Source organism: Pseudobutyrivibrio sp. (assembly GCF_017471675.1).
Classification (GTDB): domain Bacteria; phylum Bacillota; class Clostridia; order Lachnospirales; family Lachnospiraceae; genus Pseudobutyrivibrio.
The window spans coordinates 57,672-111,561 of the sequence record NZ_JAFUSK010000005.1 but is presented as its reverse complement, the minus strand read 5'-3'; the positions used below and the strand labels follow the sequence as shown (position 1 = coordinate 111,561).

The following is a 53,890-nucleotide window of genomic DNA, read 5'->3' as shown; positions in this document are numbered from 1 at the left end:
AGTGAATATTGCAGCATCTACAACATCTCTATCAGGCTCTATTCTATAAAATAATAATACGTTCTGTAGCAATACTACCTTACACTCCCCTACACAGATTAATTACTAATAGTTTAACATATTTTTGATTCTATTTATATACACATAACTTTTTGTGGGGCACTCAATGAAAAGGTCTACAAAAAATCTACTTACCAGAGCAACAATATACCGTTATTTTCTCACTTCGTGCCAATATCACTGTAAAATAATATTTTCAGAATTGGATTCATACAGTTTTTTCTCTGGAGCGTTGCCAAAATTGGACCTTTTGTTTTCTAATGCATCCCAAATCTACTAAATCAAGCTTTGGGATATCCACAAAAAATAGAAATGCATCCCAAGCAAAAAAACTATGCATAGGGATGCATTTTTCACTGTAGTGTATCATTATTACGCCACTCACATAAATTATTGGCGAATATCAGCAAAATCACGTCCGTTTCCTGCACACAAATGTGTTTATCAACATGTCTCACCTGCTATTTTATAAAAACTGTGCATCCCGATTCATATATTTTCGTAATAGGATGCATTGCTTCAAAAAATAATACACAGTCTTATATTTTATAGTATTCAAATTTTTGTAACTCATCTACCTTTTCTTTATCTTTATTTGGTCTACATGCCGATAAACTAATATTCCTCTAACACAATAAACAAATGCTAATCTACTATATCACCATTTGGACCCCAAAATTCCTCATGATCCTCTCCATCATAATGATTATAGAAATGATATCCATCCTCTATCCTTTTTCCACAACTCGTACATACATCCCAGTACCCCAAATCATCCTCAAACCCAGCTGTAACTGATGTAACTGAAATGCAATTACAATATTCATATTCCTTACTCATAATGATTCCTTTCTTTACCTTCTAATTAATCAATTGTTTTTCAATAAATTAAAACAAAAAAGCCCCTAATCACCATTTTAAATTTTGATTAGAAGCGTCTACTCTTGTCTGTTTCGTTTTAGTTTATTCTGTTTTCGTTTTGTTCTGTTTCGTCTTGCCCATCAAATATCTTACAACAAACATCTATTTATTTCAAACTAAAATTATTAGGCTCACTAAATAATGTAGTCACAGCAATTCTTCTTTATAAATCTTATTCTTTTTATCAAAAAATACCCAGTCCCCTTCATTGATATCCTTGGCTAGTAACTCTGCATCTGCCACCTCCATATCAATCTCCTGTCCTGTCTCGTCGCGTAAGCGAAGCAACACTTGTGGCAAATAACGTACTGTTCGCTCCTCGCATCCATAGTCTGCTTCTTGGATTTTCTTTACTATGTACTTCAATCTAGTAACCTTCTTTCTAACATTAGTCTTCTGTAATATTATGTATTCGCTTTTTATCTATAAATGCAGCTCCTTCTGACGCACACCCAAATAATGTATCATTTATATTCCTAACTTCATTTTCATATATCTTCTGCATTCTAAATACTGCTGTTTTCCCGTCACGTTTTATAATTGGCTTTCTAAAGAAATTCTTATCGAATCCTGATGCGTATAATGGTGCATTTTCAACACCATCAGCCATTAAAAACAACGCCCTTTTAGGAGATATAGGATATACAGAATACATAGGAATACTTGTCATGCCATCCTCACTGATTCCATCAAATATAGCAGGATAACAATCACTTATCATAAAGTCTTCTCCACCTCTAACCTCAACAGGAAGAAAGTATAAACCTGTTAGTATCAACCCGCATGTATCTCTTACCATAAACGCTTTAACTGGAGAATCAATATTAGGATTATCTAATACCTGCTTCAATGATCTGCAATTCACAAGAATCCCTAGATTTCGTTTCCAGAAATCGGTTAAATCACCATCTTCCTGAAACATCGAATAAAATTCTTTAAACTCATTATCAGCTGACTCACTAAACATTTCCTTAACTCTATCTGCACGAAATCCCATAATAGCAAGAAATAACTTTAGACTATCATCTTCTTCAGCAGAAAGAACTACTTCATCTTCTTTCAAAAACTTGTTAATAATCTGAGATGCTTCATTTTCGTATCTAGCCAAATCCTTTTCGATCTTAACAGGCTCATCTGGGTGATTAATTGTATCTCTATAAAGATTTCTTGTCATAAAGATTTCTTCAGTTCTTTTACTCTCAACAGAACCTTTACTACAATCATAGTATGATACATATCCGTCTTCTCTTTTAAAATTTCTAAGTATAAATTGAGGAATATAATGATGTCTAACTGGTTCTTTCATCTTTCCAAAACCTTTCTTACCAATTCTTTCTAGTATACTCACAGTCTGGATAATTCATACATCCAATAAATGAACCAAAACGACCAGATTTTTCTTTTAATCTACCGCCACACTCAGGGCAAACATCCTTTGGTCTTATCCTATCAAGCCTAACTAGCTCTTCTTTTTCTTTTCTTTCGTTCTCAATTAATTCTTTGACCTTAGGATCCTTATCGCAAATATAACAACGTCCTAGGTTAATCCCTAACGGTGGACCGTAGGAAGGAAACTCAGAATCTTTAGCCTTCCTGCCACAATAAAAACATTTAAGCCATCTATTACCTTTTGAATCACGAATTATATAATCATTCTGCGTAAAGTCTCCATCAAAATCTTTTGCGAATTGTTCTTCAAGTCTTTTCTCCTCAGCTGCCTTCTCTGCAAGCTTAGCCTCATATGCCGCTTGCCTTTCTTCCTGAAGTCTTTTTTGCTCAGCTTGGAATGCTGCAAAAGATATCTGGCTAGCTCTCTGATGAGCAGTTCTTCTTTCCGCTAATTCCTTTTCTTTTCGCTCCTTCTCTGCATGATACTCTTCATCTTTATTTCTAAGAGACACCATTAGAACTGCCTTTTCAACACTAACAGCTGTATTGCCATGCATAAGCTGCTCATCAGAAATATAATAGTTTTTAATACTATCAGTACTAACAGTAAAAGGATTGTAAAACCCATCTATATTTTTATAAATTGCTACTATTTTCAAAAATGCATTGGAATAATTTCCATTTGCAGCATCAATAAAGATTACGAATCCTTGAGTATCCTGCAATCGCATAAATGTCTCAGGATATTGTCCTCCAGTTGATGCATCTGCAATTGGAGTTATATAAAATGCATTTATACCTTGTTCAGCTTTAACTTTCTCGATGACACTAATTTTATCAGCATCAATAGCAGCTTTATTTGGAAAGAACACAATAGCGACTTTCTCCTCTGATGCAAATAACGATAATTCGTATTGAGAATCACTAAAGCCTAATTTATCCAACCTTTGTCTCGATTTTATATTATCGCTTTTAAATTTGTCATCTAGCCAGCATTTAAGAACAATTCTTGAATCTACTGATTCTTTACCCTCATTCTTCATGCAACAATTAGATTCATCACTGCCAACTTTAATTCTAAAATGCTGTACTCTTTTATTAGATTCACCTGCTACTAAAACCAAATTAGCACCGCATCCACATGGACAAAACAACTTATCCTGCTGACTTAAATTTCTCAACCATTTTATTTTTTCAGGAATATTTATTTGCTGCCCTTTTTGCAAAGTGTAAATTGATTCAATTCCAATAATCTCCCCATTACAAAGAGCTTCTGATCGTTTAACCAAATTATTCTCCTCCCAAAAAACTAATTCTATAATAGCATAGACTTATACTTTTAGTGATATCATAATAAACCATTTAATGTCCGATAAAGCGTCAATATATTATGTACTGGGCAGTCAAAGCTGCCCTAGCTTACAAAGCTATATCATCCTTATGCCTATTCCTATAAGCCACGGCATCAAAGATTTCAATCCTATAAGGAGTATCCATTAGCTCCGCAACCCTTTTCAGAACTTCATCATAATCCTCTACCCTGAGTTTCTCCTTTGACACTCGCTTCTTACCATCAAATAATTCAATATAATATGTTTCCACAGCGCTCTCCTATAGGCTCACATCATCAAGCTCCTTTTCACGATGATTCTTTCCAGTGAACTTCTCTTTCAGCTGATCTAACACAGATGGCTTCTTATCTGCCACAACATTTTCCATATCATAGGCTGCAGCATAGTGGGCATCCTCTTGAAGTGAATCAAAATTAATCTTCTTAACTCCTGCAGAAGTATCCATCAATTCACTTACCACGATATCAGCTACAACTATATTCTATATCGATGTCTAGCTTTTTTCTGACTTTTGACGCGATTGCATCATTCATAACTTCCTTAGCTATTCTACTACCATCATAAAATTTAACAATTCTAATATTTGTTCTTGCCATATACGCTCCTTTCTGTGCATATTATTGGTAATAAAAATTTCGTAAAATCCATTGTTTTACTTTAAATTCTGTACTAATATACTTATACAAAGGTGGTGCGTGACACTACTGGGCTGGTCGTAAGACCCGGGTCCAACGATACGGTGTGGGTGTCCCACTCCATTTTTTTTGCTATGGAAAAGACATGAACTTAACTAATAAGCCAACACATGAGGTCGCAAATTGCGACCTCATGTTTAATTTTGCAACATGATGCAGCAAAATTAGAAAAAGCACAATTACCTGTCAAGATAACTGTGCTTTCGTGTCTGCTGTCTTTTAAGTTGTCGTTCAAGTGCGCTACGGTCATTTGCCTGCTCTCATTCCTCATTGGTCTTGTTGAACTTCATTACTAATTCCTTTTTGCTCTCTATAAAATCAAGCAACTCATCATATGTTTTAAAATGTTTATCCATAATTTCCCCATAAATAACGAAAGGCCCCCTCAGGAGCCTTCCGGACCAGAGGCTTCACAAGTTTCTCCAGTACGTTCACTGACAAAAATATTAGCATCATTAAAACAAATCGTCAATATACTAGTGGCCAATTTTCACCACATCAAACACATCGCCTATCTCACTATCCATATATCGCAGATGGAGCCATTGATTATGATCAAAACACCATTTGGACAAAATAATAGACCAGTTAGTCTAGGTTCCACCAGAGTCGCTAGTCTATGTAATCTTATATTCTTTTTTTATCAATTCCTTTTATAAAAGTTTTCTTTAACTCATTTGGCTTATAAAAAAATTGAGTTTCGCTTCTGCTTAGTCTTCCCTCCGCTCGCTTTATTTTTAATAAATCAATTGAACAGAAGAAGTCGGCGGCTTGAAGCAATCTATATTTTTGCTGCTCAGCATTTCTAAACTCAACATTTGATATTTGAATCGAAAAAATTGCATTTAAAAGAGCTCCAAGTTCATTCTGCCCATTATCATAATACACAATTACTTTATCAAACTTACTGATATAGTCCATATGATCAGTTAACATCTGATTAATAGCCTTACCAAGTTTTCCAGATAATTGAACTTTGTTTGTTGCTTCTTTTCTTTTAATTGCAACAGTACAAAAATTAATAGGGCACTTAATAACAAAATTGAACATTTTATATATTAAGCTTCTTCTTTCATCAATAGAGTAATCTGTAAATCCATTCTCTCTTCTAATCACTGGTCCGGTATGGATATACTCAATATTCCATCCAGAATCTTTCATGCTCTGTTCTAATTTTTTTGTATCTTCAGTTATATCCTTTGATTGATCATGAAAAACAAATGTAACAAGATAATAATCTCTTACATCTCTTGTATCACCAAAATCTCCTGATTCATCAATAAAAACACTTAATTCTTTCATAAATCTTTCTCCAAAAAAAATGGCGGGAAATTCTTCCCGCCTACGGTGATCCAAAGAGCTTTCGCCCAGATCACTATTATATTACCATACAGTAAAATAATATTCAAGTAGCATGAAATATGTTAATGGCGAGGAGTCTCCCCGCCTAATAGGTTGGACCTGGGTCTTTCGACCAGCCCTCTGCGTTCTAAAAGATATTTGGCTACCGTCGCCTCTGTAGCATCTCTTTTGACCCATAGGGTGTGTGGTTGCAACGAAATTTACCACCTCAAATATCTCTTATTCATATAAGCATTGTATAAAAAATTTCTACTTGTATAAAGAATCCACTCATTTTTCGCTGATTTTGTTCCACTCATAAGGTGTGTTCTGGTACACGTAATAATTCAACCAGTTACTATACAAAATATTCCCATGACTCCTCCACTGTAGCAGAGGTCTTTCCTCCGGATTATCATCAGGATAATAATTTACAGGCATTGCGATTTCAAGACCTTTATCTCTATCCCTTTTGTATTCCGTATCAAGAGTGTAACGGTCATATTCTGGATGACCCATAACGAAGATGTTGCTGCCGTCTTTGGACATGCAAAGGAATACTCCGGCCTCTTCCCCCTTTGCGCATACTACCAAATCCTCACAGGCTTCAATATCCTCTGTCTTAACATAGGTGTGGCGGCTGTGAGGAGCGTAGAATATATCGTCAAATCCACGCACCAAAGGGATTTTGCGATTCTGTACACGGTGTGGGAACACACCAAATTTCTTCTCGTCCAAATCATATTTTTGAATACCATAACGATAGTAAAGGCCTGCCTGGCATCCCCAGCACAAATGTAGTGTTGATGTAACGTGAGTCTTTGTCCAGTCAAAAACCTTGCAAAGTTCTTCCCAATAATCCACTTCCTCAAATGGCATCTGCTCTACAGGAGCACCTGTTATGATTAAACCATCAAAATATCTGTCGTATACATCTTCGATATGCTCATAAAATGTGTCCAGATGTGTCTTGCTGGTATTCTTGCTTTCGTGGCTTCCCACAGTAAGAAATGTTACATCCACCTGTAATGGTGTGTTTGAAAGTGAACGAAGTAGCTGAAGCTCCGTTGCTTCTTTAAGCGGCATAAGATTAAGAATAGCAATACTAATAGGTCGAATATCCTGGTGTGTTGACCTATTCTCATCCATAACGAAAATATTCTCATGCTCCAAAATTGCCTTTGCTGGTAAATCGTTTTGTGTTCTAATTGGCATAGTTTTTCTCCATTTTGTGCTGTAAATTTACCTACTACAATATTACTTTTGAATTAATCATTTCAAGTAATTCCTCCTCGGAAATTACCCTTACTCCCAATGAATTAGCCTTGTCTAGCTTACTTCCGGCTGCTTCTCCTGCAAGTAGATAGCTGGTTTTTTTGGATACGGAACCTGCGCATTTGCCTCCGTTTAGTTCAATAAGCTCCTGGGCTTCCTTTCGACCCATGTTAGGAAGGGTTCCTGTTATTACAAAGGTAAGCCCTGCAAAGGTATCTGTTGCCCCTTCCTTTTCAGCCTCAACCATATTTACTCCTGCAGCCTTTAACCTGGCTATAATATCTATATTCACAGGATTATGCAAATAATCATAAATAGAATTGGCGCTGATTTCGCCAATATCATTAACCTGGGTAAGCTCCTCTATGCTTAGCTCCATGATTTTCTCAATATCCTTAAACTGAGATAATAAAGTCTTAGCTGCTGCCTTGCCTACATTAGGAATGCCAAAACCAGTGAACAGTTTACTTGCATCATTTGATTTTGCTGCATCAATAACGCCTAAGAGCTTATCGGTATTCTTCTCTTTTCCAATAATGCCTTTTTCCACAAGCTCATCACGATGATTCTTAAGATAAAAAATATCAGCAATATCTTTGATATAGCCTAGGTTTACCAAATCCTCAACATATACATCTCCAAATCCCTTGATATCCATGGCATCTCTTGAAACAAAATTAATGATATGGCGAACAAGCTGAGCCGGACAGCTAGGGTTTGTACATTTCATATCTGCAGTGTCGGCATCCCTCGAAACCTGGCCTCCACATACAGGACAGATGTTAGGAATCTTGTAGGTAGTAACTCCTTCAGGTCTCTTAGAATGAACCACTTCCTTCACCTTAGGTATGATTTCACCAGATTTGTAAACAACAATTGTATCACCAATACCAATATCTAAATCATCAATAAAATCCTGATTATGAAGTGTTGCACGGCTAACTGATGTACCGCATAAACGAATTGGCTCAAATATTGCTGTAGGATTAACTCTTCCAGTTCTTCCAACAGAAAGCTCTACATCCAAAAGCTTAGTTTCCTTCTCCTCAGGCGGATACTTATAAGCAATATGACCATTAGTATACTTAGCGCTGGTAGAAAAATCGTTTCTGTAAGCAACCTGGTCTATCTTTACAACAGCACCATCTATATCAAATGGAAACTCTCCACGTAAATCTCCGATTTCATCTATAACTGAAAGAATTTCCTCTGTAGTTTCGCATTTTTTATGAAATACTGTAGGAATACCGCAAGCAGATAGCTTATCCATTCCATCGCTGTGGCTTAAGGTAAGCTCTTCTGGCCCCTGCTGAACATTAAAGACAAACATCTTAAGGCCACGCTCTTTAGTGATATTTGCATCTAATTGTCTAAGTGTTCCTGCTGCCAGATTTCTAGGATTTGCTGCAAGCTTTGCGCCTTTAAGCTCCTGCTCACTGTTAAATCTGTCAAAATCCTCATGAGACATGTATACCTCGCCTCTAAGCTGTAGGGAATCATAAGGTAAGTCCAAATACTGTTTAACATCTGGAATCACTAAAGCGTTTGCTGTAACGTCTTCACCAACAAGCCCATCTCCTCTGGTCTCCGCAAGAATAAGCTTTAGCTTATCCATAGAATCTCTTTCGTATCTAAGGGTCATACTAAGTCCATCAATCTTAGCTTCAACAGAAAACTTAGCATCAGGATGCACTGCCTTTACCTTATTTACCCAGGCTGTAACATCAGCCTTATCAAATACATCTTCGATAGAAAGCATAGGCACATCATGTGTTACCTTAACTCCCGCTTCTCTCATGGCAACGCCGCCTATCTTCTGAGATGGTGAATCAGATGTAACCCACTCAGGATGTTCCTTTTCTGCCTCTTTAAGCTGAAGCATCAGCTGATCATATTCAAAGTCACTAATCTCAGGCTCGTTTTGATTGTAGTACCTGTCCATGTGATAATCTATTTCATCAATCAATTTTTTATAAGCATTAAACTCCATTTTACACCTCTACCAGTTAATTTTTAGACCCCTCAAGCAAGGATGTAAGAACCTTCAGTTCTTCCGCCGTAACATCCCTATATGTATCTTCTTTTAAATCTGCAAGGTTAATATTCATAATTCTTACTCTCTTAAGAGTCTTAACCCTATAACCTAGCATCTGACACATTCGCCTGATTTGCCTGTTAAGACCTTGGGTAAGAATAATGTTGAATTCGTACTTAGATAGTTTTCTCACCTTGCATTTTCTAGTGATAACCTCTAGTTCATCCAGATATACCCCATCAGACATCTTCTTGATAAAATCCCCAGTTATTTCCTTATCAACAGATACTACATATTCCTTTTCATGGGCGTTAACAGCCCTCATAATCTTATTAACCAAATCCCCCTGATTAGTCAGGAGAATAAGCCCTGTACTATCCTTATCAAGCCTTCCTATTGGATAAATGCGCTTATGATAATTAAGATGGTCTACAATATTGTTCTTCTCGCGTTTTTCGGCAGTACAAACAATTCCTGCCGGCTTGTTATATGCTAAAAGAATAGGCTTTTTATCAGCATTAGATACAAGCTTTCCAGCGTATTCTACCTTATCACCTTCTGAAATCCTCTGTCCCATAACGGCAGGCTTGCCATTAACTAATACCTCGCCTGCTTCTATAGCCTTGTCAGCAGCACGCCTACTACACACACCTGCATCGCTTAAAAACTTATTCAGTCTGATATTATCTTCCAAATAATCCTCCAAAAATATAACACAATGGAGACCAATTACATGGTCTCCATAACATGCAAATTAAAATTTATATTACTGTAAAAGGTCAGTTCTAATATAGCCTTCCTTCTTGCCATATTTAACCTTTGTCCAACCTTCTGCGTAGCTCATAACAACCTTAACCTTTTCACCTGCGTAAGCTACTGCAACCTTAGATGAAGATGTATCCATCTGTGAGCGAATGTTAATTGTTGAATCAAGTGTAATTTCAGTGCCCTCTGCAAGCGAACCAGTATTTGTACTCTCAGTTGTTTCTTCTGTAGTCTCTTCTGTGTTATCAGCAGAATCAAGTGTAACAGCATCCTTTGTTATGTATGCTCTAGTTCCATTGTAATCGAACTTGTAGAAGTCACCCTCTTCGCCATAAATCTTAATAACTGTTCCAGATGTAACTGAACCTAATTTATTACTGCTCTTATCAGCTGCCTCACGAACATTTGCCTTAGCATTGATTGTTCCAGAATATGAATTAGCCTCTTCCTCTGCCTCAGCAGCGGCTTTAGCTTCTTCTTCCGCAGCAGCTGCAGCTTCTTCTTCAGCCTTCTTAGCAGCCTCTTCTGCGGCAGCAACCTCTGCATCGTAATCAGTATGCCATTTAGCATGGGCATCTGGAAGAGTTTCGCTCATGAATGTATTAAGAGCCGAGTCAGATTCAAGGGCTTTAGTGTAAGCCTCCTGAATTTCTGCTTCCATATCAAGCAAATCCTGCTGGCGGATAAATACACTGATTAAATCAGAAACCTCTGCATCCATTTCATAAATGTTATTGTTCTGATTGAATGAACCATAAGTATTATTTATGAAAAGCTTGCCATCATCATTTGTTTCTACATAGAAGAAATCAAGACCTGGCGCTGCTGTATCAATATCAGCATACTTAAGCTCAACCTCTGTAGTAACTAAATAAGAATCTGATGTAAGTCCCTGCTTTGTATAAATCTTAATATTGTTAAAGCTGTCAATATAAGCACTGTAGAACTTAATGTAGCTAATCTCCTGATCACTAACTGGAGTAGCAATTGATGAGATTGTCTCAGTATCCCCATCTGCATAAGCCACATAGTAGTCATTAATTAATGCTTCTAATTCTGTGTTATTATTCTTTTTGAACTTCTTGGTGACACTGGTATTTGTCTTAGCTGATGATTTTTCTTCCTTAGGCTCAGAGCTTGTTCCAAGGAATAGCACAAGCATCATGGCTACAAAAATACACCCCGCTAAAAAATATCTTCTGTATATATAAATAAATTCAGCACATACAAGTGCTCCGTTTTTTTTATTTTTTTTTATTTTTGTTTTTAAATCTTGTAAATTCATGGGTCCTCCAATATTAACGCTTTGAATAACTGTAGACGGCCGGATTCGAACCGGCGGTCTTCGGAGTCGGAGTCCGATGCGTTATCCAGCTACGCTACGCCTACTAATTTGTCTGCCGAATTATTGTAACACAACTTACATTTCACATCAAATTTTCTATTTATTTTTTGGTCAAAACTTTAGTTGATAAAAGTATTAAAGTATTATAAAATAATTTCAATTTTTATACGAGGAGGTTCTAGATATGAACCCATCAGGTTCTACAAATCTAATTTGCCTTTTAGGCAGCCCTGTTTCACACAGCATTTCGCCACAGATGCATAATACGGCTTTCGATGCTCTTGGGCTTGATTTTTCATATATGGCTTTCGATGTAGATAAAACAAATCTTAAAACCGCAGTAAATGGCCTAAAGGTGCTAAATGCTAAAGGCTTTAATCTTACAATGCCACTGAAGACTGCTATTATTCCTCTTCTTGATGACATTGATGATGCTGCAAAGCTTGCTAATTCTGTCAACACCTGCGTGTATGAAAATGGCAGGTTAAAGGGATACTCAACAGATGGAATCGGTTTTTTAGAGTCTATGACTGATTCTAATATTGAATACGTTGGCAAAACCATTACAATGCTTGGTGCTGGCGGCGCTGCTACTGCTATTGTTGCCCAAGCCGCACTAGAAGGTGTTAAAAAGATTAATATTCTTAAAAGAAAGAATGCATCCTTTGCCGCCACTGAAGATTTTGCTGACCTGCTCACCAAATCTACTGAATGTGATGTGATGGTTTATGATATAAACGATTCAAGCATAATGAAGTTTTGTCTTGAAGAAAGTGATATTCTTATTAACGGTACAAATGTAGGCATGGGTGATGATGATACATCACTTGTACCAATTGATTTTCTTTATCCAGAGCTTACCGTTTGTGATGTTATATATCATCCACCTGAAACTAAGCTTCTTCGCGAGGCTAAATCAATAGGATGCAAAACTATGAACGGCAAATATATGCTTCTTTACCAGGGTGCTGCTGCCTTTAAACTATGGACTGGTAAAGATATGCCAATAGAACTAATCAAAGCTTCTTGTTTTGATATATAGAAAGGACTAAAATAATGAGCTTCAATTATCTAAAAAAAATGCCAACACCTGAGGAAATCAAGGAGCAGCTTCCTGTTCCTGAGTACATTAAAGAAATAAAGGCTAAACGAGACCAGGAAGTTGCAGATATTATAACAGGCAAGGATGACAGATTCTTATGTATCATCGGTCCATGCTCTGCCGACAACGAAGATGCAGTTTGTGAATATATTGATAAGCTTGCAAGAGTTGCAGATGATATAAAAGACAAAGTGCTTGTAGTGCCACGTATCTACACTAACAAGCCTAGAACAACAGGTAGCGGTTACAAGGGTATCGCTTCTCAGCCAGACCCTAATGAAGCACCTGACATGGTAGCAGGCCTTATAGCTATGAGAAAAATGCACATCCGTGCTATGACAGAGACTCATCTTACAGCTGCAGACGAAATGCTCTATCCTGAAAACTGGGGTTATGTAGATGATTTGTTATCTTATGTTGCAATAGGCGCACGTTCTGTAGAAGATCAGCATCACCGCCTTACAGTTTCAGGCTTTGATGTAGCTTCTGGAATGAAGAATCCTACATCCGGGGATTTTTCTGTTATGCTTAATTCTGTTTACGCTGCCCAGCATCCACACCACTTTACCTTCTCGGGCTACGAGGTAAAAACCACCGGTAATCCTCTGGCTCACACTATTTTACGTGGTGCCGTTTCAAAACATGGCAACAGCACTCAGAATTATCATTATGAAGATTTAATCCGTCTTCATAATATGTACGAGGAAATGGATCTAGTTAATCCAGCTTGCATCATAGATGCAAATCATTCTAATTCAAACAAACAATTCAAGGAGCAAATCAGAATTGTAAAAGAAGTGATGCACAACCGCAATCACTCTACCGAAATAAAGAACCTTGTAAAAGGTGTAATGATTGAAAGCTATCTTGTAGAAGGATGCCAGCCTATCTCCGACCACCAGACATACGGCCAGTCTATTACAGACCCATGTCTTGGATGGGAAGATACAAGACACCTGCTCTACACAATAGCTGAGCGAAACTAAAAGGCTTCCCCCTCTGGGTTGCTAGGCTCCAGTGGAGCCTGTTTAGCAACGACCGAGCCGGGAGGCGAGACAAGCTGTCACCGCAGGTGACTGATGAGGGAAATATCTAAAAAATCCCCTCATCCGTCTGCTACGCAGCCACCTTCCCCCCTCTGGGGGAAGGCTATTTTTTGGCCGCATAAGCCATAATAGCTGCCACAGTCTTGGCATCCTGGAGGGTGCCACTGTAGCACATGTCCATAAGTTCATTAAGGTCGTAGGCTTCAATATCAATATCTTCTGCCTCATCAAGGTGTTGCTCCCCAATTTTTTCAAGGTCAGTAGCAAGATAAACATCTATAAATTCATCACAGAATGCTACTGTGGATTTTAAGGCTAATAGCTTTTCAAGCTTTCCAGCACGATATCCTGTTTCTTCTTCCAGCTCTCTGGCAGCGCAGATACTTGTGTCTTCTTCTAAGGAATCACGTTTTCCTGCTGGAACCTCTAGTGTAAATCTATCAAGAGCATTTCTGTATTGGCGTACCATAAGTATTTTGCCATCAGGACGAACCGCTAATACACAGGCTGCTCCCATTCTGTGACTTACAAAATCCCATTTTTCTTCTTTACCATTTGGCAAGCGAACTGTATCTTCATAGATATCAAGGATGGTCCCCTTATGAATAAGCTCTCGTTTTACTCTTTCTATTTTTTCCATAACAAACCTCTTTTCAAAAAAAGCGGCTGGATAAACCAGCCGCAAAATTATTTACTTTGCATAATCAGTAACTCGTGATTCACGAATTACATTGACCTTAATCTGTCCAGGATATTCTAGCTGTGATTCAATCTGCTTTGAAATATCCCTAGCCATGATGACCATATCGGCATCTGAAACCTGTTCAGGAACCACCATGATACGAATCTCTCTACCTGCTTGAATAGCAAAAGACTTTTCAACACCTTTAAAGCTGTTAGAAATTTCTTCAAGTTCTTTTAATCTGTTTGTGTATGTTTCCATAGCCTCACGTCTTGCACCTGGTCTTGCTGCACTGATAGTATCAGCAGCCTGTACAATACAAGCTATGAGTGTTTCTGGCTCAACATCTCCATGATGTGCCTCAACAGCGTTAATAACTGTCTGAGACTCTTTGTACTTACGGCAAAGATCAGCGCCAAGCTGTACATGAGTACCCTCTTGCTCTCTATCTACTGCCTTTCCAATATCATGCAATAAACCAGCACGCTTTGCAACTCTAACATCAAGACCAAGCTCTGCAGCAAGTAATCCTGATAACTGAGCTACCTCGATAGAATGCTTTAACACATTCTGACCGTAGCTTGTTCTGAACTTCATCTTACCAAGTAATCTAAGAAGCTCTGGATGAATTCCCTGAACGCCAACCTCAAGTGCGGCTGCATCGCCTTCCTCACGGATTTGCTGTTCTACTTCCTTCTTAGCCTTCTCTACTGTCTCTTCAATTCTAGCTGGATGAATACGTCCATCTACAATAAGCTTTTCCAAAGCAATACGTGCAATTTCACGTCTGACTGGATCAAATGCAGATAAAATAACTGCCTCTGGAGTATCATCAATAATAAGCTCTACGCCAGTCATAGTCTCAAGAGTACGAATGTTACGTCCCTCTCTACCAATGATACGTCCCTTCATCTCATCATTAGGAAGCTGTACAACTGAAATAGTTGTCTCAGCAACATGGTCTGCTGAACACTTCTGGATAGCACTAACTACTATCTCTCTAGCCTTCTTATCAGCCTCATCCTTTGCCTGAGCTAAGCTTTCCTTAATAAGTTTTGCTGCGTCTAACTTGACGTCTTCTTCTACAGATTTTAAAAGTTGTTCTTTTGCTTGTTCGGAGGTAAGTCCTGAGATTCTCTCTAGTTCCTGCACACGCTGCTGATTAAGCTTTGAAACTTCTTCTCGCTGCTTGTTAAGCTGTTGTTCCTGACGAGCGAATTCAGCTTCTCTCTTCTCCACTGCATCGAGCTTCTTATCAAGATTATCTTCCTTCTGAGATAATCTGTGCTCGCTTCTCTGAATTTCTGCTCGGCGCTCACGGATTTCTTTATCAAGGTCATTCTTCTGCTTCATGGCATCTTCCTTTGCCTCAAGCATTGCTTCCCTCTTCTTAGCTTCCGCATTCTTCACTGCTTCATCAATGATTTCACGAGCCTTAGCCTCGGCAGAATTAACCTTATTCCTACCTTGCTTCTCATGAATCTGATTAGATACAAGTAGTGTGATAACAACTGCTAAAGCGGCAACGATAACTGCTACGATAATCGTTACGCCCACAGGAGCACCTCCTTATTTAATTTTCTAATTGGAATATAAAATAAAAGCTATTATGCTCTCATTTATAAACTTCAACATAAATAGTTTAACTTTATATAAAGCGTATGTCAAGACTAGGTATACCACATATAGTATGTGAATAAACTATTTTAATACCCTATTTATACTATCCGACGAGAACCCTCTTCCTGCAAGAAATCTATACATCTTAGCCCGCTCTTCGTAGGTGGCATTTTCTTTATCATAGTTCTTCTTTAAAAGGAGCTTTTCAATCAAATCAGATTCATCAGATGTATATTCTTCATCCATTACCCTGTCTATTACATCTGCCGATATTCCTTTTCCAATAAGATCCTGCTTAAGCCTAAGCTTGCTTCTGGAATCCTGATAAAATCTAATGTGACTTGCTGCCATTCTAGCATCATCTAAGTATCCATATTCGTTAATATAATCGATAGCTATATCAACAATCTCTTGTGAATAGCCCCCCTCTTTAAGCTTATCCCTAAGATTCTTTTCAGAGCGATCTTGCTTTTCAAGCAAATGTAAAGCTCTCTTTTTGCAGCGAGGAATAAGGATATCTGTGACTATCTGATTATAATCAACCTCAGATAAATCTGCCCCTTCCTCTATACCATAGCTTTCGTATTCCTTTTTATATAGAACAAAATCTGTCCCGCCAGCGAGACAGATTTTTGCTCTTCCCTTAGTTAATTTAACAAGAGATAAAACTTCCATGATTATTCAATAACCTCTGTTGGGATATCGTCCTTCTTATCCCCACCTACTAAACCAACTTCAGACTCATCTGCTTCTGAGTAATGGTCACGGATAGCATCTGCAATCTCCTCGCAAACGTCAGGATTCTGCTTAAGATATATCTTAGCATTCTCACGTCCCTGGCCAATCTTTTCTCCAAGATATGCATACCATGCACCAGACTTCTGAACAATATCAAGGTTAGCAGCCACATCAAGTATATCTCCTTCACGAGAGATACCTTCACCGAACATAATATCAAACTCAGCCTCTCTAAATGGAGGTGCCACCTTATTCTTAACAATCTTAGCTCTGGTTCTGTTACCGATAACCTCGCCGTTTTGCTTAAGAGCTTCGATACGACGAACATCAATACGTACTGATGCATAGAACTTAAGAGCACGACCACCTGTTGTTGTCTCAGGATTACCAAACATAACGCCAACCTTCTCACGAAGCTGATTGATAAAGATAACTACACAGTTTGTCTTAGCAACAATACCTGTAAGCTTTCTCATAGCCTGTGACATAAGACGGGCATGTAAACCTACGTGGGAATCACCCATATCACCATCGATTTCTGCCTTAGGAACAAGGGCTGCTACTGAATCCACAACAATGATATCCATAGCGCCAGAGCGAACCATTGTCTCTGTGATTTCAAGAGCCTGCTCGCCATTATCAGGCTGTGAAATATATAAATCATCAATATTAACGCCAATTGCCTTAGCATACTTAGGATCAAGGGCATGCTCTGCATCGATGAAACCGGCAATACCGCCAGCCTTCTGAACCTCTGCTACAGCATGAAGTGCAAGTGTTGTCTTACCAGATGATTCTGGACCGTAAATCTCGATAATACGGCCCTTAGGAAAGCCACCCTGACCTAATGCTATATCAAGGCTGATAGAGCCTGTAGGGACTGTTTCTACCTGTATATTAGCTCCCTCACCAAGCTTCATTACAGAACCCTTACCATATTGTTTTTCAATCTGCGAAATCGCAGCATCTAATGCTTTAAGCTTATCTTCGTTTGCCATTTTATAAAACCTCCGTTCGGAACAATTGTTCGTTCTTTATGTATAATAATAGTTAATATGAAATTAAATGTCAACAAAAAAATGGGATAAAAATTGAAAAAACAAAAAATCAAAAAACAAAAAAGACGGCAACATCAGTCACCGTCAATTACTATACACTCAAATCAAAATAGAGTCAAGCTATTTATTTTTAAGCTTAAGGCATGGCTGCTCTATAAAACGCCATGTTATAAATGAAAGAGGCAATACAATAATTATTGTTAAAAGCATATTAAAATAAGGATTAATAGATAAGGTATTATATCCGTAGGTTGGTTCTCCTAAGTACTCAACCAAAGTCTGTTGTATAGGAAAAGACATAATATAAATGCCATAGGATAAATCCCCTATTTTGTCATACCAGGTTGCTATAAATCGTTTTTGGAAAGCAATGTAAAAAATGATGTATGGTCCAAAAATACTAAAGGTAAATATAAAATTACAAAAAAGGATTCCAAGCACTAATCCAACAAAAGCAACCACAAAAGCCTTAAAAGAAAGCTTAATCTTATCTGAATATAAATAATATGCCATTCCCATAGTAAAAAACATACCAAGCTTTGACATATTAAGAACATATCCTGTGGAAAGCACTGGGACATTTGTGAACACTCCTGCATTTATGCATAAATATAATGCAGTAAGAACAGCATACATAGCAACTACAACTGCTCTTCTTTTTTTCCATAGGAAAGCTGTAATTGCCACAATAATATACCATATTACCTCATACATCAGTGTCCATAGGGAGCCATTAATACTATGAATATAGTGATAAGGAAAAACTCCTGGTAGATTTGTATCTGATGATATAAATACCAAATTAAGCAAAAAGCCCCTTAGGTCTCCATAATGAAAATACTGATAAAAGGTGTATTCAGATATAATAGGTCCTAAAATAAATGCTAAAACCATTACTACAACAAATAATAACGGCCATATTCTAAGAAAGCGAGCCTTAGCGTACTTAACAACACTTTTTGACCTATCAAAGCTTCTACAAATCAAAAAGCCACTAATGATAAAAAAGATATAAACCGCAATACCACCAGCCAAATCCTTATGATTTGTAAGAGTGTAAAAAACATCTTCTGTCTGTGATCCAACGCTGACAGCAAAAGAGTGCATATAAAGCACCATAAGACTGGCAATTAGTCGGATTATATTTAGGTTATTCTTTCTATCAATAGCAGCTTCATTAATTGTCATTAGTTCGTACCAAACTCCGATAATACTAGGCCTTCATTTCTATCTAAGACCATACCAACAGACCATGAGTTAACAAATAGCAACAGTGGTCTATCTTTTAAATCTTTAATCTTCTTCATATCAGATGTGCCTGAAATTTTATCCAGGTCGTAATCTCCCTCAATCCATCTAATATGCTCATAAGGAAGATTCTCAAGTGCAATTTCAACATTGTACTCGTTATTTAATCTGTATTTCAATACATCAAACTGAAGTACACCTACAACACCTACGATGATTTCCTCCATACCAGTGTTAAACTCCTGGAAAATCTGGATAGCACCTTCCTGGGCAATCTGAGTGATTCCCTTCATAAATTGCTTACGCTTCATGGTATCAATCTGACGAACACGGGCAAAATGCTCTGGTGCGAATGTAGGAATACCTTCAAACTTAAATGGCTTCTTAGCTGATGTAAATGTATCTCCAATGCTATATAAGCCTGGATCAAATACGCCGATAATATCACCTGCATAGGCCTTATCAACTATCTTACGCTCATCAGCCATCATCTGCTGTGGAGCCGATAGCTTTGCCTTACGTCCTCCCTGCACGTGTAGATAATCCTTTGAGGCATCAAATGTGCCTGAGCAAATACGAAGAAATGCTACTCTATCTCTGTGAGCCTTATTCATATTAGCCTGAATCTTAAATACAAATGCTGAAAAATCCTCAGAAAATGGACTAATCTCTCCTGCATCACTTTTACGAGGAAGTGGACTATATGTCATCTGAAGGAAATGTTCAAGGAATGTCTCAACACCAAAGTTAGTAAGGGCTGAACCAAAGAATACAGGACTAAGCTCACCGGCTGTAACCTGTTCCTGGTCAAATTCAGCACCTGCACCATCTAATAGCTCAAGCTCTTCCATAAGCTGGTCGTACTTATCCTTACCAATCTCTTCTATAAGGGCAGGATCATCAATCGAAACTATGCGTTCCTCACCCTGCTTTGTTCCCTTTTGAGTGTCAGAGAACATGCGAACACATCTAGTATTTCTATCATAAACACCCTTAAATTCCTTACCTGAACCAATTGGCCAGTTAACAGGAACTGTAGCAATACCAAGCTCATTTTCAATATCGTCAAGAAGCTCAAATGTATCATTAGCATCCCTATCCATCTTATTAATAAATGTAAATATAGGTATATGTCTCATAACACAAACCTTAAAAAGCTTTCTGGTCTGCGCCTCAACACCCTTTGATGCATCGATTACCATTACCGCTGAATCTGCGGCCATAAGTGTACGGTATGTATCCTCGGAGAAATCCTGATGTCCAGGTGTATCCAAGATATTGATACAATAACCATCATATTCAAACTGAAGTACAGATGAAGTTACAGAAATACCTCTTTCCTTCTCTATCTCCATCCAGTCAGATACTGCATGTCTGGCTGTAGCCTTACCCTTTACAGAACCTGCAAGATTAATCTGTCCACCGTATAATAAGAACTTCTCGGTAAGTGTAGTCTTACCGGCATCAGGGTGGGAAATAATCGCAAAAGTACGTCGTCTCTTAATTTCTTCTTCAACTGAACGAGCCATATAACCTCCAAAATATAACCCGCCTGTTACGTCTACAGGCATTAATATAATCCGCGGACCTCTTAGTATTACACGCTCCCGGAGGCCACCTTCCATACTCAAGTAAGGTATCCTCCCTAAAGGGTCCCTCCTTACTTGGCATGGAGCATCTCCGTTTCACTCCGGTCGGTGCTAAGCGAATGTCCACAGGACATTCAGCACCCTCCTCGCGCTTGCCTACTTTACTAGTCCGCTCACATAACTGTTTTATTATTTAGAGCTGAGAGAAATTACTCAACTCCACGTTAGATTGTACGTAAACCGAAAAATAGCCTGTACCAACATAAACTGGTACAGGCCATGATTTCATAAATTCTCAAACGTAAATTAGAACTTACGCTTTCTAGCAGCCTCAGACTTCTTCTTACGCTTTACTGAAGGCTTCTCATAGTGCTCACGCTTACGAATCTCCTGCTGGATACCAGCCTTAGCACAGTTTCTCTTAAATCTACGAAGAGCGCTGTCTAATGATTCGTTTTCTTTAACTGTAACATATGACATAGTCTAATCCTAACCTCCCTCCATCTGGGGACTTGTACTTAATATATTCTAAAGCACTAACAAGCATTATAGCATAAAATCAATATTCGTCAACTATTATTTGAATATTTTCCCTATTAACAGCTTGAATAATTCCATCTGCAATATATGACATAGCCTTGTCATTAGGATGAATTGCAACTGCACTATCATTTACTCTATGAATTCTTCCATCATTTCCTGACACTCTTTGGCCAATGCCTGATGTATAGCTTGAATTATTCCTTATGGCAGAAATATCAATATAATCGAGCCCTAATTCATCGGCAACACTCTTTTTTATGCTATCTCTACCTGACATACGCCAAAAATCTCCAACTAAGATTACCTTAGCTGTTGGCACACTCTTTTGTATATACTGAACTAATATCTCGTAGTCCTCTTTAAAATTTTTCATGCTTTTGATATTCTCTCCAACCTGAATTACCACAAGGTCGTAATCTTTAGCAAGAATTGTATCGAGATTAGGTAATATTTTAGAGCGAACAGAGCTTCTTTCCCAGGTAGAAAAGCCTACAACATCATAATCTACTAATGGGTACATCATCTGCAAACCGCTAACGGTCTGATGCACATAGTCCTTTTCAGGTGAGCTTGCAGCCATTCCCCAAGAACCCCACCAGTAACTGCATAAAGGATGTATTGTAATAGAATTACCAATAAACAAAGCTTTGTATATATCATCTGTTTGATTTGGCTGGATAAGTGTACCAGTAGGATCTGTAACCTGTGGCATCTCATTATTTGCTAAATTAGAAGGATTAAAAGCCACTGCATTTGCATAAGGCGTTCTTCCTTCCCATTTACCCTTTGTTACGTAATGCTTAAGCAAAACGTCAAAATCAGTACCATAAAAAGCTGCTATATCAGGATTTGTTCTGGCATAATATTCAGCATCAAACATGTAATCTGTCTGGGGTACGATAATAGCTGCATTGGCTACATTGTGTCCTGAATTAACACATTCCACAACAAAAACAACAGCTATAAATAACGCCAGTTGTCTAAGTATTCTTCTAGTAATACCCTTCATTGTTATGTCCTCCACTTTTAGTATCAACCCATATACTATCTAAAAGTATTGTCAAAAATGTGAAAAAGAAAAAATATAAAGCTACTAGGGTTAATAACAAAAATATTTCTCACCCCGGCACAAAGCCTGGAATGAGAAATATTTAATTCTGTTATTTACTAGTAGCTTATATCATACCCTCAAGTACTGTTTTGGCTTCTGCAAGTGCATCTGCAATGCCTGCTGGGTTCTTTCCACCAGCCTGAGCCATGTTTGGACGACCACCGCCGCCACCGCCAACCTTAGGTGCAATAGCCTTAACAAGGTTACCAGCATGAGCGCCTGCCTTCTGAGCTGCATCAGTAGCCATAACAACAAGGTTAACCTTACCATCACAGTCAGATGCAAGAACGATAACGCCTTCACCAAGCTTATTCTTAAGATCATCGCCAAGGTCACGAAGTCCATTCATATCAACACCAGCTACTGATGTTGCAAGAAGCTTAACTCCCTTAACCTCAACTACTGAATCCATAACATCGCCAACTGCTGCCTGAGCTGCCTTAGCCTTCATAGATTCAAGTTCAGAATTTGTCTCCTTAAGCTGCTTCTGAAGATGAGCAATCTTTTCTTCTACATCTGCTGGCTGACACTTAAGAGCTGTAGCTACAGCATTAAGCTTAGCCTCGATATCTGCATAGTATTCAAATACAGCAGCACCTGTGATAGCTTCGATACGACGTGTACCAGCAGCTACACCGCTTTCTGAAAGAATCTTGAATGCAGAGATTTCTGATGTGTTAGATACATGTGTACCACCACAAAGCTCTGTTGAGAAATCTCCCATCTTAACAACGCGAACTTCTTCGCCATATTTCTCACCAAAGAGAGCCATAGCACCGCTCTTCTTAGCTTCGTCGATAGACATGATAGCTGTAGTAACTGCAAGTCCTTCAGCAATCTTGTCGTTAACCATCTTTTCAACCTTTGCGATTTCCTCATCAGTCATAGCTGAGAAGTGAGAGAAATCGAAACGTGTTCTGTCAGCATCCTGGTATGAACCCTTCTGCTCTACGTGTGTACCAAGTACCTCGCGAAGTGCCTTCTGAAGAAGGTGAGTAGCTGAATGGTTCTTGCAGATACGAGCGCGGCGAGCAGCGTCAACCTTAAGTGTAACCTTATCACCAACCTTAATCATACCTGACTTCATTTCACCAACGTGGCCAATCTTACCACCCTTGAGCTTGATAGTATCCTTTACTTCAAACTCACCGTTTGGTGTAGAGATGATACCTGTATCACCAATCTGGCCACCCATTGTAGCATAGAAAGGAGTTTCAGGAACGATGATTGTACCAACTGTTCCTTCTGCAATTGTATCAACAATCTCAGTCTCTGTAGTAAGTACTGTAACAGTAGACTCAGATGTAGTCTTGTCGTAGCCAACAAACTCAGATGTAACATTTAAATCGATATCATCATAAACAGATGCATCAGCACCCATGTAATTTGTCTCTTTACGAGCAGCACGAGCCTTCTGTCTCTGCTCCTCCATGCAAGCCTCAAAGCCTGCAGCGTCATATCCAAAGCCCTTTTCCTCAAGGATTTCTGCTGTAAGGTCTACAGGGAATCCGTAAGTATCGTAAAGTTTAAATGTGTTCTCACCTGAAAGCTCCTTAGCTCCAGATGCCTTAAGCTCTTCTTCCATCTTAGCAAGGATTTCAAGACCCTTATCGATAGTCTTGTTGAACTGCTCTTCCTCTGCTGTGAGAGTCTTGAAGATGAATTCTCTCTTCTCCCAAAGCTCTGGATAGCCATCCTTACATTCATTAATAACTGTCTCAGAAAGCTTAGCCATGAAAAGACCATCAATTCCAAGAGCACGACCATGCTTTGCAGCACGTCTGATAAGACGACGAAGAACATAGCCTCTACCTTCGTTTGAAGGTGTAACACCATCAGAAATAAGGAATGTAGATGAACGAATATGGTCAGTAATAAGACGGATTGATACGTCATCAAGAGCATCTACCTGATACTGCTTACCTGACATTTCACAAATCTTATCACGAATAGCCTTCATTGTATCAATATCAAATACAGAATCTACATCCTGCATAACAACAGCAAGACGCTCAAGACCCATACCTGTATCGATGTTCTTCTGAGCAAGCTCTTCATAACCGCCTTGGCCATCACCGTTGAACTGTGTAAATACGTTGTTCCAAACCTCCATGTAACGGTCGCAATCGCAGCCAACCTTACAATCTGGCTTACCGCATCCGTATTTTTCTCCACGATCGTAATAAAACTCTGAACAAGGACCGCAAGGACCAGCACCATGCTCCCAGAAGTTATCACACTCTCCTGTTTCAGGGTCGCGATAGAAACGAGTGATGCGCTCTGGTGCAACGCCAACTTCCTTCGTCCAAATTTCAAAGGCTTCCTCGTCCTCTCCATAAATAGATGGATAAAGACGATTAGGATCAAGCTTAAGTACTTCTGTTAAGAATTCCCAAGACCAGGCAATAGCCTCGTGCTTGAAATAATCACCAAAAGAGAAGTTACCAAGCATCTCAAAAAAAGTAAGATGGCGAGCCGTCTTACCTACATTGTCAATATCTCCTGTTCTAACACATTTTTGACATGTTGTGACGCGTCTTCTTGGTGGAATCTCCTGACCTGTAAAGTATGGCTTAAGTGGTGCCATACCAGCGTTGATAAGAAGTAAACTGTTATCATTCTGTGGTACAAGAGAAAAACTGTTGAGACAAAGATGACCTTTGCTCTCAAAGAATTCCAAGTAGGCGCGTCGTAAATCATTAACACCGTTATTCAAAACAATAGTCCTCCAAAAATTATTCCTGTTCAGAAGGCTCACTATTCATTTCAGTAATGCCCTTCTTCCTGTCGCTAGACTGGCGAAGCTTGATTCCAATAAAACCTCCGCATAAGCCTAAAACAACCAGTATGATCATTTTAATTAGATAACTTGCAAAACTAGATAAAAATGCAGACATAGCAATTCCTCCTATATTACAAAATATTTAACCAATTAAATCTTACTACATACTTGAATAAATTATAATCCAAAGCACTTTTAAATTCCACCCGTATTTCAGAAAATTAATAATAAAATCACTAAAATTAACTGATATATCATACAGGTATTGCGTAATAAATTGGTTGCAGTTCTTAAATCCTTTGGTGATGCTATATTATCCTCATCCCCAATATGTCCGTTTTTCAATGTAATTCCCAAAGCCCCAGCATAAGCTGACACTGCTTTAAATCTATCTCTAAGGTGAATATACTGGGCATTTTTGCCATTAAAATCGCCGAAGGTATATTTGGCGGCAAATACTGTAAGTGCCCCATTTATCCTGTTTGGGATATAACCTATTAAATAAATAAGCTTTGCTGGATAATATCCAAACAGCATATATCTATTTTCTTTGCTACATCCATTGCTAAAGATTCCTACCCGGCTTTCTATAATATGAAGACAACGATACAAAAAAGCTCCTACCGGTCCAAAGAAAAAGGCTATTAAGAATGGATTTAACACTAAATCTGTAGCACCACTGGCAATAAATGTAATAGTCTCCTTTGTCAATGCCTCTGCTGTATCTGCCTTACTACCAGAAGAAGTGAATTTTTCTGCCATTCCTTTCATAGCAGCAAAGCCACTTCCATAATACTCTGACATAACTGCTCTTCCGCCATAAAAAAGATAATGCCCTTCTAAACATAGATAAGTAGCAAATGCTTCAAAAATCACACCTGTAAATATTGAGATTTCATAAAATAACATGTTAAAGAACAAAACAACAGCAAGCACAGGAGCAATAACTAAAAACACAAGCCATAGACCAAGCTGACGTTGTTTAGAATCTTCTATCAATATTATTTCATCACCAAGTAGTGCCCTATCCAAAAAGCGTACATATTCCTTTATTGTATCAAAGGGATTCCATATACTATATATTCTTCCAAATACAGCATCTAAAACTGTGCCAAGCAAAAGTGCCAATAAATGATACTTAAACATTATTCATCCCCACTAAGTTACTTATTCCTTTTATGATAAAACTGAAGCTGTTGAACGTATCCTTCAAATCCGCTGTAACTACTATTTATATATTCAAGATATTCACTCTTAGAATAATTACTGTAATCCTCGGCAATTATCTTTTTCATCCAGGTATCAATAGGATAGCTTTCCATAAAATGAAAACCATAAAGCATAATACAATTGGCAACCTTAGGACCTATGCCTTTGATTTGAAGCAACGCCGAATATGCATCCTCATAGCTCATTTGACTGATTTTTAAAATATCAAGCTTCCCTTCAACCACCTGCTTTGAAATACCAATTATGTAATCTGCCCTGTAGCCTAAAGCTGTACCATCCATAAGCTCATCCTGCGGTATATAGGCTAAAACATCAGCCTTTGGAAAATGAATTCCATCAGAATATCTATCGCAAAGACACTGAATTGATTTTTTTATCTTAGGAATGTTATTATTCTGTGATATTACATAAGAAATAAATACTTCCCACAAATCCTGTCTTAATATTCTCATACCAAAGGAATCCATAAGAGATTCTTTTAAAAATTTATCATTTGACTTACGTATAAGATTATTGTATTTAACATAATCTGTATTAAAGTCAAAATAATTCTGCCAGAATTCCCACTGGCTCTCTTCACAGACAAAATCCCAGGTATCTGTTTCCTTATTTAGATAAAAATATATATCATTGTCTCCAGAACATGCGCTATAGGTATCAGGCATTCCATCTGCCCCTTTTGTTTCACGCTTCATTCTAAAGACCTGCCCTGAGTTCATTATAACCTCAGGATTAAATTCTTCTGCTGTAAGCTTTTTGCTAAAAACCATTCTAGTCCTCTATTTCAAATATCATATTTTCTCTATCTATATCAACCACCCGCTCCTTCAGGTTAGCCACATCAGGTCTGGTCTTAAACCTATTTATCCATTCATACTGCCCCCACATATTCATTGGAAAAATGGTATCGCAATCGATATGCTTGATAAAATAATCCATACCAAGGAAGTACCCATCTTCCCCCATTCTTCCATCCATAGGAACAAATCCTATATCGAATTTACGATTTAAAATAGGCTTTAGGTATCGCCTGTATTCTCTGCCATATTGCTCCCCGTATAATTCTCCGCGGCCTTCAGCATTCCACCAGTTAAGAGTGCCTGCAAAATATATATTAAAATCCCCTACACTTATAACGAAGGCTAATCCCACATCATTAGATCTAAGCGTTTCGATTTTCATATCATCCACCTCATACTTATGAAGTGGCTTTACAAACTGCACTCTTTCCTTTTCTACTATTCCTTTATTTATCTTAATATCTTTGGAAAGAATAAATTTTCTTACACCATTAATATTAAAAATATCCTGAGTGTAATGATCCTTGCGACCATTGCTGGCAAAAACGTAAAGTGGCTTTTCAATATCAAATTCCGGCAACCCACCTCTGTACTCTACGCTAGCAGATAAATCATCCCTGTTAAAATAATCAAATAATAAATATCTATCCATAAGCTCAACAACAAATGAGCTGTGCATTAAATAATATACCTTAACCATCTTATCCTCCTTAAGGTATTTTAACACACTTAAATAAAAAGGACATCCACAACCGTGGATGTCCTGATATTAATTACAATTATTTAGCTGCACGAGCAAGTGCCTCTTCGTAATCCTTTGTTCCAACGAATACTTCGTTTGAATATGGGTTGCCACCAATCTTGATAGCATTTCTAATGATTACTGCGATGCAAAGACCATTAATTGCAAGTGCCATCATAGCTACAAAGCCCTGCATTGTAGGATCAGCTGTGATACCCATTGCTGCAATAGCCTCGTTTGCTGCTGCTGTCTTACCCTGACCTGCCTGGTAAAGAGCGATAGCCTTCTCATAAAGATCCATTGTTGTGATACCAGCCTCTGTAGCGCCACCGTATACACGAGGAAGTACAGCTGCGAATGTACCCTTTAACTGGAATAGAGGTACTACCTGAGCCCACATGCACCAGATTGCAAGTGTGTTAGCACGGTTCTGAATCCATGCACCCTTGTTCCAAAGAGCGTTTGCAAATGTAGGAGCAAGAAGAAGTGCAACACCACAGTACCATGTATGTGTAGGAAGGTTCAAATATGTATATTCGAAGTTCCATACATCATAAGCAACGATGAACCAAACTGTCATATCTGGCCAAAGCATATCTGACTGGTTCTTATCATTTGATGTGTAAAGGTGAATACAACCTGTCATACAGAAGATGTTGATAAGACCTGCGATAGCGTTAACAACATTCCACCATCCACCGTAGATGAATACACCTTCGTTTGAACACCACCAAGCACCTGAAAGGTCCCCTGTGATTGAGTAAGCTGCAAGAGCTGACTCCATATCAGAAACATTAGCAATCATGATGTTAGCTGCTACGATGAACCATGGCCACCAAGCGAACCACTTTTCTTTACCAATGCCCCACTTATACTTAATCATCATAAAGCCAACGCATCCGATGTCTGCTGCGTAAAGCTTGAAGTAGTGGAACCAACCATCCATATATGCAACAGTTGGATTTGAAGCACCGCCGAATAAACCAACGTGTGCTAAGATGAAATAAACTGTAAGAATACATGGGATGATAACGAAGATGATCACACCACCGACCTTTGTACGACGGCCGAGTTCATTCATAATAATCAATCCAGCAAATACAAGGCACCAGCCAAGGATTTGCCAAAGATTAGTGATTTGGAAAATCATATCCAATCCTCCTTGTTAATTATTTATTAATATAGAGAAACTAATTTCCCTACCCTCAGTTTTTATTATACCTATCTGTGAATAAAATAACAATATGTCACTTTATAAAAATTTAATACATTTTTTATATTTTGTTTAGTTAGAAAAATCTATATTCCCCTAATTTTAAGTATTTGTGGCATACATTCAAATAATAAATTATTAAGAAATCCCACATGTTCTCCGTCTGCATGTACACACATCTTATCTGCCATGTTAATTTCGATTCTATCAAAATCTAGAAGATCAAAGCCTTCCTTTCCCATGTGTTTTCCAGCCACAAGACTAGGAAGTAATGTAAGACAACGAAATCTACTGATATCATGGGCTATAAAAGCAGTAAGATATCCAGAATCAGCAGTTGCTTCGGGAGCCATTGGAATGCCTCCTCCTTCAGCCTTACAATTCATAGCAGCAGCAAAAATGGTGCTCTTTATATTTCTAATTTCAATTTTTCCTTTGTAATCAATTTTCACCTTAGCATCAGAAAATGGCATTGTAAAAATATCTCCTACTGTAAGGAGACCATATGTAGCAGAACCAGCTCCAAATATATTTAGAAACTTCTTAAGCCTGCTATCAAGTGCCTGTAAGCACACATAGGCATCTACTCCTATTCCTGCACTTACCCCAAAAAGCCTATCTTTTGATACTCCGTCTTCTATGTATGTAATTTTTCCAATATCAAACAGCTTATAATCACTAGATGTTAAGGCTCTATCAAGGATTTCAATTATCTCTCCTTTTAATCCAATTCCATTTGCAAAATCGTTAGCTGAGCCAGCAGGCAATGGGGTATAATATGTGTTTTCAAAATCTTCTATTCCATTTAAGGCTTCATTTAAGGTACCATCGCCACCCATTACAAACAGTGCTACTTTTTCACCCTTTCCTGTAGCTTCTTTAGCAAAAGCTGTTGCATCACCTGGCCCTTTGGTAAAATGAACCTCATATTCTATTTCAAGCTTTTCTAAATGTTCCTTTAGTTTTTCCCAGGTTTCTTTAGTCTTACCTGTTCTACTTGCTGTATTTACAATAAAAATATTTTTCATAGCATTTCCTTCACTTTCTTAATTATAATTTTCAACAATTTAAAAACTAAAGTCAATGGATTTCTTGCACTATAAAAAATAGAATGATAGCATATCCATTAGAGAAAAATAAAAGAGGGAAAATTTATGAACTATACAGAATTTAAAGAACGATTTTTTCACAAAGTAGATCATAACGGTCAAAGAGCATTATCTGTAATAAGCTGGACAATTGCAGCCATATTTATTGGAATTGTAGTAGGTTTATTTGCCACTGCCTTTGGTCTTTCAATGAGATACGTTATTGGTTTTAGAGAAAGCCATACCTATTTAATATACCTTTTACCTGTAGGTGCTGTAGTAATTACATTTATGTACAAGCAGATATTAAAGGTTAAAGATAGTGGCACAAACACTGTTATAGCAGCCATTCAATCAGATGAGCGACTTCCTTTTAGATTAGCTCCACTGATTTTTGTTGCCACCCTACTGACACATCTTGTAGGTGGTTCTGCTGGACGTGAAGGCGCTGCACTTCAAATGGGTGGTGCCATAGGAAATGGAATTGGACGTGTGTTAAAGCTTAATTCCACAAACAAAAAAACTATGATTATGTGTGGTATGAGTGCTGCCTTTTCAGCACTATTTGGAACTCCAATGGCAGCTGCCATTTTTTCTATGGAAGTTGTTTCAGTTGGAATTATGCATTATGCAGCATTGGTTCCCTGCGTTATATCTTCTTTAATAGCCAGATATATAGCAGCCCACTTTGGACTCACCTCAGAAATATACAAAATACCAGATATTCCTGCATTTACAATCAAGTCAGCAATACTTATCTGTATATTTGCTATTGTTTGTGGATTAGCATCAATCCTATTTTGTACCATGCTACATAAATACGAAGAGTTCCTTTCAAAGAAGCTTACCAACCCTTACATAAAGGCCTTAATCGGCGGTACATCAGTACTTCTTCTTACGCTTATCGTGGGAACCACTGATTATAACAGTACAGGCACAGCAGTAATTGCTGCATGTTTTACAGGCGCTAAAATAAGCCTATTTGCATTTTTGCTGAAAATGATTTTCACCACCCTTACATTATCCTGTGGATATAAAGGTGGTGAAATCGTTCCTACATTATTTATTGGTGCAACCCTTGGCGCAGCAATTGGCGGTACCTTCAATGTATCACCTGAGCTTTTAGCTGCTGTTGGAATGGGAGCACTATTTTGTGGTGTTACTAACTGCCCAATATCAAGCCTTCTTATCTGCTTCGAACTATTTGGCTACGAGCCTATGCCTTATTTCCTTCTTGCAGTAGCCTTTAGCTATTGGGTATCGGGTTATTCAGGATTATATCGTGCTCAAAAAATTGTTTATAGCAAATATCGCAGCAACTATATTGACAAGCATACATTATAACCCTAGTTATTACGCCTGCAGTTACCAAAGAATTATAATCTTTGTTAACTGCAGGCGTTTTTATACTTTTATTGGCACTTCTCTACAAAATATAATCTTGCCCCAAAATCAGGGAAGTATCTGACTTCTTCATTAAAGCCTGTACCAACAAAGCTTTGTACCAGCTTAACCCCATTAGCATTCAAGGTATCACCATAAGCAATGTGGTCTTCTATCTCTCCTGGCATCTTAACAAACTTCGCAATTACATTATGAAGAATTCCATCCTGTTTAATGTGTACAGGTGCTACTGTATTTACCAAATCTCCAAAGCCTTTGACATTATATTCTAGCTTTCTGCCAAAGAAATGATATTTGGTATTATCATCAAGACCTGCCATATCAAGCTTAAGATACTGGTCACCTGCAACAATTTCTCTTTGCATAAGCATTGAGACTGATGTGTTCTTGTCCTTATCAACAATACTCCATTCGTAAATATTGTCAGCTCTATGACGATAAAAATCGCCAAACTGTAAGGTCTTACGATACTGCTTGTAAAGCTCGATTTGTGCCCTAACAGCTGCAATATCCTCAGCCTTCATATCATTTAGATTAAGCTCATAGCCAAGAACACCAAAGCTTGCTACTGCAAATCTTGATTCCAGTGGTGTTACTCTAAGTGTCTGATGATTTGGACATGCAGATACATGTGCTGTATAAGTACACTGAGGATAGCCATAAGAATATCCATCTTGAATAGCCAAACGGCTTACTGCATCTGTATTATCACTTGCCCAAATCTGTGGATAATAGCAAAGCACACCAAGGTCAAAGCGGTTACCACCTGAAGCACAGCCTTCCATAAGGATATCAGGGAATCTTTCAGCCAAAGTCTTAAGCAATCGATAGAATCCAAGCACATATCTATGACTAAGCTCTAACTGCTTATCAGCTGGAAGATATTTTGAATAGTAATCAGAGAAGTTTCTATTCATATCCCATTTGATATATGAAAGATTAGGTGTAGAGAATACTTCACTCATTCTATCAATCATATAATCAACAACCTCTGGATTGCTAAGGTCAAGTATACGCTGGAAGCGGCCTTCAGAATGATCCATTCCTGGAATATCAATAGCCCAATCAGGATGCTTGCGATAAAGCTCACTATCTACATTGAGCATCTCTGGCTCAACCCAAAGACCGAACATCATACCTAAATCTGTAACCTTCTTTGCAAGACCTTCCAAGCCACCTGGAAGCTTTTTCTTATTAACAATATCCCAATCGCCTAAAGCTCTATGATCATCATTTCTGTCACCAAACCAGCCATCATCCATAACAAATAGCTCTACGCCTGCATTCTTTGCAGTTTTTGCAAGCTTAAGTAATGAGCTTTCGCTGAAATCAAAATAAGAAGCCTCCCAGCTATTAATAAGAACTGGACGTTCTTTCTTTTTCCAAGGCCCACGAGTAATATGCTCTCTAACAAATTCATGCATATTAAGTGACATTTGTCTAAAGCCCTTTGCCGAATATGTAAGAACTACCTCAGGAGCCTCAAACTCCTCTTCTGGCTCAAGAGTCCAAGCAAAGTTCTGAGGATTAATACCATACACCACTCTTGTCTTCTTAAAGGAAGATACCTCTGTGGCTGAATAATGATTTCCTGAATATAAAAGGTTAAAGCCCCATACATCTCCTGCTTCCTCAGAAGATTCTGGTTCAGAAACCATAAATAGAGGGTTGCACCTGTTAGAGCTTGTTCCTGTAAAGGATGAATTAACCAGCTTTCCTGCTAGAAGGACAATATCACACTTATTCATCTCTCTGGTCCAGCCACCATGGAATGATGTAATCTTCATTCCAGGATGGTCAAAATCCACAAGCATAGAAAGCATTCTTGTAAGCCTTACAGAATCCTTTGAAGTATTAATAAACTTTGCCGAACGTGTAATTACATCGCAATCCTCAAATACAGAATAAGAAAGAATCAATGTAAAACCATGATTCTTATCCTTTAAAGTAACATTTAAGGTTTGAACCTTACCTGATTCATCATAAGAGCTTGGCAAAGTCTTAAACTCTGGCTTTCCATCTATTACCTGGTATGAATCATAGACAAAATCCAGTGATGTACTTCCATCACTGCAAATGACCTCAAGCATTGGCTCTCTTAGATCACCTTTACCAATTGCAGACATTTCTAATCTAACATCCTCTAATGTTAGATTTTCATGGGCATCATCGTATGTAATTGTATTACCTGGAGCAAATGCACGTTTTTCAATAAGAACAGAAGGCTCATCCTGGTGGATGAGCTTTCCATAATACATGTGTTCCAGCTGACCTGTTTCCATTACACTAAATGCATATGTTGTTGATTTGGTATTTAAGAAAAATACCTTTCCATCAGCCTTTATCATATAAATAAACCTCCAATTCTTGTTACCATTACAAGAGTTACATTAAATACTATTTACGAGCCTTTAATTCAGCAGAAATTTCTGAAAGCTTTTCATCAGTCAAAATATACTTAGCTTTAAAGAAGAAGAATGCAATAACAAGAACTATTGTAGGTCCTACTGTCATAATCATTCTAAGTCCTATAACTGAATTTGCATCAATCGATTCAAGAAGCCCACTATTTGCAACCTTTTCCTGAAGACCTGCTACATCAAGTGTTGCCGCACTATCCTTTTGGATATTAAAGATAGCAAGACATACTGAAGCTACAAGTGCAGCAATACCAGAAGCAAGCTTAACTACGAAAGTCTGCATAGAGAAAATTACAGATTCATCTCTACGATAGTTCTTAAGCTCTCCGTAATCAACAGTGTTTGCAAGAAATACTGTAACTACAACGTTAAGAATACCTGCAGCAGACATGATAAGGAAGCCTGGAACAAAGAATACAAATACACTTGTAACTCCACTAAGCGCCATTGTAAGAAGAACAATGTATCCTATTATTTCTGCTGCTACACAGATATAGAAAATACGAAGTGTTGTAAAGGCCTTTCTAAGCAGTGGGAACATAATCATCATTGCAAGTATCTGCATACCACCGGCAAATGTATTAAACAATGTGTAATTGCCTTGCCAATTGCTTCCTGCTAAATCATATTTAAAGAAATATATTAACAGGTTTGATGTAATATATAAAGCTGTATTTACAAGAACGATTGTTATTACAATTGTCATTGCCTGATCGTTTTGGACTAAAGCCTTAAACATTTGACCAATAGATGCAGTTTGCATATCTACTGTAGACTTTTCCTTTATGCAAGCACATGTAATACCTATAAATAAAATAAATAATACACCAATAATAATTGAGAAATACTTAAAACCAAGACGCTCAACTTCCATTGTAGAAGTCATATCAATTATCATTGAGTTAATCTTTGCATCGTTAGATGTAATTTCCTCAAATGCAGCCTTTGGTAAATAGATTGCAACTGCAGCCTTACCTGAATCAATGCTATCCATAGCTACATTAATATCACAATCATCACCCTCTACATAAGTATTATCACCATATTTAAAGCTGTAATTGGTGTTGTCACCATTTAAGAATACAACTCCATTGTATCCCTTTTCTTCATCTACAACGCCGTCAAAAACCTTCTGTATACCTGTTATATTAAGAACTACATTATCTAAAGCAATCTCAGCTTTCTCTGTTGTTGGATTGCCATCTGAATCACGCTCAACAGCGTAAACACTAAACTGTGTGTTACTAGAATCAAATGTCTTTAGAATATTATCTGAGTTATTAGCAGCAGCCTTTGAACCAAGAGCTGCAACAGCCATAACAGTGACAATTGTTACAAGTGCAGAACCTACACCTGCGCAGGAACGAGCTAAGGCAGATAGCCCCTCGCGCTCTTTACCGCTTTCTGTAAAAGCAGGCACCATTGACCAATAAGGGATATCCATCATTGTGTATGTAACGCCCCACATAATATAAGTAACAGCAGCATAAGCTACAATCCCCTTAGCTGAGGCTGTTGGTGGTGCTGAAAACATAAGAATCAGTAATACTGTATTAGTAATAGTACCAATTAAAAGCCAAGGGCGAAACTTACCCCATCTAGTCTTTGTCTTAGCAACGATAACACCCATAATTGGATCATTAAAAGCATCAAACACACGGGCAATCAAAAGAATTATACCCATTGCAATTGCATTGACACCCATAATGTCCTGGAAATAATAAAGAACGTATGAAGCCGACAGCATGTAAACCATGTCTTTTCCAACAGCTCCTATACCATAAGCAAATTTTTCTACTCCCGATAAGCTCCTTTTTTCTGCCATTATACTCTCCTCCTTATTAGCCCCTGTTTTTCATATTCATAGCAAGCTCTACAACCTTGTATGCACCATCATAAAGTCCTATAGTTTTGTTAAGCTTGATACTCTCACACATTTCTGTGAGAAGCTTATCGTCCTTCATGAATATATCAATCATCTGAAGTGTATGTGGAATATCTCTACACTCTAAAGTTCCGTCTCCCATTTCTGCTGAGTGTATTGCGCCCCACATTTCATGTTTGCCAACTCGCTTAATAAATAGCTTTGGTACAGGGTAAAATGCAAGCTCTGATGGCTTTGTAACAAGTACATCGCAGCTTCTCATAAGAAGATTTGTACAATAAACTGCCTCAAATATATTCTCATGATAGAAACCATGAATACCTATAACATCGCCTGATAATGCATCCTCTGCAAACTTTGTAGTCTTATCAAATTCATTAAAGTGCTCTGTAGAGATTTCCTTCATTTCAGGAATTTCATTTAATAAATCATCCCAAACATTCTTGTAATCACCTACATTTACATATAAAGAAGCCTTGTTTGCCTTTATGTCAGGAAGAAGGTATTTTATAATAGCTGCAAATATCTCCTTCTGCGCACCAGCCCCTCCGATAGTAAGAAGGAATCTCATTGGCTTACCATTCTTTTTTCTATCTATACGAGCCTGACAATCTGCTTCAATATTAGAGACAAGCTCATGGTCAATATAATGTCCTGTATAAACCAAATCATCATTTGGCATAGGATTACAAACAGCATCCTTTGACATGCCATTACAGATGCGGTATCCCATATAAGCATTCTTGCACTGAATAGCATGAACAGCCCCCTCAGCGAAATGAAGGGCCATTGGCCAGTTATCAGGAATTGCATTAACTACGTATTTCATACCGGCATGTACAGCTGCCTGTGCTGGCCACGCATGGGTACCGATTACAGGTATGTCCTTTGGTACATTCTTATATACTGTTGCCATAAGCTCTGCATTCTTCTGGTCTGATGAATTATAAGAAAGCTTTCTAAAGCCCTCATAGTTCATTGGCTCCCAAACAAACTTATTAAACAGCTTGTTCTTAGAAAGCCTTGAGCCCAAAGAATACAAATCATTCTGAGCACTGATTACCTTTGTACAGGTAGTCTGTGGATATCCGTTTAAATCCATCCAATATGGTGTGTAGCCTAGTGCCTTTGCAGCCGAAGCCATTGCCATTGATATACGGTAATGTCCAAATCCCATACGGATATTTCCAACAATAACACCCTTTTCTTTATCAAATTTTTCAGGACTTGCTCCATCCTTCAGTAACACATCATATACACCAAGTGAATCACCAATATGTTCATTCTTAGAAATCACAATATTGTAATCTACATTAGAATCATCTCCATATTTTTTGATATTCTTTTTCTTAGTGTTGCATGCCTTTTTGTAATCTTTGTCAGAAATAACATTTCCAAAAATCACTTTACTCTTATCTACCATTATTTATAACACCCTCCTTATTAATTACTAAAAGCACTCAACAGATAGGCTTATTTCTACAGGCTCTAGCCCCTCGCTAGATATTGTAAGCTTGCCATCTCCATCTTCGCCAATAGATTTTATATATACTCCAGTTGCTCCACCTACAGGCGAAACTACCTTAGGACCAATTATTTCAAAAGGACCTTCAACCTCAAAACTAACAGGCTGATTAAAGAAATATAATTGATTGTCATTCTGGTCAGCTATCTTAATACGTATATGAGAAACATCATAGGTATGCAATTCTGTCAGCAAGGTATGGCTTGCCTTAGCTACAATATGAGCATTTGTAACAGCAGCCTTCTTAACAGTCTTTACAACCTTACCATCTTTAATGGCCTCAAACTTATACTCTCTGGATTCTCCGCCCCAATCTCCTATAAATTTATTATAGATTGGAACCGCTTTACTTGGGCTAACATGGTGGAATACCACAAGCCTAAAGGCTATCCATGCAAGAGATGGTGTAATCTTAAATCCACCTAATGTAACCTGGTTAAGAGCCTGCTTTATAAGCTTTGCCTGCCCCTTTGTGAATTCTCCATCATTTTCAACAGCATCCCCAACAAAATCATCTATAAGAATAGGTCCATGCTTTAGATTTTCAAAGGCAGAATCCTGAGGGAAGTATTCCTTTACAAGTACATCATTTTTATACATTTTCACTGAATCAGCATTTGTTATGATGTAGGATTTTCCCCTGTTGCATGCAGGATGCTCGCCTATATCAAAGCTTGTTGTTACATCAAGTACTATATCGTTTTCACAAAAAGCTGAATATACCGATGCTGCAAGCTTTGGATTTCTAAACATATCCATTACACCGTGGTAACAGATTCTATCTCCTGAACCAAAATCCTTGTGTGTATTATAGTCAAACATGCACCACCCAAAGGAACCGGCAATATCACTTTCCCCTGCTATTGCATTTAGTACATTAGCATGCCTGATTGCATGCTCTTGTCTATGCTCCTCTGGATCATAAGACTTGGTAGGGAACATGTGTCCATTATACTCACTGACAAGATATGGCTTTTCTTCGTCAGATGTGATTTCACTTTTCTTGGAACAGCCCTTATTATTTCCGGAATGAACAAAATCGTTATATGTGTATACATCCTCAAGAAGTGAGCTCTTAGCATGTGCTCTAACTCCACCAGTTGGTCTGGTTGGGTCGTATCTATGAGCCACTTCATTTGTTCGCTTATAAAAATCATCATTATCTATAGATTCATTGATTCGAACTCCCCATAGAATAATTGAAGGATGATTTCTGTATTGGAGCACCATATCCTTTGTATTTTCAACGGCAATGTCCTGCCATTTGCTTCCGCCAATATGCTGCCAGCCTGGAATTTCTGTAAAAACCAAAAGTCCTAGCTTATCGCACTCGTCAATAAAATACTGGGATTGAGGATAATGAGAGGTTCTTACCGCGTTAAGTCCTAACTCATCTTTAAGTATCTTAGCATCCAATCTCTGCATCGATTCAGGCATAGCATAGCCTACATAAGGATATGATTGATGTCTGTTTAATCCTCTAAGCTTTACCTTTCTTCCATTTAGGTAATAGCCGTTTTTTCTAAACTCAGAGCTTCTAAAGCCAACACTTGCTTCGAATTCATCTACAACCTCATCATCCAAAAGAAGCTGTGTCTTTACATTATATAAATATGGACTTTCCACATCCCAAAGCTTTACAGATGTAGGTGCTGTTGTCAGGTTAAGAATGTACTTATCACCATCACTTTCCAAACCACCCACTGGTTGAGATAGAATCAGCTCTTCTCCAAGAAACTGTTTGATGAATACCCGCTCTTTTACAGCCAAATCATAAACATTCTTTGAAAGATAACACTGGGTTTTAAGAATACCCTGTACTTTCATCATCTTTATCTGCTTTGGTGTACGCTTGCTAGTAGATATTCTTTCCAATAAAGATGGCTGCAAAAATACATCTGTAAAATGAGTCTGTTCTTTGATTTCAAAATAAACATCACGGTAGATTCCACCATAAGTCATGTAATCAATAACATATCCAAATGGAGGTTGATCAAGATTCTCTTTAGAATTAACCTTTACAGTAATTAAATTTTCTTCTCCATAATTAAGAAGTTCAGAAACATCACAAGAAAATGCAGAATATCCACAATCATGATGTTTAGTATGCTTCCCATTAATATAGACATCACAGCTATGTCCAACTGCTTCAAATGTAAGAATAACCACTTTACCATTCCACTGTACAGGAGCGAAAATGCTCTTCTGGTATGCACTCTCCATTTGGTAAATGCTTTCATCAAAATAAGAAAAAGGCGTTTCTTTAACTGTGTGAGGAATATTAATCAGCCTGCTTTCCTTCATTGGCTCATCAATCATTGCCTCTTCAAATTTTTCATTAAATCTCCACTTTCGATCTAAATAAATTTTCTGTGCCATTTATTTTCCCTTTACAACAATTCCATCTATCATAACATCAACTACTTCTGCCAAAGCTTTTGGATAATCAATCCCACTGGATTTAAGGTAATCTCCCATTAATAGCTTATCAACACAGGCTTCGTACATAAGCTTAAAAATGTTAAGGTCTATTTCTCTAATATCACCATCAGTTATGCCTTTTCTAAGAAGCTCAAATGTCTTCTCCCAGCCACTATCCAATCGGTCTATCATTTTTTCATAGGCCATTGGATATTTATTAGCCAACTGATGCATTGCAGTATAATCAAAGCCGTAATGTGACTCAGGCAAAACTGCAAGTATTCCTCTTACGCGTTCTACAGTGCCAAGGCTTTCATCGTTATATATTTTATCTTCAGCAGCCTTAATCATATCGAATGCATAATCCATCATGTCACACATGAGTTCATTCTTGTCACTGAAAATTGTGTAGATAGTTTTCTTGCTCATCTTCATCTCTGTAGCAAGATCATCCATTGTAAATTTAGGGCCTTTTTCTCTAAATACCTTTAGAGCCCCCTCTAAAATTCGTTCATTCATATTCTCTCCCAAAAACTAAAATTTGTATATTGCGTTTCCCTTATCTAAATTGTAGCAAAATTTGGAAACTAACTCAACAAAAAACCGTTTATACATTTTTCACAATTTCTTTACATTCTTTTTGTTGACAAAGCACAATTCAAGGTTTAATATATCCACGTAAACAAGAGAAAGAGATTTAGGAGGTAAAAAGAATGTTCGAAGAAGTATCATTCACAATGTACAGCGTATACGCAGATTATGAGAAGTATTGCAAAAGAAAGAAAGCAGAAGGCGAAGAGCCAGTTTCATTTTTCAAGTATGCTTTCGGTCAGTTCGATTAATTCGAACTTCCACTTAAAAACAACAGGGACTCGCGTTTGCGAGTCCCTTTCTAATTTATTAATCTATCTTATTCTTCATCAGTATTTAAAGCAGCATCTATGATTGACATTAGTTCCATTGCACTACGGAAATTAAGCTTCTCATCCTTATCAGCCCAAGTAACCTGCCCTTGCCAAGTATCATTTTCTGCTTTATTAACATGAACTACAAATGTTCCCTCTTTCTTATCTGCCATAATAGCACCTCCCTTGAATCTGTTTTTATAATATCACACTTTCCATTATATAAAGCATTATATTTCATTTTTTATTTAATTATGTCTATTATCTTTGATTTTTTTCATGGGAAACATTAATATCTATATAGAAAACTATTTAATCGGAGGATGTATGAGTAAATTTATTTCATGGAACGTAAATGGCCTTAGAGCTGCCACCGGCAAAGGCTTCTGGGAGTATTTTGATACAGTTGATGCTGATATATTTTGTCTTCAGGAAATCAAGCTTTCAGAGGGTCAATTTGATACTGAAAAAGAAGGATACCATGTATACTTTAACTACGCTGAAAAGAAAGGCTATTCTGGTACAGCTATTTTCACCAAGCAAGAGCCTTTGTCCGTTACCTACGGAATTGGCATTGAAGAACATGACCATGAAGGTCGTGTAATCACTCTTGAATTTGATGATTATTATTTTATTACCTGCTACACTCCTAATTCTCAAACTGAACTGAAGCGATTAGATTATCGTATGACCTGGGAAGATGATTTCAGGAACTATCTTTGTAAACTGAAAGAATCAAAGGGAGTTATTCTCTGTGGTGACCTTAATGTTGCACATGAAGAAATAGATATTAAAAATCCTAAAACAAACAGACATAATGCCGGTTTTACAGATGAAGAGCGCTCAAAAATGACTGAGCTTTTAAATGCAGGTTTTGTTGACAGCTTTAGATACTTCTATCCTGATATAACTGATATTTATTCCTGGTGGTCATATAGATTCAAGGCTAGAGAAAAGAACGCTGGTTGGCGTATAGATTACTTTATTGTTTCAGAAAACATAAAAGGGCGAATGACCGATGCCAAAATACATACTGATGTATTTGGTTCCGACCACTGCCCTATTGAACTTGATTTTGACTAATTACTGCGTAAAGCGTCTATCGGATTTAAGTTAGCCGCCTGGTGGCTTGGCAATATTCCAAAAACAATTCCTATAACCATTGAGAAGGCCACAGCAACTATTGCTGCTGGCCACGATATGGCTACAGGTGTTCCACTCATTATAGATATTATCTGAGCCAAGCCTATTCCACAGGCCACTCCAAGGACTCCACCCATAGATGTAAGTACTGCGGCCTCAGTTAAAAACTGACCCATAATCTTGCCTTTTCTGGCACCTATAGCTTTTTTCAAACCAATCTCTGCTGTTCTTTCTGTAACAGAAACAAGCATAATATTCATTACACCAATTCCACCAACAAGAAGAGATATTGCTGCAATCCATATCAACATGGAATTTGTTGAAGATGAAAGCTGTTGCAGCTGTTGTGCCTGCTCTAACAAGTCCTTAGATTGATACTTAATTGTATCATCAGTGGGACTAATAGAAGCATTAATAATATCTGCAGTTTTCTTTCCTGCCGCTGTCATATCATCAGTAGATACTGCTCTAATCAATACATTCTCAGGCTCATCATATCTATAGCTAATTGGCCAATCTGTAATCGGGATATATATTGTGCCCGATTCATCCTGCATATATGTTTCATAATCAGCTAGAGTATTAATAGTTGGTTGAAATGTAGAACGGGTTTCAACAACACCTATTATTACGTAAGAATCTCCGCCTATTTCCAACACTTTGCCAAGTGGCTCTTCGTTTTGCAATAAATCCTCTGCTATAGCTTCGTCAATAACGCAAAACTTTTTAAAATTCTTGCATTCATCATCTGTAAAGAGTCTACCTTTCTTTACTGTAAGGTTTGCAGTTGAAAAGAAATCAGTTTCTACCCCCTTTACATATCCACCATTCATAGATGCATTTTGATAATACACTCCATCGTATATCTGCCTATTATTGTACTTGCTGGCAGATTGAACCTCATCAAGTTCACGAATCTCACTAAGCACACTATCACTTATACGAGGTATACCATAAGGCAACTCACTATAGCTCAAATCCATAGGCCAATCATTCTGGTACAACTGAATATCAACAGTATTCGAACCTGAGCCTATAAGATTTTGTTTTATCTGCTGATTTGTTCCTTCAATGGTAGATACTATGGCAATAATAGCAGCAATACCAATAATAATTCCAAGCATTGTCAAGAAAGACCTAAGCTTGTGTGTCCAAATGCCTCGAAAGGCTAATCTCAAATTTTCTAACATTAACCTAAGCCTCCATCACCATATTGTAAATTATCCACCTTTTTGCACTTGATTCCCTCAATAGCTCCATTTCCATAAGGGAATGCTAAATAATCTTTTTTAGATACCCCCTTCTTAATCTCTATCATAGAGCCCCACAGGGATTTACCTACCTTAACATATTCTTTCTTTAAAACCTTTGATTTTGTCATCTTCATTACATAGCTACCAGAGGCATCCTTTCGGATGAAATGTGAAGGAATATAAAATCCTCCCTCCTCCTGTCCTGCTGGTGTTATAGTAATATCAACAGCCGAGCCAATCTCTATACCGCTTTTCCTGTCAAATGTAGCTTTAAATTCGTAATTGCTACTATTAGAATTTCCAGCACCACTATAAAAATTGCTATCTTTGCTAGGTGTATCACTTATGCTTGAAATAATAGCCTCAGCAGAAGCACCGTTATCCCATGATGTAATTGATACTGTATCTCCCACCTTAACATCTTTAAGATAGAATTCCCCTATAGCACCTGAAATATAGTATTCATCCGTAGCTGATACTATCATAAATGGCTGATTTGTATTGTAGTTATCTATATTTTGAACCTTAGATACTGTTCCAGAAACCTTAGCTACAATATCACCATTGTCTGAAGTATTTTTCATAATCTCAAGCTCGTTAACAAGCTTTCTCAAGTTTAAATCTTTCCTTTTTATAGAATCTTGAGTATCTTCAATGGCTGTTTTTAATTGATTAGCATTCAGTCCTTCTGGAACTTTACGTTCTCTTTCAATGTTTCCATCCCTAAAGTATACAATCTCACCTACTTCTTTGTGAGTCTGAGAATCATGATATACTTTAGTACGCAAATATTCCCCTTCACTACTTACTGACTTAGTATCAAATTTATCGGTATCCTTTAAATCAACACCTTCCAAATCTCCCCTAAGCTTGTCTACAATTATTTTATCTCTTACAGGATTTCCATCGTTATCTACCTTAGGACTTCCATCTTCATTTTCACTTTGCTTATAAATATAATAAGTAAATCCCTGCGGATTGCCTTCCGTATCAAAAGCTCTACTTGCAACCACATCCCCTGCTTTGTAACTACCATCATATCCGTCATCATTAACGTCAGATTTTGTAATATATTCCACAGATGAAGTATAGCTATACTTGCTGTAATAATTCATTTCATAAGTATTAGTTGGTACAGGGTCTGTGTTAAGTAATCTTTCAAGCTTAATCTTATCAACATTTAATTCCTGAGTAGCCTTTTTAATCTGTAATTCTTTTCCACTTATGTCCTGAGAATCCTTTTTTACAGTCATAAGAACGTCGCCTTCATTCACATGGTCGCCATCCTTAACATTTACAGAAACAATTTCTGTACCCTTTGCAATATATGCAGCCTGGGCTTTATCTGAGGTTACATTTCCATAGCTTTGTATATTATCACCCCAATATCCATCCATGCCCTGTTCTGCCATAGAGATAACTTCTGCAGTTTTTTTGCTTTGCCTATAGTAAAATACACCGTACAAACCGCCTATCGCAACAGCTATAACAAGGAGGACAATAATTAAAGTTTTAATCTTCTTCATTTACAGCCTCCTCTAATCCTGAATAAAGCTTTCCATCTACTATTCGATATGTCTTTTTGGCGTGACTTGCAATATTGGCATCATGGGTAATCATAATGATAGTTGTTCCCTCTTCATTAAGCTTTTGGAATAAATCCATTATTGCAGCACCTGACTTCTGATCCAAGGCTCCTGTAGGCTCATCGGCAAGAAGTACCTTAGGATTGTTTACGATGGCTCTTGCTATAGCCACACGCTGTTTTTGTCCACCAGAAAGCTGGTCTGGCCTAAACTTAACTCTGTCAGCAAGCCCTACTCTTGTAAGCGCCTCTATCGCACGTCTTTCCCTTTCTTTTTTCTTAACTCCTGCATAGCTAAGAGGTAATGCCACATTTTCAATAGCATTTTCCTCATTCATAAGATAAAAGCTTTGGAATACAAAACCAATCGAGTGAAGCCTAAGATCCGACATCTGTCTGTCCTTTAAACGCAGAACATCCTTATCCTCAAAAAAGTATTCTCCGCTGGTAGGCTTATCCAAGCACCCAATCACATTCATAAGAGTACTTTTTCCTGAACCTGACGGTCCCATTATGGCCACATATTCACCTTCATCAACAGTCAAAGATACATCATTAAGAGCTGGAACACTGGTTTCCATTCCGGACTCACCATATACTTTAAAAATATTATTTAGTTTAACAATCATAACTATTCACCTTCGACCCCAGAAACTGTCTTCATTCCTTCCTTATAGTCATCCATAGGATAAGCTAGCTTGTCTTTTTTATCGATTCCAGAAACAGCATACACCATCTGTTCCTCATAATAATCCCCAAGCTTTACAGACTTCTTTGCAAGTTTCCCCTTATTATCAACCCATACAAACGGATTACCATCTTCGTCGTAAGCTAAATAATAATCATAAAGATATGTTCCATCTGAAAAATCCATTTCAGGTGCATCGGTCTGACCAATCTCGATATAAAGATGTTGTCCCATCATAAGCCCTTCACTACTATCTAAGGTTACATAGAATGGATATTTTGTAGACGTGCCCTCTGTTGAGTCACCTCCATAATTATTTTGATTGTTTTCCTGCTTAGATTCTGTATCAATCTTAGTTATAGTTCCAGACCATGTCTTTGTTTCATCAACACGTGAGCGAAGCGTTACCGGTTCATCTACGTTAATGGCCCACACATTCTGCTCGTTAATTTGCCCCTTTACACGCATTTCTTTTGAAGCAAGTATTGTAATAAAGGAACCATCTGTAGTATATGGATTTGTATCATCTGCAATCTTTGTGATTGTTCCAGATACAGTTGATTTCACTGTAGAATTATTAATCTTCTTTTTATGCTCCTCTATTTTGGCATTAGTTTGCTCAATTGAATTATTTGTAATCGCAATATCTGTATTTAAGCCACTAATCTGATTTTGTAAATCTTCTCTTTCGTTTTTGTCTTTTTCTGTTTGTCCTTTAATCTTTGCAATATCAGACTGAAGCTTTTCAATCTTTCTATTATTATCCGCAATTGTAAGATTGTATCCTTCAATATCAAAACCAAATTGAACTATTTCAGCCTCAAGGGTATCAGTTTTATAAGAAAACAATGGTGTCCCCTCACTTACAATATCTCCCTCTGATACAAATATCTGATCTAATTCTCGTTCGGAGCTTTTGGTGATACTGGTAGTTTCTTGACCTTCAACTACACCCATAAATACTTCTGGTGTATAGCTACTACCTTCACCCATAATTTCTGATAAAGATGTTACATAGATTTGAGATGATTCATCTGTAGAACCTGCCTTTTTATCTATTATAAAAGTTTTTACAGCAAACCCTGCAGACGCTACAATAACAGCAATCAAAATGATTGCTACAATCTTCTTTTTCATAAACTATTCTTCCTTTCCCTTGCTACGAACTGTCCTAGTTCTAATAATACAGTTATAGCATTAATAAAGAGGTAATGCAATATTACCTCCATTTGTTATTATAATTAATTTATTTAATATTATCTACACAAAAGTGTTTCTTTTGTTGAAATACATTTGTCAGCCAAACAAACTATCCAAGCCTCCCTACATTTGGGAATCTTAGTAATGTTAAGTGGCCACATATGACTTTCTATTACCCCTTGGGTTTTCTTACAAATTCCAAAATGCCTGGTAGCATTTTCCATTGCTGTCCTAGAGTGGGAAAAACCATGTAGACCATGCCCATCATCCGTTACATGCCAATCATATAAATAATAATCATGTAAAAAAGCCCCTACTGTAAGAACGTTTTCGTCTCCACCAAGATGAAATCTATTGTTAATCCAAAAGCTAAGTCTTGTTACACTTTCCACATGATCAAATGTAGATATCCGACCGTGCTGAACATACTCCTTCATTTTTTGAACTCTCGCGTCTGATTTAAATGGAGCAAGGATAGATTTCATTCTTTGCTCTTCATCTGGCCTAAGTCTCATAAAACCCTCCGACTAATACCATAATTTAAGTAAACGCATCATATCAAACAATTATGTACTAGTTGTGAAAATTATTAAAAATAATGTTATCTGAATTTATAGAAGGAATCAGTTCTCCTTCCATCATTAAATGCCCCTAAGATAATTATCTCACCATCTGCATTAATCTCAGCCATACCAAACTTACCTGTATGGTCCTCCAGGTATGATATATGGAATATATAAACCTCCTCTGTAAAGAAATAATCATATCTCTCTTCATCGGAAAGCTTTTCTTCAACCTCTAAACAGCATTCCCCAGGTTCAAGATTAAATCGCCCCACATATTCAGAGTCTATTCTTTGAAAGGTTACGGTATAGCCTTCCTCCTCTGGAAAATCCAAAACCAGTTGCTTATAGGCTTCCTCCTGGGATGCAACAGGAGTAACGTCATAAGCTGAATTCCTAGGCTTTTCCATAGGATTATAGTCAGGAATGCTGTGCCATAAAGCCAATATCCATATTTGTATAAATAAAATCATGATTAAACATACTGTGATGATTCCTTGTAAATATCCTTTAAGATTAATCCGAAGCTTCTTTTTCTCTTCGTCTGATTCATCTTCTTTATTCTTGATTATATTTTTAGCATAAGTGCTGCCACCAATGGTTTCCATACAGTGATTGCATATAATTTGATTCTCAGCTGGCTGTCCACATATAACGCATTTTTTATCAGTTTCAGTACCAGCTGCTATATCAAATATGCGGCTCTTAAATCTTTTTCCAAATACAGAACCTAAAATTACCCGCTCATTTTCAAGCCTTAGAATGGATTCAACTACCTCCATGTTGCTAAGGTCATATTTGGAAGTAAGCTTAACCATATACAAAAGCTCTTGTTTTAGTTTTTCATCCCCCATAGTCGCCCCTAAGATTGTTTTTTATCCATTCCTTTAAAGCAAAGATACGCTAAAAGCTTATTATCACGCTCTAGCACTTTGCCTGCATACAAAATTCCACGTTCTTCCGCTTCTGCTCTAACAATCCTAGCCTTGACCGCTAAACTGAAATCAGAAGAATTGGCATTATCAGCAAAATTAATTTCCACTATATCTCCGATTGTAACTCTGTAAGAATTTCCAATAAATGATATTCCACTATCACTAATATCCAGAACTGATATTGAAAATCTTCTTCCATCCTCCATAAGAGCGGAGCCTGGAGTCTTTACGCTAACCCTTCCATCTTCTCTTCTCTCACTGGATGCTGCAATCTTCCCAAATGCCCTTGCATCTATAGCATAATAATCAACGCCTTTGAAATTAACCACATTAACGCTTAAATTACGCCATACCACACGGCCTTTAGTGTTAGGGTCAATACAATGCAATAGAAAGCTCATGCCTTGCGGCGAACCGTTTTTAAAATCAACCACCTGGCCATTGTACATATATGGCTTAACAAGAACCCCGGTTCCATTGTTAGTACCAACAACCTCTGTTTTAAATTCAAAGGATGAATCCACTATAATAATTTCAAGAGTAACCTCTTGTCCTGCAACCAATTTATCGATTGTCATAATTCTTCTCCCGATAACATTTATATTAATATTCTACCTAATTAATCGGTCTTTTTGAATTAAAAATTCATTTTTAAGCAAACTTTTTATTAAGAATTCTGTCTAATAGCCGCCTCTATAACATGCTTAACAAGAATGCTTGTGGTTACACCACCCACACCACCTGGTACAGGAGTGATTGCATCCACAATCCCTTCAGCTTCCTCAAACTTAACATCGCCACAAAGCTTATTTTTTTCGCTGTTCCAGCTAATTCCTACATCAATAACAGTCTGGCCTTCTCTAAGGTAATCTGCACCAACGCTTTCCATCTGGCCTGAAGCTACCACTACTATATCAGCATTCTTCGTAATGCCAGGAACGTCCACTGTCTTAGTATGGCAAATAGTAACTGTGGCATTTTCATGCATGAGAAGCATAGCAATAGGACGGCCAATGACTAGCGAACGACCAATAACTGCTACCTTCTTTCCTGACAATGGTATATTATAATATTTAAGAATTTCCATGGCCGCCTCAGCAGTACATGGAGAAAATCCAAGATTGGTATTAGTAAACACCCCTGCTAATGATAAATCTGTGGAACCATCAACATCCTTTGCTGGAGATAACATATTTCTAGCCTTAGCTTCATCTATATGCTTTGGAAGCGGTCTAAACATAAGTATTCCATGTATTGTTATATCATTATTTAATTTATCTAAAGTATCAAAAAATTCTTCTTCCGTAACATCTATAGGTAAAGCAACAACCTTTACATCTACCCCAATCAACTGGCAACGCTTGATAGCACCACGTTCATAAGAAAGGTCATCAGCCTTTTCTCCAACCCTTAGAATAGCAAGTGTAGGATTAATTCCTTTAGTCTTAAGCTCATTTACCTTTTCGCTAAGCTTCCCGTTAAGATTTTCAACAACATCTTTTCCCTTAAGTAATTTTGCCATGTGTCCTCCAATTTATAATCGTGATATAACATCTAAATATATTCTATCTGCCTTTGGAATATATATATTTAATAGTTCTTCAACCTTGCAATCAAGCTCATTGGCATAAGCTCTGTTCTTCATAAGCTTAGTGTTAACCTTTACATTAACTGCCGCCCCTTTCATTGCTCCCGAAAGTAGGGCTACTCCTGTAGCAGCATCACTAATCATTATTTTAGAACCTTTATTTGCAAATTCTTCCTGCAAATCAATAGCCTTACCACATAGCTCCAAAATCTTAAAAGGTACAGCTGCAGCATCCTTTAGGCATTTTTCCATAATGGCATCTCTTTTTGGATCATCCTTTGAAATAGAATATGCTTTAGATAATGGTTCAAATGCCTTAGCATCTTCATCAATACATTCCAGCAACTGATTTTGAAGTATCTTCGCTTCAGTCATCAAAGCTTTTATATCTTCCTCAACATCAGCATAGGTTTTCTTGCCTACTGTGAATTCTCCAACCATATCTCCAAGGGCTATGCCTATACTAGAGACTAAGGCGCTTGCTCCACCCCCTCCTGGAACTGAGGTTTTGGATGCAAGCTGATTAGTAAATTCTGTAACGCTAACATTTAATAAGCTCATAACAATCCTCCTAAAAAATAAAGACCTTGGACATCCTCCAAGGTCTCAATCACCTATAAAATCAAAAATTGTCATCTGATTAGAATCTGCGACTAAATTCTCGTAGGTCTCCTGTTCCTCAGCAGTCATCTCTCGCTGAAAAACGTATGTCTCTTGTTTTATGACGCCATCCATATCAAAATACATCTGCCTGTATTTTGTTTTATTAGTATTATCTAACATTATTCTTTGCCCATCTATTAATTATAAAATCAATTATAATTCTATCATACTAGGGCAAAATTTCAATTAATTCTTTCTACGTTCATGGCCTGATTGTGAATAAAATTTAGACTTGTCTATAAGCATATTATCATCAGCTATTTTACATAATTCTTCTGCAGAAGCATCAGGATAATCCCTTGTTGAAGCCACGCCGATAGATGCTGTAAAACCATTAATCACTTTACCACACCATGTTTTGGCAATTGTATTGAACTTATCAATTCGTCTTTTTAACTCTATTTCAGAAGCAACAAGCATAACAACAAATTCATCGCCGCCTATTCTACTGATTATAGCCGTAGAGCTATCTTCAAAGGCACCATTAAGACATTCTGCTGTAGCTCTCAAAAGCTCATCACCTGCATCATGGCCATAATTATCATTATAATATTTAAGTCTGTTTACATCTAAAAATACTACTGCGGTATCTTTCACAAGCTCCTTATCTTCAATAGCTTTTAGCTCCTCGTAAAAAATATCTTCTGTTTGTAAGATGCGTAAGTTCATCAGTATATGCAAATTCTCTAGCCTGAACAAGCTCCTCCTGTTCTTCAACTCTGATACTAATCCTCTTGTATATAACACCCACCTGTGTAGAAATGTATATGATAAGTCCTACAACAATAATGACGTTATAATTGCTATCAATATTGTTTATGTACATTGCAAGGGCAACAAGGCATATCAATAAAAATAACAGATTACCAATAGCAATAATACGACGTTCCGATTTTCTTTTTGCTTCTTTAAGACTGGTGTATGAATAATAGCAAGCCAAGGCAGCTATAAGCAAAGCGATGCCATGTCCAATAATTACTATTTGCCCCCAATCAAGAATTCCAACTAAGCTGAGGATAAATAAAAGAAGAATAGTCATTGAAAAAATGCCATCAACCACATTATCCCAAAAGCTTATTCTAAAATTAACCGCTCTAACTAATTCCAAAAACGCTAATGGCATTAATAAGAAAACAATTATTTCAAGGATTGCAAAGCCTGTTCCATTTCCAAATATGACATATAATAATCTGGTTTGACACATTAACCACATACTTGAAAGTATAGCAAATAATCCTGCATAAAGTAGTGCTTCAAAAGATAGCCTTCGCAGTATATGAGACCTCTTAAGGATATAATAAGCTGCAACTATCGATTCGCAAATGCCGAAAAATGCTAAAATCACTGCTATAGATATTTGTAGCCATTTACTCTTAAGAATATATATGCCGTAACCAGAACGAGTTGTTATTACAGAGCCATATATCTCTGCTCCATATAAAGATTGTTGTAGATTAATATCAATATCTATAGTCTTTCCAGAGTACTCTGGCTTCATCCCTACATGTATTTCCTTTTTACCTACATTGGAAGAAACATTAAATAACTTATGGTCTAAGGAACGATATACCTCTTTTCCATCAATATATACTACAACATCTTCATAGTAGCATTTAAAAACCAAGAACTGGTCTCCATAAACAACCGGCAAAACATTGCTAATCCTAAATACATCCTCAGCCTCATAAGGAAACTTTACGTCCACACCATTTATATTCCAGCCACTTGAGTAATCTATAAAATTTTCTTTTAAAGTATCATCTTCCTGATTAGAATAAGCAAATCCCAATAATTCTACAAAGATAATCAAAATAACATAGATTGCTGCTATTATCTTTCTTAAAAACCCCTTATCCATAGCTCACCCCACAATTTTACTAGTTTACAGGTGCCTCTATTCCAAATTCACTAGGTAAGAATCTAGGACAAACATTGTCCGATGTAACAATAACAGATGCTGCAAGTGTAGAGCCTATCTCACATGCTTCCTGCATAGTCTTTCCATAAGTAAGACCAATTGTCACTCCTGCAAAGAATGAATCCCCGGCTCCTGTTGTATCCTTAACATCTACATTTCTTGCTGGTACAAATCCTGTATTTCCATCTATATCAGCATAAACCGCACCCTTACCACCAAGGGTTACAATCATCTTTTTAATCTGAGCTCCCTGAATTTTTTTAGCGATGATATCCTCCATCTCCTCAGGTGTCTTCTCAGAATAATCATCCATAAAAAGAATGCCAGCTTCCTGTTGATTACATACAAAGCATTCTACATTTTTCAGAAAATCTCTACGCTCAACTGCAATGCTCATGTTTGAAACAGCTGCATAAACCTTTAGATTATACTTTTCTGCATATTTGAACACCCTCTTGATGGTGTCCTTTTCCATGTCAATCTCAAGGGCAATACTATCTGCGTCCTTAAAGATTTCATCCCCTTCTTCATCAAGAATATTATTAATCATTGAAAGATCAGGTCGCTTTGAAATAGACGCAACCACATCTCCATGATTATCAAATACGGCAAGCCACTTACCCATTCCATCAGGAGTGCGGCGCACAAATCTTGTATCGACCTTGTGGTTTTTAAGCTTTTCCAATACGCCAGTACCAATACCACTTTCATCAACAAGACTTACAAATGTAGGTCTAAGCTCAACATTTGCTATATCTTCAACAACATTTCGACTAACTCCACCATGTACCTCTTCCACTGTTCCAACATTTCTTCCTGCTGGAATATAGCTAGATGTGGAATGTCCCTTAATGTCAATAAAAACTGCTCCTAAAACTACGATACCCATAAAATTTCCTCTTTCTTCAATTTATAATCTATCCGATTATAACACTCGTAGTTATATTAGCAAAGATTTGTGTAAAATTTATTGCAAAATATGATAGAATTTGAGTATTCAAGTGAGGTAATAATAATGATAAAAGTAGATTTGATAACAGGATTTTTAGGTAGCGGTAAAACTACCTTTCTAAAAAAATATGCAAAATATTTCATGGATCAGGGCATGCGCATTGGCATTCTTGAAAATGATTATGGCGCAGTAAATGTAGATATGCTTCTATTAAACGAACTTAGAGGAGAAAATTGCGAGTTGGAAATGGTTGCTGGGGGCTGTGACGCTGATTGCCACAGGCGCCGATTTAAAACAAAGCTGATTTCTATGGGAATGAGCGGCTATGATAGAGTTATTATCGAGCCTTCAGGTATCTTTGATGTAGACGAATTCTTTGATTCACTTAGGGATGAACCACTTGACAGATGGTACGAAATTGGAAATGTAATTACAATCGTTGATGCAAAACTTGATACATCCCTATCAGATGATTCACAATTTTTCCTGGCCTCCCAGATTGCCAATGCAGGAATTATTCTTCTAAGCAGAAGTCAGCTTGCATCTGATGAGCAGATAAAAGATACCATCTCTCATTTAAAGGCCGCAGCAGAAAAAGCCAACCTTAGTAAAAATATAGATGATATCATATTTACCAAAGATTGGAATGAAATAACTTCTTCTGATTTTGATATGATTTCTAACAGTGGCTACAGCACTCATTCATATATTAAGAAGCTTGGCACAGATGATACTGACTACAAAACTGTTTATTTCTTAGAATTGCCAATTATTAAAGAGGGTCTGAAAGAAAAAATCAACACTCTTATGAATGACTTAAGCTTTGGGAAAATACATAGAGCCAAGGGTTTCTTTAAAGAAAATGATACATGGTATCAATTTAATGCCACAAAAGAAGATTTTGAGCTAACAGAAATGCCAGTAGGTCAGGAAGTATTTATTGTAATCGGAGAAAACTTAAATGAACAGCTTATAAAAGAACAGCTTACAAAATAAAAACAGCCAGTGTCTTATAAAAGGCACTGGCACTTTTTTATGAATTAACAATTTCTCCTGCAATAGCACTTTTGGC

Annotated in this window: 53 protein-coding genes, 1 tRNA gene and 1 pseudogene (1 of these 55 running past the window's edge); 6 read left to right on the top strand and 49 right to left on the bottom strand. The window is 37.4% G+C overall.

Translation table 11 applies throughout. The annotated features are described in order from the left end of the window. Positions 1-705: 705 nt before the first annotated feature. The 13 genes from IJ535_RS01230 to IJ535_RS01170 all read right to left on the bottom strand — a co-directional run bounded on the left by IJ535_RS01230 (position 706) and on the right by IJ535_RS01170 (position 11,222). Entirely contained in the window at positions 706-900 is a 195-nt protein-coding gene (locus IJ535_RS01230) for a hypothetical protein (protein WP_294297657.1), read from the bottom strand. Positions 901-1,128: 228 nt separating this feature from the next. Next, entirely contained in the window at positions 1,129-1,347 is a 219-nt protein-coding gene (locus IJ535_RS01225; protein WP_294297655.1) for a hypothetical protein, read from the bottom strand. A 22-nt stretch (positions 1,348-1,369) separates the two neighbouring features. Next, complete coding sequence (locus tag IJ535_RS01220) at positions 1,370-2,329, bottom strand: DUF4238 domain-containing protein (protein WP_294297652.1); 960 nt, start codon at positions 2,327-2,329, stop codon at positions 1,370-1,372. Further along, positions 2,304-3,659, bottom strand: a complete 1,356-nt coding sequence (locus tag IJ535_RS01215) for a topoisomerase DNA-binding C4 zinc finger domain-containing protein (RefSeq protein WP_294297649.1) — start codon at positions 3,657-3,659, stop codon at positions 2,304-2,306. Before IJ535_RS01215 ends, IJ535_RS01220 begins: the two co-directional genes overlap by 26 nt. 130 nt (positions 3,660-3,789) lie before the next feature. Next, complete coding sequence (locus IJ535_RS01210; RefSeq protein ID WP_294297646.1) at positions 3,790-3,972, bottom strand: hypothetical protein; 183 nt, start codon at positions 3,970-3,972, stop codon at positions 3,790-3,792. 9 nt (positions 3,973-3,981) lie between these two features. Beyond that, the gene (locus IJ535_RS01205; RefSeq protein WP_294297641.1) at positions 3,982-4,167 is read right to left on the bottom strand and encodes a hypothetical protein; all 186 of its coding nucleotides are present in this window, start codon (positions 4,165-4,167) and stop codon (positions 3,982-3,984) included. Between the two features lie 19 nt (positions 4,168-4,186). Then, positions 4,187-4,318: a hypothetical protein gene (locus IJ535_RS01200; RefSeq protein ID WP_294297637.1), complete on the bottom strand. Its 132-nt coding sequence runs from the start codon at positions 4,316-4,318 to the stop codon at positions 4,187-4,189. A gap of 726 nt (positions 4,319-5,044) precedes the next feature. Further along, complete coding sequence (locus IJ535_RS01195) at positions 5,045-5,719, bottom strand: DUF3800 domain-containing protein (protein ID WP_294297634.1); 675 nt, start codon at positions 5,717-5,719, stop codon at positions 5,045-5,047. 330 nt (positions 5,720-6,049) lie between these two features. After that, the gene (gene metA / locus IJ535_RS01190) at positions 6,050-6,973 is read right to left on the bottom strand and encodes a homoserine O-acetyltransferase MetA (protein ID WP_294297631.1); all 924 of its coding nucleotides are present in this window, start codon (positions 6,971-6,973) and stop codon (positions 6,050-6,052) included. Positions 6,974-7,007: 34 nt separating this feature from the next. Then, positions 7,008-9,023: an NAD-dependent DNA ligase LigA gene (ligA, locus tag IJ535_RS01185; protein WP_294297628.1), complete on the bottom strand. Its 2,016-nt coding sequence runs from the start codon at positions 9,021-9,023 to the stop codon at positions 7,008-7,010. Between the two features lie 16 nt (positions 9,024-9,039). Further along, on the bottom strand, positions 9,040-9,762 hold the full coding sequence (locus IJ535_RS01180) for a pseudouridine synthase (protein WP_294297627.1): 723 nt from the start codon (positions 9,760-9,762) through the stop codon (positions 9,040-9,042). Between the two features lie 72 nt (positions 9,763-9,834). Beyond that, on the bottom strand, positions 9,835-11,118 hold the full coding sequence (locus IJ535_RS01175) for an SH3 domain-containing protein (RefSeq protein WP_294297624.1): 1,284 nt from the start codon (positions 11,116-11,118) through the stop codon (positions 9,835-9,837). A 30-nt stretch (positions 11,119-11,148) separates the two neighbouring features. Then, positions 11,149-11,222 (bottom strand) — tRNA-Arg (locus IJ535_RS01170). A gap of 140 nt (positions 11,223-11,362) precedes the next feature. Between IJ535_RS01170 and IJ535_RS01165 the strand changes: the two genes are divergently transcribed. Next, complete coding sequence (locus IJ535_RS01165; protein WP_294297622.1) at positions 11,363-12,220, top strand: shikimate dehydrogenase; 858 nt, start codon at positions 11,363-11,365, stop codon at positions 12,218-12,220. 14 nt (positions 12,221-12,234) lie between these two features. Continuing rightward, positions 12,235-13,266, top strand: coding sequence for a 3-deoxy-7-phosphoheptulonate synthase (locus IJ535_RS01160; RefSeq protein WP_294297619.1), 1,032 nt, complete (start codon positions 12,235-12,237; stop codon positions 13,264-13,266). 163 nt (positions 13,267-13,429) lie between these two features. Here the strand turns inward: IJ535_RS01160 and IJ535_RS01155 are convergent, their stop codons facing one another. The 15 genes from IJ535_RS01155 to IJ535_RS01085 all read right to left on the bottom strand — a co-directional run bounded on the left by IJ535_RS01155 (position 13,430) and on the right by IJ535_RS01085 (position 29,710). Further along, positions 13,430-13,966: an NUDIX hydrolase gene (locus IJ535_RS01155; RefSeq protein ID WP_294297617.1), complete on the bottom strand. Its 537-nt coding sequence runs from the start codon at positions 13,964-13,966 to the stop codon at positions 13,430-13,432. 51 nt (positions 13,967-14,017) lie between these two features. Further along, positions 14,018-15,565: a ribonuclease Y gene (rny, locus tag IJ535_RS01150; protein WP_330619469.1), complete on the bottom strand. Its 1,548-nt coding sequence runs from the start codon at positions 15,563-15,565 to the stop codon at positions 14,018-14,020. Positions 15,566-15,709: 144 nt separating this feature from the next. Continuing rightward, complete coding sequence (locus IJ535_RS01145; protein ID WP_294297615.1) at positions 15,710-16,303, bottom strand: regulatory protein RecX; 594 nt, start codon at positions 16,301-16,303, stop codon at positions 15,710-15,712. 2 nt (positions 16,304-16,305) lie between these two features. Beyond that, the gene (recA, locus tag IJ535_RS01140) at positions 16,306-17,364 is read right to left on the bottom strand and encodes a recombinase RecA (RefSeq protein ID WP_294297612.1); all 1,059 of its coding nucleotides are present in this window, start codon (positions 17,362-17,364) and stop codon (positions 16,306-16,308) included. Between the two features lie 180 nt (positions 17,365-17,544). Next, positions 17,545-18,612 (bottom strand): acyltransferase family protein, encoded by a 1,068-nt coding sequence (locus IJ535_RS01135; RefSeq protein WP_294297609.1) that lies wholly within the window; start codon positions 18,610-18,612, stop codon positions 17,545-17,547. After that, on the bottom strand, positions 18,612-20,201 hold the full coding sequence (locus IJ535_RS01130; protein ID WP_294297607.1) for a peptide chain release factor 3: 1,590 nt from the start codon (positions 20,199-20,201) through the stop codon (positions 18,612-18,614). The genes IJ535_RS01135 and IJ535_RS01130 overlap by 1 nt, the downstream gene beginning before the upstream one ends. A 366-nt stretch (positions 20,202-20,567) precedes the next feature. Continuing rightward, a complete protein-coding gene (gene rpsU / locus IJ535_RS01125; RefSeq protein ID WP_028236498.1) occupies positions 20,568-20,741 on the bottom strand; it encodes a 30S ribosomal protein S21 in 174 nt (57 codons plus the stop codon). A 79-nt stretch (positions 20,742-20,820) separates the two neighbouring features. After that, positions 20,821-21,813, bottom strand: a complete 993-nt coding sequence (locus IJ535_RS01120; protein ID WP_294297604.1) for an SGNH/GDSL hydrolase family protein — start codon at positions 21,811-21,813, stop codon at positions 20,821-20,823. Between the two features lie 166 nt (positions 21,814-21,979). Further along, positions 21,980-24,631 (bottom strand): alanine--tRNA ligase, encoded by a 2,652-nt coding sequence (gene alaS / locus IJ535_RS01115; protein WP_330619467.1) that lies wholly within the window; start codon positions 24,629-24,631, stop codon positions 21,980-21,982. A 19-nt stretch (positions 24,632-24,650) separates the two neighbouring features. Further along, entirely contained in the window at positions 24,651-24,812 is a 162-nt protein-coding gene (locus tag IJ535_RS01110) for a hypothetical protein (protein ID WP_294290340.1), read from the bottom strand. A gap of 98 nt (positions 24,813-24,910) precedes the next feature. Further along, a complete protein-coding gene (locus IJ535_RS01105; protein ID WP_294297600.1) occupies positions 24,911-25,843 on the bottom strand; it encodes a cobalamin biosynthesis protein in 933 nt (310 codons plus the stop codon). A gap of 17 nt (positions 25,844-25,860) precedes the next feature. Further along, the gene (locus tag IJ535_RS01100; protein WP_294297597.1) at positions 25,861-26,697 is read right to left on the bottom strand and encodes a DNA-3-methyladenine glycosylase 2; all 837 of its coding nucleotides are present in this window, start codon (positions 26,695-26,697) and stop codon (positions 25,861-25,863) included. 1 nt (position 26,698) lies between these two features. Then, positions 26,699-27,427, bottom strand: coding sequence for an MBL fold metallo-hydrolase (locus IJ535_RS01095; protein ID WP_294297594.1), 729 nt, complete (start codon positions 27,425-27,427; stop codon positions 26,699-26,701). Between the two features lie 79 nt (positions 27,428-27,506). After that, positions 27,507-28,619, bottom strand: a complete 1,113-nt coding sequence (locus IJ535_RS01090; protein ID WP_294297591.1) for a DUF5692 family protein — start codon at positions 28,617-28,619, stop codon at positions 27,507-27,509. Positions 28,620-28,768: 149 nt separating this feature from the next. After that, a complete protein-coding gene (locus IJ535_RS01085; protein ID WP_294297589.1) occupies positions 28,769-29,710 on the bottom strand; it encodes a diacylglycerol/lipid kinase family protein in 942 nt (313 codons plus the stop codon). Between the two features lie 126 nt (positions 29,711-29,836). Here IJ535_RS01085 and IJ535_RS01080 point away from each other — a divergent pair, with 126 nt between their 5' ends. Continuing rightward, on the top strand, positions 29,837-31,114 hold the full coding sequence (locus tag IJ535_RS01080; RefSeq protein WP_294297586.1) for a chloride channel protein: 1,278 nt from the start codon (positions 29,837-29,839) through the stop codon (positions 31,112-31,114). A 68-nt stretch (positions 31,115-31,182) separates the two neighbouring features. On the opposite strand, the gene IJ535_RS01075 is transcribed toward IJ535_RS01080, so the two are convergent. The 6 genes and pseudogenes from IJ535_RS01075 to IJ535_RS01050 all read right to left on the bottom strand — a co-directional run bounded on the left by IJ535_RS01075 (position 31,183) and on the right by IJ535_RS01050 (position 39,944). Beyond that, entirely contained in the window at positions 31,183-33,522 is a 2,340-nt protein-coding gene (locus tag IJ535_RS01075; RefSeq protein ID WP_294297584.1) for an alpha-galactosidase, read from the bottom strand. Between the two features lie 49 nt (positions 33,523-33,571). Next, the gene (locus tag IJ535_RS14160) at positions 33,572-34,912 is read right to left on the bottom strand and encodes an MFS transporter (protein WP_442961354.1); all 1,341 of its coding nucleotides are present in this window, start codon (positions 34,910-34,912) and stop codon (positions 33,572-33,574) included. Next, a pseudogene (locus IJ535_RS14155) lies at positions 34,892-35,419 on the bottom strand (MFS transporter); the annotation flags it as partial. The gene IJ535_RS14160 and the pseudogene IJ535_RS14155, both read right to left, overlap by 21 nt. A gap of 16 nt (positions 35,420-35,435) precedes the next feature. Then, positions 35,436-36,902 (bottom strand): DUF6937 domain-containing protein, encoded by a 1,467-nt coding sequence (locus IJ535_RS01060; RefSeq protein WP_294297581.1) that lies wholly within the window; start codon positions 36,900-36,902, stop codon positions 35,436-35,438. Positions 36,903-36,929: 27 nt separating this feature from the next. Beyond that, on the bottom strand, positions 36,930-39,383 hold the full coding sequence (locus IJ535_RS01055) for a glycoside hydrolase family 2 protein (RefSeq protein ID WP_294297578.1): 2,454 nt from the start codon (positions 39,381-39,383) through the stop codon (positions 36,930-36,932). After that, the gene (locus IJ535_RS01050; RefSeq protein WP_294297575.1) at positions 39,384-39,944 is read right to left on the bottom strand and encodes a TetR/AcrR family transcriptional regulator; all 561 of its coding nucleotides are present in this window, start codon (positions 39,942-39,944) and stop codon (positions 39,384-39,386) included. It lies immediately after the preceding gene. Positions 39,945-40,138: 194 nt separating this feature from the next. Here IJ535_RS01050 and IJ535_RS01045 point away from each other — a divergent pair, with 194 nt between their 5' ends. Next, the gene (locus IJ535_RS01045) at positions 40,139-40,267 is read left to right on the top strand and encodes a hypothetical protein (RefSeq protein ID WP_294297572.1); all 129 of its coding nucleotides are present in this window, start codon (positions 40,139-40,141) and stop codon (positions 40,265-40,267) included. Positions 40,268-40,335: 68 nt separating this feature from the next. Here the strand turns inward: IJ535_RS01045 and IJ535_RS01040 are convergent, their stop codons facing one another. Next, positions 40,336-40,503 carry a hypothetical protein gene (locus IJ535_RS01040; RefSeq protein WP_294291507.1) on the bottom strand — a complete coding sequence of 56 codons (168 nt, stop codon included), beginning with the start codon at positions 40,501-40,503 and terminating at the stop codon, positions 40,336-40,338. A gap of 154 nt (positions 40,504-40,657) precedes the next feature. Here IJ535_RS01040 and xth point away from each other — a divergent pair, with 154 nt between their 5' ends. Then, positions 40,658-41,413: an exodeoxyribonuclease III gene (gene xth / locus IJ535_RS01035; protein WP_294297568.1), complete on the top strand. Its 756-nt coding sequence runs from the start codon at positions 40,658-40,660 to the stop codon at positions 41,411-41,413. On the opposite strand, the gene IJ535_RS01030 is transcribed toward xth, so the two are convergent. The 13 genes from IJ535_RS01030 to IJ535_RS00970 all read right to left on the bottom strand — a co-directional run bounded on the left by IJ535_RS01030 (position 41,410) and on the right by IJ535_RS00970 (position 52,755). Beyond that, on the bottom strand, positions 41,410-42,663 hold the full coding sequence (locus IJ535_RS01030) for an ABC transporter permease (RefSeq protein WP_294297567.1): 1,254 nt from the start codon (positions 42,661-42,663) through the stop codon (positions 41,410-41,412). The genes xth and IJ535_RS01030 overlap by 4 nt on opposite strands. Further along, on the bottom strand, positions 42,663-44,252 hold the full coding sequence (locus IJ535_RS01025; RefSeq protein WP_294297565.1) for a biotin/lipoyl-binding protein: 1,590 nt from the start codon (positions 44,250-44,252) through the stop codon (positions 42,663-42,665). The genes IJ535_RS01030 and IJ535_RS01025 overlap by 1 nt, the downstream gene beginning before the upstream one ends. Then, positions 44,239-44,940: an ABC transporter ATP-binding protein gene (locus IJ535_RS01020; RefSeq protein ID WP_294297560.1), complete on the bottom strand. Its 702-nt coding sequence runs from the start codon at positions 44,938-44,940 to the stop codon at positions 44,239-44,241. The genes IJ535_RS01025 and IJ535_RS01020 overlap by 14 nt, the downstream gene beginning before the upstream one ends. A 2-nt stretch (positions 44,941-44,942) precedes the next feature. Then, complete coding sequence (locus IJ535_RS01015) at positions 44,943-46,136, bottom strand: efflux RND transporter periplasmic adaptor subunit (protein ID WP_294297557.1); 1,194 nt, start codon at positions 46,134-46,136, stop codon at positions 44,943-44,945. A gap of 119 nt (positions 46,137-46,255) precedes the next feature. Next, on the bottom strand, positions 46,256-46,714 hold the full coding sequence (locus IJ535_RS01010) for an HD domain-containing protein (RefSeq protein ID WP_294291526.1): 459 nt from the start codon (positions 46,712-46,714) through the stop codon (positions 46,256-46,258). 86 nt (positions 46,715-46,800) lie between these two features. Continuing rightward, positions 46,801-47,616, bottom strand: a complete 816-nt coding sequence (locus IJ535_RS01005; protein WP_294297554.1) for a hypothetical protein — start codon at positions 47,614-47,616, stop codon at positions 46,801-46,803. An 8-nt stretch (positions 47,617-47,624) separates the two neighbouring features. Beyond that, complete coding sequence (locus tag IJ535_RS01000) at positions 47,625-48,275, bottom strand: PilZ domain-containing protein (RefSeq protein WP_294297551.1); 651 nt, start codon at positions 48,273-48,275, stop codon at positions 47,625-47,627. 89 nt (positions 48,276-48,364) lie between these two features. Beyond that, positions 48,365-49,219 (bottom strand): bifunctional 5,10-methylenetetrahydrofolate dehydrogenase/5,10-methenyltetrahydrofolate cyclohydrolase, encoded by an 855-nt coding sequence (locus tag IJ535_RS00995; RefSeq protein ID WP_294297548.1) that lies wholly within the window; start codon positions 49,217-49,219, stop codon positions 48,365-48,367. Positions 49,220-49,231: 12 nt separating this feature from the next. Then, positions 49,232-49,846: a cyclodeaminase/cyclohydrolase family protein gene (locus tag IJ535_RS00990; protein ID WP_294297545.1), complete on the bottom strand. Its 615-nt coding sequence runs from the start codon at positions 49,844-49,846 to the stop codon at positions 49,232-49,234. 45 nt (positions 49,847-49,891) lie between these two features. Continuing rightward, entirely contained in the window at positions 49,892-50,068 is a 177-nt protein-coding gene (locus IJ535_RS00985; RefSeq protein WP_294290881.1) for a hypothetical protein, read from the bottom strand. A 66-nt stretch (positions 50,069-50,134) separates the two neighbouring features. Beyond that, positions 50,135-50,617 carry a GGDEF domain-containing protein gene (locus tag IJ535_RS00980; protein ID WP_294297542.1) on the bottom strand — a complete coding sequence of 161 codons (483 nt, stop codon included), beginning with the start codon at positions 50,615-50,617 and terminating at the stop codon, positions 50,135-50,137. After that, a complete protein-coding gene (locus tag IJ535_RS00975) occupies positions 50,559-51,806 on the bottom strand; it encodes a hypothetical protein (protein WP_294297539.1) in 1,248 nt (415 codons plus the stop codon). Before IJ535_RS00975 ends, IJ535_RS00980 begins: the two co-directional genes overlap by 59 nt. A gap of 19 nt (positions 51,807-51,825) precedes the next feature. After that, entirely contained in the window at positions 51,826-52,755 is a 930-nt protein-coding gene (locus IJ535_RS00970; RefSeq protein WP_294297536.1) for a carbohydrate kinase family protein, read from the bottom strand. A gap of 126 nt (positions 52,756-52,881) precedes the next feature. On the opposite strand from IJ535_RS00970, the gene IJ535_RS00965 reads away from it, so the two are divergent. Then, complete coding sequence (locus tag IJ535_RS00965; RefSeq protein WP_294297533.1) at positions 52,882-53,814, top strand: GTP-binding protein; 933 nt, start codon at positions 52,882-52,884, stop codon at positions 53,812-53,814. 37 nt (positions 53,815-53,851) lie between these two features. Here IJ535_RS00965 and IJ535_RS00960 read toward each other — a convergent pair whose 3' ends face one another. Continuing rightward, positions 53,852-53,890 carry the 3' portion of a 3-isopropylmalate dehydratase large subunit gene (locus tag IJ535_RS00960; RefSeq protein ID WP_294297528.1) on the bottom strand. It continues 1,203 nt past the right edge of the window, so only the last 39 of its 1,242 coding nucleotides appear in the window; its start codon lies off the right edge, out of view; the stop codon is at positions 53,852-53,854.

Coding starts and splice junctions, on each gene's coding strand:
- IJ535_RS01230 (WP_294297657.1), bottom strand. CDS start 900: ATGAGTAAGGAATATGAATATTGTAATTGCATTTCAGTTACATCAGTT.
- IJ535_RS01205 (WP_294297641.1), bottom strand. CDS start 4,167: ATGGATACTTCTGCAGGAGTTAAGAAGATTAATTTTGATTCACTTCAA.
- IJ535_RS01200 (WP_294297637.1), bottom strand. CDS start 4,318: ATGGCAAGAACAAATATTAGAATTGTTAAATTTTATGATGGTAGTAGA.
- IJ535_RS01195 (WP_294297634.1), bottom strand. CDS start 5,719: ATGAAAGAATTAAGTGTTTTTATTGATGAATCAGGAGATTTTGGTGAT.
- metA (WP_294297631.1), bottom strand. CDS start 6,973: ATGCCAATTAGAACACAAAACGATTTACCAGCAAAGGCAATTTTGGAG.
- ligA (WP_294297628.1), bottom strand. CDS start 9,023: ATGGAGTTTAATGCTTATAAAAAATTGATTGATGAAATAGATTATCAC.
- IJ535_RS01175 (WP_294297624.1), bottom strand. CDS start 11,118: ATGAATTTACAAGATTTAAAAACAAAAATAAAAAAAAATAAAAAAAAC.
- IJ535_RS01165 (WP_294297622.1), top strand. CDS start 11,363: ATGAACCCATCAGGTTCTACAAATCTAATTTGCCTTTTAGGCAGCCCT.
- IJ535_RS01160 (WP_294297619.1), top strand. CDS start 12,235: ATGAGCTTCAATTATCTAAAAAAAATGCCAACACCTGAGGAAATCAAG.
- IJ535_RS01155 (WP_294297617.1), bottom strand. CDS start 13,966: ATGGAAAAAATAGAAAGAGTAAAACGAGAGCTTATTCATAAGGGGACC.
- IJ535_RS01145 (WP_294297615.1), bottom strand. CDS start 16,303: ATGGAAGTTTTATCTCTTGTTAAATTAACTAAGGGAAGAGCAAAAATC.
- recA (WP_294297612.1), bottom strand. CDS start 17,364: ATGGCAAACGAAGATAAGCTTAAAGCATTAGATGCTGCGATTTCGCAG.
- IJ535_RS01135 (WP_294297609.1), bottom strand. CDS start 18,612: ATGACAATTAATGAAGCTGCTATTGATAGAAAGAATAACCTAAATATA.
- IJ535_RS01130 (WP_294297607.1), bottom strand. CDS start 20,201: ATGGCTCGTTCAGTTGAAGAAGAAATTAAGAGACGACGTACTTTTGCG.
- rpsU (WP_028236498.1), bottom strand. CDS start 20,741: ATGTCATATGTTACAGTTAAAGAAAACGAATCATTAGACAGCGCTCTT.
- IJ535_RS01120 (WP_294297604.1), bottom strand. CDS start 21,813: ATGAAGGGTATTACTAGAAGAATACTTAGACAACTGGCGTTATTTATA.
- IJ535_RS01110 (WP_294290340.1), bottom strand. CDS start 24,812: ATGTCTGCATTTTTATCTAGTTTTGCAAGTTATCTAATTAAAATGATC.
- IJ535_RS01105 (WP_294297600.1), bottom strand. CDS start 25,843: ATGTTTAAGTATCATTTATTGGCACTTTTGCTTGGCACAGTTTTAGAT.
- IJ535_RS01100 (WP_294297597.1), bottom strand. CDS start 26,697: ATGGTTTTTAGCAAAAAGCTTACAGCAGAAGAATTTAATCCTGAGGTT.
- IJ535_RS01095 (WP_294297594.1), bottom strand. CDS start 27,427: ATGGTTAAGGTATATTATTTAATGCACAGCTCATTTGTTGTTGAGCTT.
- IJ535_RS01090 (WP_294297591.1), bottom strand. CDS start 28,619: ATGATTTTCCAAATCACTAATCTTTGGCAAATCCTTGGCTGGTGCCTT.
- IJ535_RS01085 (WP_294297589.1), bottom strand. CDS start 29,710: ATGAAAAATATTTTTATTGTAAATACAGCAAGTAGAACAGGTAAGACT.
- IJ535_RS01080 (WP_294297586.1), top strand. CDS start 29,837: ATGAACTATACAGAATTTAAAGAACGATTTTTTCACAAAGTAGATCAT.
- IJ535_RS01075 (WP_294297584.1), bottom strand. CDS start 33,522: ATGATAAAGGCTGATGGAAAGGTATTTTTCTTAAATACCAAATCAACA.
- IJ535_RS14160 (WP_442961354.1), bottom strand. CDS start 34,912: ATGGCTGTTGCAGCTCTTGGTTCAAAGGCTGCTGCTAATAACTCAGAT.
- IJ535_RS01060 (WP_294297581.1), bottom strand. CDS start 36,902: ATGGTAGATAAGAGTAAAGTGATTTTTGGAAATGTTATTTCTGACAAA.
- IJ535_RS01055 (WP_294297578.1), bottom strand. CDS start 39,383: ATGGCACAGAAAATTTATTTAGATCGAAAGTGGAGATTTAATGAAAAA.
- IJ535_RS01050 (WP_294297575.1), bottom strand. CDS start 39,944: ATGAATGAACGAATTTTAGAGGGGGCTCTAAAGGTATTTAGAGAAAAA.
- IJ535_RS01045 (WP_294297572.1), top strand. CDS start 40,139: ATGTTCGAAGAAGTATCATTCACAATGTACAGCGTATACGCAGATTAT.
- IJ535_RS01040 (WP_294291507.1), bottom strand. CDS start 40,503: ATGGCAGATAAGAAAGAGGGAACATTTGTAGTTCATGTTAATAAAGCA.
- xth (WP_294297568.1), top strand. CDS start 40,658: ATGAGTAAATTTATTTCATGGAACGTAAATGGCCTTAGAGCTGCCACC.
- IJ535_RS01030 (WP_294297567.1), bottom strand. CDS start 42,663: ATGTTAGAAAATTTGAGATTAGCCTTTCGAGGCATTTGGACACACAAG.
- IJ535_RS01025 (WP_294297565.1), bottom strand. CDS start 44,252: ATGAAGAAGATTAAAACTTTAATTATTGTCCTCCTTGTTATAGCTGTT.
- IJ535_RS01020 (WP_294297560.1), bottom strand. CDS start 44,940: ATGATTGTTAAACTAAATAATATTTTTAAAGTATATGGTGAGTCCGGA.
- IJ535_RS01015 (WP_294297557.1), bottom strand. CDS start 46,136: ATGAAAAAGAAGATTGTAGCAATCATTTTGATTGCTGTTATTGTAGCG.
- IJ535_RS01010 (WP_294291526.1), bottom strand. CDS start 46,714: ATGAGACTTAGGCCAGATGAAGAGCAAAGAATGAAATCTATCCTTGCT.
- IJ535_RS01005 (WP_294297554.1), bottom strand. CDS start 47,616: ATGGGGGATGAAAAACTAAAACAAGAGCTTTTGTATATGGTTAAGCTT.
- IJ535_RS01000 (WP_294297551.1), bottom strand. CDS start 48,275: ATGACAATCGATAAATTGGTTGCAGGACAAGAGGTTACTCTTGAAATT.
- IJ535_RS00995 (WP_294297548.1), bottom strand. CDS start 49,219: ATGGCAAAATTACTTAAGGGAAAAGATGTTGTTGAAAATCTTAACGGG.
- IJ535_RS00990 (WP_294297545.1), bottom strand. CDS start 49,846: ATGAGCTTATTAAATGTTAGCGTTACAGAATTTACTAATCAGCTTGCA.
- IJ535_RS00985 (WP_294290881.1), bottom strand. CDS start 50,068: ATGTTAGATAATACTAATAAAACAAAATACAGGCAGATGTATTTTGAT.
- IJ535_RS00980 (WP_294297542.1), bottom strand. CDS start 50,617: ATGAACTTACGCATCTTACAAACAGAAGATATTTTTTACGAGGAGCTA.
- IJ535_RS00975 (WP_294297539.1), bottom strand. CDS start 51,806: ATGGATAAGGGGTTTTTAAGAAAGATAATAGCAGCAATCTATGTTATT.
- IJ535_RS00970 (WP_294297536.1), bottom strand. CDS start 52,755: ATGGGTATCGTAGTTTTAGGAGCAGTTTTTATTGACATTAAGGGACAT.
- IJ535_RS00965 (WP_294297533.1), top strand. CDS start 52,882: ATGATAAAAGTAGATTTGATAACAGGATTTTTAGGTAGCGGTAAAACT.